Annotated in this window: 46 protein-coding genes, 1 tRNA gene and 3 rRNA genes (2 of these 50 running past the window's edge); 23 read left to right on the top strand and 27 right to left on the bottom strand. The window is 55.9% G+C overall.

What is annotated here, in order from left to right; genetic code table 11:
- Nucleotides 1-26, bottom strand: partial view of a M48 family metalloprotease gene (locus JXQ78_RS17645; protein ID WP_330633154.1) — the 5' end (the start) only. It extends 1,156 nt beyond the left edge of the window; 26 of the gene's 1,182 nt are visible here — the first part of the coding sequence; the start codon lies at nt 24-26; the stop codon falls past the left edge of the window.
- A gap of 220 nt (nt 27-246) precedes the next feature.
- Here JXQ78_RS17645 and JXQ78_RS17640 point away from each other — a divergent pair, with 220 nt between their 5' ends.
- Nucleotides 247-1,083, top strand: coding sequence for a hypothetical protein (locus JXQ78_RS17640; protein WP_330633153.1), 837 nt, complete (start codon nt 247-249; stop codon nt 1,081-1,083).
- Between the two features lie 83 nt (nt 1,084-1,166).
- Here JXQ78_RS17640 and JXQ78_RS17635 read toward each other — a convergent pair whose 3' ends face one another.
- A complete protein-coding gene (locus JXQ78_RS17635) occupies nt 1,167-2,657 on the bottom strand; it encodes an MATE family efflux transporter (protein WP_330633546.1) in 1,491 nt (496 codons plus the stop codon).
- 532 nt (nt 2,658-3,189) lie between these two features.
- Here JXQ78_RS17635 and JXQ78_RS17630 point away from each other — a divergent pair.
- Entirely contained in the window at nt 3,190-4,899 is a 1,710-nt protein-coding gene (locus JXQ78_RS17630) for a carbamoyltransferase family protein (protein ID WP_330633152.1), read from the top strand.
- 410 nt (nt 4,900-5,309) lie between these two features.
- Here JXQ78_RS17630 and rrf read toward each other — a convergent pair.
- The 4 genes from rrf to JXQ78_RS17610 all read right to left on the bottom strand — a co-directional run bounded on the left by rrf (nt 5,310) and on the right by JXQ78_RS17610 (nt 10,282).
- Nucleotides 5,310-5,429: ribosomal RNA gene (rrf, locus tag JXQ78_RS17625) — 5S ribosomal RNA — on the bottom strand.
- Between the two features lie 102 nt (nt 5,430-5,531).
- Nucleotides 5,532-8,448 (bottom strand): 23S ribosomal RNA (locus JXQ78_RS17620).
- A gap of 195 nt (nt 8,449-8,643) precedes the next feature.
- A tRNA-Ala gene (locus tag JXQ78_RS17615) sits at nt 8,644-8,715 on the bottom strand.
- Between the two features lie 96 nt (nt 8,716-8,811).
- Nucleotides 8,812-10,282, bottom strand: a 16S ribosomal RNA gene (locus tag JXQ78_RS17610).
- Together the 16S, 23S and 5S rRNA genes with 1 tRNA gene alongside form the textbook arrangement of a ribosomal RNA operon.
- Before the next feature lie 542 nt (nt 10,283-10,824).
- Between JXQ78_RS17610 and JXQ78_RS17605 the strand changes: the two genes are divergently transcribed.
- The 3 genes from JXQ78_RS17605 to JXQ78_RS17595 all read left to right on the top strand — a co-directional run bounded on the left by JXQ78_RS17605 (nt 10,825) and on the right by JXQ78_RS17595 (nt 12,644).
- Nucleotides 10,825-11,289: a nucleoside deaminase gene (locus JXQ78_RS17605; RefSeq protein WP_330633151.1), complete on the top strand. Its 465-nt coding sequence runs from the start codon at nt 10,825-10,827 to the stop codon at nt 11,287-11,289.
- Between the two features lie 155 nt (nt 11,290-11,444).
- Complete coding sequence (locus tag JXQ78_RS17600) at nt 11,445-11,891, top strand: DUF488 family protein, N3 subclade (protein ID WP_330633150.1); 447 nt, start codon at nt 11,445-11,447, stop codon at nt 11,889-11,891.
- A gap of 102 nt (nt 11,892-11,993) precedes the next feature.
- Nucleotides 11,994-12,644 (top strand): helix-turn-helix domain-containing protein, encoded by a 651-nt coding sequence (locus JXQ78_RS17595; protein ID WP_330633149.1) that lies wholly within the window; start codon nt 11,994-11,996, stop codon nt 12,642-12,644.
- Nucleotides 12,645-12,744: 100 nt separating this feature from the next.
- Here the strand turns inward: JXQ78_RS17595 and JXQ78_RS17590 are convergent, their stop codons facing one another.
- On the bottom strand, nt 12,745-13,884 hold the full coding sequence (locus JXQ78_RS17590) for an acyl-CoA dehydrogenase family protein (RefSeq protein ID WP_330633148.1): 1,140 nt from the start codon (nt 13,882-13,884) through the stop codon (nt 12,745-12,747).
- Nucleotides 13,885-14,080: 196 nt separating this feature from the next.
- Here JXQ78_RS17590 and JXQ78_RS17585 point away from each other — a divergent pair, with 196 nt between their 5' ends.
- The 3 genes from JXQ78_RS17585 to JXQ78_RS17575 all read left to right on the top strand — a co-directional run bounded on the left by JXQ78_RS17585 (nt 14,081) and on the right by JXQ78_RS17575 (nt 16,051).
- Nucleotides 14,081-14,488, top strand: coding sequence for a DUF7471 family protein (locus tag JXQ78_RS17585; RefSeq protein WP_330633147.1), 408 nt, complete (start codon nt 14,081-14,083; stop codon nt 14,486-14,488).
- A 163-nt stretch (nt 14,489-14,651) separates the two neighbouring features.
- Entirely contained in the window at nt 14,652-15,164 is a 513-nt protein-coding gene (locus JXQ78_RS17580; RefSeq protein WP_330633146.1) for a winged helix-turn-helix transcriptional regulator, read from the top strand.
- Between the two features lie 386 nt (nt 15,165-15,550).
- Nucleotides 15,551-16,051 (top strand): hypothetical protein, encoded by a 501-nt coding sequence (locus tag JXQ78_RS17575; protein ID WP_330633145.1) that lies wholly within the window; start codon nt 15,551-15,553, stop codon nt 16,049-16,051.
- Between the two features lie 80 nt (nt 16,052-16,131).
- On the opposite strand, the gene JXQ78_RS17570 is transcribed toward JXQ78_RS17575, so the two are convergent.
- Nucleotides 16,132-17,406 carry a polysaccharide deacetylase family protein gene (locus JXQ78_RS17570; protein ID WP_330633144.1) on the bottom strand — a complete coding sequence of 425 codons (1,275 nt, stop codon included), beginning with the start codon at nt 17,404-17,406 and terminating at the stop codon, nt 16,132-16,134.
- Between the two features lie 866 nt (nt 17,407-18,272).
- Nucleotides 18,273-18,659, bottom strand: a complete 387-nt coding sequence (locus tag JXQ78_RS17565; protein ID WP_330633143.1) for a DUF1428 domain-containing protein — start codon at nt 18,657-18,659, stop codon at nt 18,273-18,275.
- 321 nt (nt 18,660-18,980) lie between these two features.
- Between JXQ78_RS17565 and JXQ78_RS17560 the strand changes: the two genes are divergently transcribed.
- From JXQ78_RS17560 to JXQ78_RS17550, 3 genes are all read left to right on the top strand, one after another.
- Entirely contained in the window at nt 18,981-19,784 is an 804-nt protein-coding gene (locus JXQ78_RS17560) for a cyclase family protein (RefSeq protein WP_330633142.1), read from the top strand.
- Nucleotides 19,781-20,764, top strand: coding sequence for a fumarylacetoacetate hydrolase family protein (locus tag JXQ78_RS17555; protein WP_330633141.1), 984 nt, complete (start codon nt 19,781-19,783; stop codon nt 20,762-20,764). The genes JXQ78_RS17560 and JXQ78_RS17555 overlap by 4 nt, the downstream gene beginning before the upstream one ends.
- 305 nt (nt 20,765-21,069) lie before the next feature.
- A complete protein-coding gene (locus JXQ78_RS17550) occupies nt 21,070-21,501 on the top strand; it encodes an MOSC domain-containing protein (protein WP_407934092.1) in 432 nt (143 codons plus the stop codon).
- A gap of 309 nt (nt 21,502-21,810) precedes the next feature.
- Here the strand turns inward: JXQ78_RS17550 and katG are convergent, their stop codons facing one another.
- The 3 genes from katG to JXQ78_RS17535 form a co-directional block, all read right to left on the bottom strand.
- Nucleotides 21,811-23,949 (bottom strand): catalase/peroxidase HPI, encoded by a 2,139-nt coding sequence (katG, locus tag JXQ78_RS17545; RefSeq protein ID WP_330633139.1) that lies wholly within the window; start codon nt 23,947-23,949, stop codon nt 21,811-21,813.
- A gap of 460 nt (nt 23,950-24,409) precedes the next feature.
- On the bottom strand, nt 24,410-25,426 hold the full coding sequence (locus JXQ78_RS17540; RefSeq protein ID WP_330633138.1) for a phosphate uptake regulator PhoU: 1,017 nt from the start codon (nt 25,424-25,426) through the stop codon (nt 24,410-24,412).
- 175 nt (nt 25,427-25,601) lie between these two features.
- Nucleotides 25,602-26,132 (bottom strand): HAD family hydrolase, encoded by a 531-nt coding sequence (locus tag JXQ78_RS17535; RefSeq protein WP_330633137.1) that lies wholly within the window; start codon nt 26,130-26,132, stop codon nt 25,602-25,604.
- Nucleotides 26,133-26,490: 358 nt separating this feature from the next.
- On the opposite strand from JXQ78_RS17535, the gene JXQ78_RS17530 reads away from it, so the two are divergent.
- Nucleotides 26,491-27,171, top strand: coding sequence for a cysteine hydrolase family protein (locus JXQ78_RS17530; RefSeq protein ID WP_330633136.1), 681 nt, complete (start codon nt 26,491-26,493; stop codon nt 27,169-27,171).
- Between the two features lie 451 nt (nt 27,172-27,622).
- On the top strand, nt 27,623-28,849 hold the full coding sequence (locus JXQ78_RS17525; protein ID WP_407934091.1) for a M24 family metallopeptidase: 1,227 nt from the start codon (nt 27,623-27,625) through the stop codon (nt 28,847-28,849).
- Between the two features lie 82 nt (nt 28,850-28,931).
- On the opposite strand, the gene JXQ78_RS17520 is transcribed toward JXQ78_RS17525, so the two are convergent.
- The 6 genes from JXQ78_RS17520 to JXQ78_RS17495 all read right to left on the bottom strand — a co-directional run bounded on the left by JXQ78_RS17520 (nt 28,932) and on the right by JXQ78_RS17495 (nt 34,857).
- Nucleotides 28,932-29,636, bottom strand: a complete 705-nt coding sequence (locus JXQ78_RS17520; RefSeq protein ID WP_330633134.1) for an HD domain-containing protein — start codon at nt 29,634-29,636, stop codon at nt 28,932-28,934.
- Between the two features lie 109 nt (nt 29,637-29,745).
- On the bottom strand, nt 29,746-30,975 hold the full coding sequence (locus JXQ78_RS17515) for a PQQ-binding-like beta-propeller repeat protein (protein ID WP_330633133.1): 1,230 nt from the start codon (nt 30,973-30,975) through the stop codon (nt 29,746-29,748).
- Between the two features lie 51 nt (nt 30,976-31,026).
- Nucleotides 31,027-31,932, bottom strand: a complete 906-nt coding sequence (locus JXQ78_RS17510; RefSeq protein WP_330633132.1) for an alpha/beta fold hydrolase — start codon at nt 31,930-31,932, stop codon at nt 31,027-31,029.
- Nucleotides 31,933-32,027: 95 nt separating this feature from the next.
- The gene (locus JXQ78_RS17505; protein WP_330633131.1) at nt 32,028-33,197 is read right to left on the bottom strand and encodes a mandelate racemase/muconate lactonizing enzyme family protein; all 1,170 of its coding nucleotides are present in this window, start codon (nt 33,195-33,197) and stop codon (nt 32,028-32,030) included.
- Nucleotides 33,198-33,379: 182 nt separating this feature from the next.
- A complete protein-coding gene (locus JXQ78_RS17500) occupies nt 33,380-34,189 on the bottom strand; it encodes an ABC transporter permease (protein ID WP_330633130.1) in 810 nt (269 codons plus the stop codon).
- On the bottom strand, nt 34,186-34,857 hold the full coding sequence (locus tag JXQ78_RS17495; protein WP_330633129.1) for an ABC transporter ATP-binding protein: 672 nt from the start codon (nt 34,855-34,857) through the stop codon (nt 34,186-34,188). Before JXQ78_RS17495 ends, JXQ78_RS17500 begins: the two co-directional genes overlap by 4 nt.
- Nucleotides 34,858-34,991: 134 nt before the next feature.
- Here JXQ78_RS17495 and JXQ78_RS17490 point away from each other — a divergent pair, with 134 nt between their 5' ends.
- Nucleotides 34,992-35,384: a helix-turn-helix domain-containing protein gene (locus tag JXQ78_RS17490; protein WP_330633128.1), complete on the top strand. Its 393-nt coding sequence runs from the start codon at nt 34,992-34,994 to the stop codon at nt 35,382-35,384.
- 42 nt (nt 35,385-35,426) lie between these two features.
- Here the strand turns inward: JXQ78_RS17490 and JXQ78_RS17485 are convergent, their stop codons facing one another.
- Both JXQ78_RS17485 and JXQ78_RS17480 read right to left on the bottom strand, forming a co-directional pair.
- Nucleotides 35,427-38,213, bottom strand: a complete 2,787-nt coding sequence (locus tag JXQ78_RS17485; protein ID WP_330633127.1) for a M14 family zinc carboxypeptidase — start codon at nt 38,211-38,213, stop codon at nt 35,427-35,429.
- Between the two features lie 121 nt (nt 38,214-38,334).
- A complete protein-coding gene (locus tag JXQ78_RS17480; protein ID WP_330633126.1) occupies nt 38,335-39,291 on the bottom strand; it encodes a M48 family metallopeptidase in 957 nt (318 codons plus the stop codon).
- A 143-nt stretch (nt 39,292-39,434) separates the two neighbouring features.
- On the opposite strand from JXQ78_RS17480, the gene JXQ78_RS17475 reads away from it, so the two are divergent.
- Nucleotides 39,435-39,791, top strand: coding sequence for a hypothetical protein (locus tag JXQ78_RS17475; RefSeq protein WP_330633125.1), 357 nt, complete (start codon nt 39,435-39,437; stop codon nt 39,789-39,791).
- Nucleotides 39,792-39,828: 37 nt separating this feature from the next.
- Here the strand turns inward: JXQ78_RS17475 and JXQ78_RS17470 are convergent, their stop codons facing one another.
- Entirely contained in the window at nt 39,829-40,581 is a 753-nt protein-coding gene (locus JXQ78_RS17470) for an SDR family NAD(P)-dependent oxidoreductase (RefSeq protein ID WP_330633124.1), read from the bottom strand.
- A 101-nt stretch (nt 40,582-40,682) separates the two neighbouring features.
- Here JXQ78_RS17470 and JXQ78_RS17465 point away from each other — a divergent pair, with 101 nt between their 5' ends.
- Nucleotides 40,683-41,717 (top strand): right-handed parallel beta-helix repeat-containing protein, encoded by a 1,035-nt coding sequence (locus JXQ78_RS17465; protein ID WP_330633123.1) that lies wholly within the window; start codon nt 40,683-40,685, stop codon nt 41,715-41,717.
- A 171-nt stretch (nt 41,718-41,888) separates the two neighbouring features.
- A complete protein-coding gene (locus JXQ78_RS17460; protein ID WP_330633122.1) occupies nt 41,889-43,127 on the top strand; it encodes a PQQ-binding-like beta-propeller repeat protein in 1,239 nt (412 codons plus the stop codon).
- A 3-nt stretch (nt 43,128-43,130) separates the two neighbouring features.
- Here JXQ78_RS17460 and JXQ78_RS17455 read toward each other — a convergent pair whose 3' ends face one another.
- Nucleotides 43,131-44,255, bottom strand: coding sequence for a heterocycloanthracin/sonorensin family bacteriocin (locus JXQ78_RS17455; protein ID WP_330633121.1), 1,125 nt, complete (start codon nt 44,253-44,255; stop codon nt 43,131-43,133).
- Between the two features lie 848 nt (nt 44,256-45,103).
- Here JXQ78_RS17455 and JXQ78_RS17450 point away from each other — a divergent pair.
- Nucleotides 45,104-46,390 carry a Zn-dependent hydrolase gene (locus JXQ78_RS17450; RefSeq protein WP_330633120.1) on the top strand — a complete coding sequence of 429 codons (1,287 nt, stop codon included), beginning with the start codon at nt 45,104-45,106 and terminating at the stop codon, nt 46,388-46,390.
- 17 nt (nt 46,391-46,407) lie between these two features.
- Here the strand turns inward: JXQ78_RS17450 and JXQ78_RS17445 are convergent, their stop codons facing one another.
- Entirely contained in the window at nt 46,408-46,866 is a 459-nt protein-coding gene (locus JXQ78_RS17445; RefSeq protein ID WP_330633119.1) for a peroxiredoxin, read from the bottom strand.
- A gap of 112 nt (nt 46,867-46,978) precedes the next feature.
- Between JXQ78_RS17445 and JXQ78_RS17440 the strand changes: the two genes are divergently transcribed.
- On the top strand, nt 46,979-48,355 hold the full coding sequence (locus JXQ78_RS17440; RefSeq protein ID WP_330633118.1) for a dihydroorotase: 1,377 nt from the start codon (nt 46,979-46,981) through the stop codon (nt 48,353-48,355).
- Nucleotides 48,356-48,358: 3 nt separating this feature from the next.
- Here the strand turns inward: JXQ78_RS17440 and JXQ78_RS17435 are convergent, their stop codons facing one another.
- Complete coding sequence (locus tag JXQ78_RS17435) at nt 48,359-48,775, bottom strand: DUF3830 family protein (protein ID WP_330633117.1); 417 nt, start codon at nt 48,773-48,775, stop codon at nt 48,359-48,361.
- A gap of 208 nt (nt 48,776-48,983) precedes the next feature.
- On the opposite strand from JXQ78_RS17435, the gene aceB reads away from it, so the two are divergent.
- The 3 genes from aceB (at nt 48,984) to JXQ78_RS17420 (ending at nt 52,539) form a co-directional block, all read left to right on the top strand.
- The gene (gene aceB / locus JXQ78_RS17430; RefSeq protein WP_330633116.1) at nt 48,984-50,303 is read left to right on the top strand and encodes a malate synthase AceB; all 1,320 of its coding nucleotides are present in this window, start codon (nt 48,984-48,986) and stop codon (nt 50,301-50,303) included.
- A gap of 72 nt (nt 50,304-50,375) precedes the next feature.
- A complete protein-coding gene (locus JXQ78_RS17425; protein WP_330633115.1) occupies nt 50,376-51,272 on the top strand; it encodes an NAD(P)-dependent oxidoreductase in 897 nt (298 codons plus the stop codon).
- Nucleotides 51,273-51,771: 499 nt separating this feature from the next.
- Nucleotides 51,772-52,539 carry an IclR family transcriptional regulator gene (locus tag JXQ78_RS17420; protein WP_330633114.1) on the top strand — a complete coding sequence of 256 codons (768 nt, stop codon included), beginning with the start codon at nt 51,772-51,774 and terminating at the stop codon, nt 52,537-52,539.
- A gap of 24 nt (nt 52,540-52,563) precedes the next feature.
- Here the strand turns inward: JXQ78_RS17420 and JXQ78_RS17415 are convergent, their stop codons facing one another.
- Nucleotides 52,564-54,162 (bottom strand): thiamine pyrophosphate-requiring protein, encoded by a 1,599-nt coding sequence (locus tag JXQ78_RS17415; RefSeq protein ID WP_407934090.1) that lies wholly within the window; start codon nt 54,160-54,162, stop codon nt 52,564-52,566.
- 147 nt (nt 54,163-54,309) lie between these two features.
- Here JXQ78_RS17415 and ddh point away from each other — a divergent pair, with 147 nt between their 5' ends.
- On the top strand, nt 54,310-55,248 hold the full coding sequence (ddh, locus tag JXQ78_RS17410; RefSeq protein WP_330633112.1) for a D-2-hydroxyacid dehydrogenase: 939 nt from the start codon (nt 54,310-54,312) through the stop codon (nt 55,246-55,248).
- Between the two features lies 1 nt (nt 55,249).
- Here the strand turns inward: ddh and JXQ78_RS17405 are convergent, their stop codons facing one another.
- Together JXQ78_RS17405 and JXQ78_RS17400 are read right to left on the bottom strand one after the other, a co-directional pair.
- Nucleotides 55,250-56,308: an isocitrate/isopropylmalate dehydrogenase family protein gene (locus JXQ78_RS17405; protein WP_330633111.1), complete on the bottom strand. Its 1,059-nt coding sequence runs from the start codon at nt 56,306-56,308 to the stop codon at nt 55,250-55,252.
- 80 nt (nt 56,309-56,388) lie between these two features.
- Nucleotides 56,389-57,671: the 3' portion of an NADP-dependent malic enzyme gene (locus JXQ78_RS17400; protein WP_330633110.1), read on the bottom strand. The gene runs 973 nt beyond the window's last position; the window shows 1,283 of its 2,256 coding nt (coding positions 974-2,256); its start codon lies off the right edge, out of view; the stop codon is at nt 56,389-56,391.

Below are 57,671 nucleotides of genomic sequence, written 5' to 3'. Positions count from 1 at the left end.
ACAATGAGAAATACCAGTATTGCCATTCGAATCTGTAAATGACGTGTTGATGATTTCTGTATGGCCATTTGAAGCACTCCCACGGTGGATATGATACATTACGATCTACTTGATAAAGAGATTGGTATAGCTACCCGATATTCACAAACAGCATATGGCTTGGAGACGGTAGACATCACAGATTGCCACAGTAGATCTGATCACGTGAGCGAGCGTTTATCACCGTAACCCCAACTACTGAACACCATGTACGGGATTCTCACGAGCGAGAAAGCACTCGTGGACGCATTTGCGGATACTGTTGTCCACTATAGTACAGACAACGTGAGTGCGAACAAGCGACCGCCGCTCGAGAATGTCATCAACACCGTTGCCTGCTGGGGAGACACGGCCGCCGTTCGAGCAGACCCGTCCCTGGCAGCGCAAACGGCCGATGGTACCCGGGCAGTTCCAGAGACTGACGGACACCACTGGGGAACGGTCTGTCCAACTAGCGAAACATACCGGACGACACTCTTAGAGCGGATCAGTACAGTCGGTAGTGTGGGTGCGCTCAGGCTCACTACTCCAGGCTTTCCAGGAGCCCAATTCTGTCGGTGTGAAACCTGTGAACGCAAATTTAGCGCGAGCGACATCGACGACTGGCATGCCTGGCGTGCACGGACGATTACACAGTTCATCCGAGACGCCAGCTCACACTGCGCCGACGAGTTATACGTGACGGCCTACCCCGATCCGTATCCGGGAAACCTCTGCGACCGAACTGGCCTCAATCCGCAGAAACTTACACCCCTTGTGGATGGCTTTCTCGTTCCACTCTGCTCAATTAGTTATGAGACGACCTACTGGGTGGAATCACTTGCCCGTGGATTCGCGCACGAACTGGCAGCACTCGACGTGTCACTCACATTCCAACTATCGTCATCGAACGTTGGCGTCGACCGCCTCGTCGACGTAACCCGTCAGATCGACTCGTACGCTGATTCGGTCATCTATGGGACCACTACTGACACCGCCGATGTGGTTCGAGGGGTGATTCGTCAGTGTACCGATCGCACTCCCCAATCTGCAAGCGTCCGGTAGGGACACCCACACCCATCGATTGCTCACTCGAAGTTGGACCGACTGCAGAATGCACGATTGGTTGGAGAGCTAGGTCAACGGGACTACCGGGACGAATCACCGTCGGCAACGCCGACACCTGTGCGGTGAGCAATAACTTGCCATTTGCCACTCCAGAATCGAATAAGATTCACCATCGCCTGAATATAAAAATCAAGAAGAATAGCCACAAAGACCGCTGCTATCGAGGCCCCAAGCCCTGGAGCAATCGAAAATCCATTCACTTTCAGCACCATCCCTGCCGGCAGCGCAAGCGACACCACCGAAAGTCGCGCAGAAAGTCCGAGCAGCTTGCCATAGAGCGGCCAAGAAGTATCGCCGGAGCCTCTAAGGGCCCCCTGCATCGTCCGTGCGACGCTGAAACCACCGACGGCCAGTGCAAACACGCGGATAAAGCCAACTGTGAGCCCCGGTGCCTCCGTATTGAACAGTGCAGCGATCGGGCCAGCAATCACCGCCATCACCACCGCAATCAAAAATTGTGTTACCAGCGCTATTCTGGTGGTATCCCATCCGTAGGCCGTCGCTTTTGCCTCCTCACCGCTCCCGAGTGCCTGTCCAACGAGAGTACTCGAAGCAGTCGAATAGCCCCACGCTGGCATCATCGCGAGCATGATGACGCGTCGACCGATGGAGTAGGCTGCGACGACCGGCGTCCCGAGGATTGCAAGAACGAACAGAAATGGAAATCGTCCGAAGGTTCCCACTAACCGACTTCCAGCCAGCGGAGCGCTGACTGAAATAATATCTCTTGCCAACGCCGTATCCCACTGTTTGCCCCCGGGATTAAGACGAACGTCGTACTCACCACCCACGAGTAAATAGAAGAAAATGATCGCCGAGATTGTTTCGGCAATCATCGTCCCCCACGCAGCACCCGCAATTCCCAACCGAGGAAATGGACCGACCCCGAATATGAGGACTCCATTCAGTCCGATATTCGTGGGTACAGTGATCAGATTAACGTACATTGGCGTCCGCGTGTCACCGCTCCCCTGAAGCGCCCTGGCGGCAATCATCGACCAGAACCGAAACAGCAGGGCATATGTGACGATTCGAAGGTAGATTGCACCCTGCGTGATGGCCGCCGGATCGTTCGTCAAAAGACCAATGAGGGGTTCGGAATAGACCTGTGCAATTCCAACGAGCGGCAACGAAATGAGCACAGACAACCACAAAGACTGCTTGATAGCAATATTTGCACGGTGGTGACGTCCTGCACCCTTGAGTCGGGCAACGACGCTGATCGTTCCACTCGATACGGCTAGCGCCAGTCCAAAACCGACAAAGTAATACTGAAACGCAAATTCCAGTCCAGCCAGTGCCGTAGCCGGGAGAGCCAGTCCGACCATAAAAAAATCAGATGTTCGTAAGACAGTCCGAACCGTCCCTGTGACCATAACAGGCAACGCCAGCTCAAATGCTTCTTTCCCACGCGTGTGTTCTACCAGACCAAGTCGTCCGAGTGCCGCCGGAAAAAGTAACAAGAGAGTCTGAACGCGCTGTCGAACTGTCGTGTCACCTTCCGATCCCATTGTCATACCATTGAACTTCCAGTCACTTAATGTCACACAGCATAGTAAACTGCCTCCAAATCCGCATGAACACGAGCAGCTCCACCACAATTGGTGTGGTTGCCACCCCATTTGCAAGGAGGATTGGACACGTATATTGTGTGGTGCGGCTTATATTCAATACAGTTTCATTAGTAGACGCATATATTCTGAATTCAGTTTCATATTACAATCGTTTTCTCCAAGTAACAGATTGGATAGTTGCATTTACGGTCAATCAACTATTCGAGTACCATATCGTATTACATGAAGACCATTGACTGTAACGAACGAGTTGAACGGGAAAATCCACGCCGTCGAAATTCCCGCATTCATATCTATCAACAACCTGCCCAAGATATCGATAGATTGAGCGCTCGGTTCGAAAAGACGCCACCGAGCAGTGCCCAAACAGATCTAGCCGGAGAAGACATTATTTGTGTTAGACCAAATATCAGATTAAATATACATCATCTTGCGAACAGCATGGAGAAATGGTAAATAATTCTCAACAATGACATATACGCTAACCTTTAAACCAGCCATTGGTCTTTATGGCCAACACGACCCCAGCGCTGCGCTCTTTCGGGACGGTGATCTCTGTTACGCAGTCGAGGAAGAACGCATCACTCGGCAGAAACACGCCGTAGATACCTTTCCGCACAATGCAATCGAGGCGTGTCTCGACTACGGGAACCTATCAATGGGAGATCTCGATAAAATCATACTCCCGTACGATCCATCACTTCAAACGAACATCCTCCCACACTACATTCAGACGGCACTCACTGCTGATAGCTGGCCAAAACGACTCGCATCGCTCGAAGAGACCGTCATCACACAGATTCGCGGGAAACTGTATCCAACACAGCAGATCGAAAACGAGCTCTCGAAAATTGATGGCTCAGTCCCACAAATTGAGACGAAACCCCACCACGCCTGCCACGCTGCGAGCGCGTTTCATCCCTCGCCATTCGATAATGCACTCGTTCTCACGATCGATGCGAAAGGAGAGTACGATTCGACGGTTGTCTGGCGTGGGACCGGTGACGGGCTAGACCGCATACAGACGTACGAACATCCGAACAGCCTCGGATTGTTTTTCGGGATTATCACGGAGTATCTCGGCTATTGGATGTCGAATGGCGAAGGGAAAGTGATGGGATTGGCTCCATATGGAAATCCAAATCCCGAGATCGAATCTGCACTCCGTGAGGTGATCGACACTGGTGTTGATTATGACGTTACCCATTTGACGAGACAGTGGGGAACTGATCCAGGAATCGAACAGCTCGAAGAGCTGTTTGACCGTCCACGCCGAACTGAAGGCGGTGAGTTCACACAGTGGGAAAAGGATCTCGCGTTCACGGCACAATCGCTCCTCGAAGAGATCGTCGTGGACATCGTCGAAACCTACTGTCGTGAGCTCGAAACGGCAAACGTAGCGCTCGCGGGGGGCGTTGCTCTCAACTGTAAAGTCAATCAACGAGTCATCGAATCGGAGCTGGTGGATGACGTATTCATCCAACCGGCAGCCCACGATGCTGGCCTCGCACTCGGAGCTGGCTGGCTCGATCATTCACCGGACGAGATTGAACCACTCGAGACCGTCTATCTCGGACCCTCCTATCCCATCGACGAGATCAGAGAGCGACTTTCGGAAAACAAGATCGACTACTACGAACCGGCCAACCTCGAACGGTATGTGGCCGAGCAGATCGCCGACGGTGCGCTCGTCGGCTGGTTTCAGGGCCGACTTGAACTCGGTCCTCGGGCGCTTGGCAATCGGAGCATTCTCGCAGATCCCCGAACGGCCGACTCTCGGGATCGAGTCAACGAGTTCGTTAAACACCGCGAGGGATGGCGACCATTTGCCCCTTCGATGCTCGAATCAGCTGTGGAGGAGTATCTCGAACCGGCGCGGTCAGCTCCGTTCATGATCACCACCGCGAACGTCAAGCCAGAAAAACAAGACGAGATTACTGCGGTGCTTCACCCAACCGACGGGACGACACGCCCACAGACGGTTCGGAAAGATCAAAATCCACGCTATCACACACTACTCGAAGAATTCGAAGCGATTACCGGCGTTCCTGTGCTATTGAACACCTCGTTCAACGATCACGCAGAGCCGATCGTCATGACTCCGGCCGAAGCTATCAAGGATTTCTACGGTATGGGCCTCGATTGTCTGGTGCTGGAGAATATAGTGATCGAGAAATAACAGGGGACGATCGCTCTCGGATGGTATGAACGACAATCGGATTTGAACCGTGAATTTAGCTGAAGATAGTCGCTAAGCCCCCGTCCTCAACGCACAAAGCGCGTAGGGCGGAGTAGTTTACAACCGCTACACGTTCTCACATTCCGGTTTTACCGCACCGACGCCCTCATTGCAGGACGGTCCAGATGTTTGAAGCGTCCCTAGTATCGACGATACATCGATGTGGCAGTCGCTCTCCAAAATGAAAATAGCCCTGAGCAACGAAGCTGTTGCTCAAGGCAAATATGAATGAAGTATGAATGGAAAGGCGGCGAACCACCAGTAACAGGCGTCGACAGTCTGTTCGCTAATTCCACCGGGACGAACCCTGCGTGTACTATAGCTGGCAAACCTCGACCTGCACTTGGCCACCCTTGCGGGTCAGTTTTCCCAGAGGCTCTCGCACTCAAGTACTCGCTGGAACGCAGACGGGCTTATCTTCCGTGTTCGGGATGGGTACGGGAGTTGACCCCGCCGCTGTGGCCGCCTCAATGCCGATCTACGGAATCGAACCGTAGTCGAAGACCACGATCGGTGTATTACGCGTACGTGCAATCCAGTTTGCGCCCGGACCCGTTCTCGAGTCCAGTACGAATAAGTGGCTTTGATCAGTTAGTGCTCGCGGGCTGAACGCCTCGTTGCCTCGGCGCGCACACCCCAAGTCTATCGACCTCGTCTTATACGAGTGATCTCTGCGGTGTCTCTTTTCTATGTGGGTTTCGGGCTTAGATGCATTCAGCCCTTACCCCGTGTCGCGTCGCTGCCCGGCACATGCCCTTTCGGACAACCGGTACACGAGTGGCGACCAACCGTAGTTCCTCTCGTACTATACGACCGTTCACATCAGACACCAAACACCCCCAATAGATAGCAGCCGACCTGTCTCACGACGGTCTAAACCCAGCTCACGACCTCCTTTAATAGGCGAACAACCTCACCCTTGCCCGATGCTGCACGGGCAGGATGGAGGGAACCGACATCGAGGTAGCAAGCCACCGGGTCGATATGTACTCTTGCCGGTGACGACTCTGTTATCCCTAAGGTAGCTTTTCTGTCAGCCATTGCCCGCATCAAGCGGGACCAATGGGTTCGCTAGACCACGCTTTCGCGTCAGCGTTCCTCGTTGGGAAGAACACTGTCAAACCATCTTTTGCTCTTGCGCTCTGCTCCGGATTCCCGACCCGGATGAGATGGTCTTAGGGCGCGCTCGATATCTTTTCGAGCGCGTACCGCCCCAGTCAAACTGCCTGGCTATCGGTGTCTTCCTCCCGGAGTGAGGGTCACAGCCACTGACGGGTAGTATTTCACTGGTGTCTCGGTGAGCTGCTAGTAGCAGCTACCTGTGTAACGACTCCTACCTATGCTGCACATCAGCGGCCATGTCCCAGCGACAGCCTGCAGTAAAGCTCTATAGGGTCTTCGCTTCCCCTTGGGGGTCTCCAGACTCCGCACTGGAACGTACAGTTCACCGGGCCCAACGTTGGGACAGTGACGCTCTCGTTGATCCATTCATGCAAGCCGCTACTGAAGCGGCAAGGTACTACGCTACCTTAAGAGGGTCATAGTTACCCCCGCCGTTGACGGGTCCTTCGTCCTATTGTACTAGGTGTTCAGATACCCGCACTGGGCAGGATTCAGTGACCGTACGAGTCCTTGCGGATTTGCGGTCACCTATGTTGTTACTAGACAGTCGGAGCGTCTAGGTCACTGCGACCTGCCCCATTCCGGGGCAGGCATCCCTTATCGCGAACTTACGGGACTAAATTGCCGAATTCCCTAACGTCGGTTGTCCCCGACAGGCCTTGGCGTTCTCAGCCACAGACACCTGTGTCGGATCTTGGTACGGATGTTGTGCTTGCCTTTTCACGGGCTCTAGGTTGGTCTGAATTGCTCTATCTCGACATTCGTCCGCTTCGTGCCATTACGGCTTCCACGGATTTCGACGATTCGACCGGGCGAAGGCCCGGCTCAGACGACCCCAAAGCGTCGGCGTTTACTGCACAACAGCACTGGAATATTAACCAGTTTCCCATTTGTCTCATTCGAGTTACGGTGAGACTTAGGGCCGGCTAACCCTCAGTTGACGAACATTGCTGAGGAACCCTTGTCTGTTCGGCCGTCGGGATTGTCACCCGACTATCGCTGCTACTATGGCCAGGATTTTCGTCACCGATCGGTCCATATGAAATCTATCCCATACTTCCACCCAATCGGAGCGCCAATCTACGGAATCACGTTCTAACACGTGTCGCTAGGTCTCGGTGGTGGATTTGAGCCCCGATCATTTTGGGCGCCTCGAACCTCGGCCGGTAAGCTGTTACGCTTTTCTTGGAGGGTAGCTGCTTCTAAGCTCACCTCCCGGCTGTCTAGGGCTCGAGACCACCTTCAAATCGCACTTAATCCACACTTGGGGACCTTAACCCAGCTCTGGGTTGTCTCCCTCATGGTGCACAGGCTTACCCCGCACACCGGACTCCCTGCATCCATGGCGTCTGTCGGTTTGGAGTTTGACAGGGGCGCTGACTCCTCTCGGAGGCAGACACCCCAATCGGTCGCTCTACCCGACAAACTACCTTAGCAGAGGTCATGCTTCGACATGTTTCGATTGGAACCAGCTGTTACCGAGCTCGATGGGCCTTTCACCCCTACACGTAGATCACGGGAGGGTATTGTAGGACACCACCCCTAACAGGCTTCCACATAGCTTTCGCCATGCTTCACCTTGCCTACGCGTAGATCGCTCGGATTCGGGTCGTACCCATATGACTCCCCGCGCTTGAACACGGCGGCCCTTGCAATGCTGCGGCCTTGTTGGTTTCCCTGCGTCTCCCCCGATAATCGGGTTAGACTCGCCACATAGGTACACTCCCTGGCTCGTTTTTCAAAACGCACGATAAGACGTCGGCTCCGATCGATTCCTACAGTGGGGTCGCCCCCAGGTCGTTTTTCGATCGGCCTTCTACGCCCCATCGCTCTATCACCGCGTGATTTCAAGCCCTATTGCACCTCCTTTCTCAGGGTGCTTTTCAGCGTTCACTCACGCTACTTGTCCACTATCGGTCTCGAGTTGTATTTAGTCTTGGCAGTAGATGCCTGCCACATTGGCGAGGGATTTCCGACCCCCGCTACTCAGGGATCTGGTCCCCAACGGTGCTTCTGCGATACGGGGTTGTCACCCTGTATCACGCTCCATTCCAGAAGACTTCTCGCGGAAGCTTCGTTGTTGTTGACCAGCCCGTACACCACATTGCCCGAAGGCTTCGGTTTGGACTATGTCGCATTCACTCGCCGTTACTAACGACATCCCTTACGGTTTCTTTTCCTGCCCATACTGAGATGTTTCAGTTCTGGACGTTCCCTATTGCGCGAAGCAATTGTTATAGGGATTCCCATTCGGAGATCCTCGGTTCGACCCCTCCATGCGGGTTCCCGAGGCTTATCGCAGCTTGGCACGTCCTTCGTCGGCACTCGAGCCGAGCTATTCACCACGCGGCACAGTAGCCACGACGGTAATAATAACTGGAACCCGGAGAACGGGTCCAGTGAGCGCCTGGATTGCACGTACATACAGTCTCATCAACCACTCGGCGGTTTTGAGTGGTTATCGACCCTTCCCATCCTCGCTTGGCACGAGATGGTGCATCTGTCGTTACCCGAACGAGTACTGAGTCCCACTTAAGGGAATCGATCTCGGTCGGGCGAACATGGACCCACTGGGATTCGAACCCAGGGCATCCTCCTTGCAAAGGAGGCACTCTCCCACTGAGCTATGGGCCCTACCTGTTAGCCCTGATAGTTCTGAAGTGCTCGGTTGGACGAACCGAACGTCCGAACTGCAAATGTGGGCCAGGTCATCGACCTGGTCCCGGTCTGTGGAGGTGATCCAGCCGCAGATTCCCCTACGGCTACCTTGTTACGACTTAATCCCCCTTGCGGAGCCCAGATTTGACCATCGGAAATGGCCTCATCCGGACCCCACTCGGGTGATTTGACGGGCGGTGTGTGCAAGGAGCAGGGACGTATTCACCGCGCCCTGCTGAGACGCGATTACTACCGAATCCAGCTTCATGCGGGCGAGTTTCAGCCCGCAATCCGAACTACGACCAGGGTTAGGAGATTAGCGTCCCCTTTCGGGGTAGCATCCCATTGTCCTGACCATTGTAGCCCGCGTGTTGCCCAGCTCATTCGGGGCATACTGACCTACCGTTGCCCATTCCTTCCTCCGCTTTGGCAGCGGCAGTCCCCCTAGTGTACCCAACCATCGCGAGATGTTGCTGGCAACTAGAGGTGTGGGTCTCGCTCGTTGCCTGACTTAACAGGACGCCTCACGGTACGAGCTGACGGCGGCCATGCACCTCCTCTCAGTAGCTCGAGCAAAGACCATCAGCCTGACTGTCATTACTACTGTCGGAGCTGGTGAGATGTCCGGCGTTGAGTCCAATTAAACCGCAGGCTCCTCCGGTTGTAGTGCTCCCCCGCCAATTCCTTTAAGTTTCATCCTTGCGGACGTACTTCCCAGGCGGCTCGCTTCGCGGCTTCCCTACGGCACAGCGCAGGCTCGTAGCCTGCGTCACACCTAGCGAGCATCGTTTACAGCTAGGACTACCCGGGTATCTAATCCGGTTCGAGACCCTAGCTTTCGTCCCTCACTGTCGGATCCGTCTTCCTGAGGCGCTTTCGCCACCGGTGGTCCGTCCAGGATTACAGGATTTCACTCCTACCCTGGACGTACCCCTCAGGTCTTCCGGTCCCAAGCCGGACGGTTTCCGCTGGACGCCCACTCGTTAAGCGAGTGGATTTCCCAACGGACCTGTCTGGCAAGCTACGGACGCTTTAGGCCCAATAAAAGCGGCCATCACTCGGGCTGCCGGTGTTACCGCGGCGGCTGGCACCGGTCTTGCCCAGCCCTTATTCGTACACCGCCCTACGGTGTACAAAAGCGAGGACTATATGCCCTCGCACTCGGAATCCCCTTATCGCACTGTCGTGCAGTGTAAAGGTTTCGCGCCTGCTGCGCCCCGTAGGGCCCGGACTCGTGTCTCAGAGACCGTCTCCGGGTTCTCACTCTCATGACCCGTACCGATTATGGGCACGGTGGGCCGTTACCCCACCGTCTACCTAATCGGCCGCAGCCACATCCTACAGCGCCGGGGCGTTTCACGCTCACAGCATTCCAGCAATAGAGCGCTATTTCGGATTATCCTCAGTTTCCCGAGGTTATCCGAATCTATAGGGTAGTTTGGCCACGTGTTACTGAGCAGTTTGCCACGGGTCTAAACCCGTGCGACTCGCATGGCTAAAGCGGATTCCGATAGCAATAGCCTCCGGCAGGATCAACCGGAATGTTGCCCCTCAAAACGAGGGGCGAGGCGGGATGCATGTCGCATCACCATCTATCGGACGTTCGGGAATACTCGACCAACCGAGTATCACCGAACTATCAGGGCTAACATCAGATCCCATCTGTACGGCGGACCGTAGGGGTGGAATCCTCATCTCCTTCGGATCTAATTCGAAGCCGTTGTGGGTATTAAACCCATCGAACCGGCCCGACGATCAGATCCGAGCATGAGTCGGATCCAACGACCCATGCTCGCTGCATATACCATCCGAATGCCCTCATATACATAAAGGCATCGAATCGGGCGTGAATCCATCCGACAGATCCACGCTGGCAACCTATTTTGAAGAAACGTACATTCATACATAAGGACTTCGAATCTCTCCCGAAGCTATCCGCGTTCAATTGCAGAGACTCCGTCGATCCCACTGGCCATTCAGAACGTTCCGTTCGGTGGGGGCCACAGCACAGTTCCCATTAACGAGCATGTGCGTTGTGTGGAACCAGTAGAACGAATAATACGTGCCATCAACGAAGATTCAACCATGTCCAGCACAGATTTCGATTCCTTTGCTCACGAACAACATATGCGCACGGCTTTTGAACTGGCCCAAGAGGCCGCCGATCGGGGCGACGAACCGTTCGGGTCCGTGCTCGTCCGTGACGATACGGTACTCATGAGCGATTCGAATCGAGTGAATACTGCCGGTGATATCCGTCGACATCCTGAGCTTCATCTTGCCTACCGTGCGTGTGAGGAATACTCTCCTGCTGTGCGCGAAGAGATGGTCATGTACACGAGCACAGAACCCTGTCCGATGTGCGCAGGTGGAATGGTAACCGCCGGATTCGGGCGTGTCATCTACAGTGTCAGCAGTGATGAGATCGCAACGTTCACGGAATCCACACCAGGCGTGCGGTCCAGAGCAATTCTTGGTGATAGTAGTGACGTTATCGGGGGCTTGTTGAACGACGAGGGGCGTCAACTCCACGCCGACTACGACTGGTGAGCAGGCCTGAACTCATTTGGAAGGCCCTACTCCCGGCTGTAAGGACTCGGTGAGAAAACTCACATATCGACAAACCGAGCGACTGCAATGGCACAGATTTGTCGGTTCGTACCCAGAGATTCAGTACGTGTGAGATACTACCACAGGATACACCCATGTCACTGACCGACCGTCTCGGGGATACGTATATCGCAGCGCTACAACACGACCTCGTTGAGGTCCCTCCGGCCGCAACCCTCGTGGGGGTCGTCCGACGACCAACCGGCTGGTTCAACGCCGCCGTCGACGAAAACATTCGGGCACTTGGCCCGCCAGCAGCACTTCTCGATGCGGTCAAACAGCAGAACAAGGATTTTAAAATGCAGGGCTTGTGTGATGAAGGCGCGCACAACGCTGCCTGGGAGGCAACCGATTTTTACGACCAATACTACTCACATCTCAGATCGGATACTGCCGCGAACACAGCAGTCAGGAGGCTCAGAGACAGACTCAGCGACGGTGAACACCTCATACTCGTCTGTTTCGAAAACACCAAGAAAAAACGGTGTCATCGAACACTCATCCGAGAATATATCACAGAACAGCAAGAAGATGCGCCCTGAGCGTCGTATTAGTTCTCAACGTTTGCCTGTGACGTGCACAATGTAGCCAATCATTGAACGCATACGATCAACGGTTTTGTTGTCTGGGATCGATTCAAAAGCATGCGCTATGTCACGTTCGTGGCCTACCCAAAAGGGGATGGGATCAACCGGCTGGACCGACGGGTAAACGAACTCGGACTGGAGTACCGGGCCACTCACCGCATGGAACTGCTCGACGACGATACCGTTGCGATGTTTGCCGAAGGGCGAGGCGACATTGCGGGTCTCCGAGAAGTGCTGAACGAATCGCCCGAAGTCGTTGAGTTCTCACTCTCTGGGGATGATGCTGGGTTTTTCTCATACACACGGTATGGGGCCGACGAGCTGACTCGAATGCTCCTAGAAGAACGCCGGAAATCATCATCCCTGATGGATATGCCGGTCGAGCACACCGACGACGGTGGCCTCCGGGTGACATACATCGGAACAGAAGCCGCATTTACTGAAGCCCTTTCCAATCAACCAGACGGCGTCAGGATTGAAGTCGAACGAACGGGGCCCTACACACCAACTACCCGGCATGTCGTCTCCCAACTGACCGAGCGCCAACGCGAGGTGCTCAGGACAGCAACTGATCTGGGCTACTATCAGGAACCACGCAATACCACGTACAAAGACATTGCAAAGGCGACTGGCCTCTCGGAGACGACCGTTGGTGAACACCTCCGGAAGATCGAAGCGGTCGTGTTTTCATCGCTGCAGATCGGATGAACCACACGGAAATTATACGACTATTTTGGCTCCAAAGCTCACACAGAGCCCTGCAAGAGTCTCATGTGACAGCCACTAGATGAAGATGGCTCGTTGGTGGTCACGGCGTATGGTGTTCGAACACCGCCTCTGCCAGTGTATTCTTGTGACATTCATTTGGTCCTCCAGCGATTGTGAGGAGCTTTGCATCACGAAGGTATCTCTGTACGTGATATTCGGTCGTATATCCCATGCCGCCATGGAACTGAACGGCGGCGTTCGCGTTGTCTACTGCAGCCTGTGTTGCGTTGATTTTCGCCATGCTGAACTCACGAGTCACGTTGTATCCACGGTCAGCACGATCGGCAGCCCGGAGTGTTAACAACCGTGCCGTATCGACACGGTCAGCCATCTTGCCGACATCCCAGCGCACACCCTGAAATTCACCGATGTGTTGGCCATGTTGTTCACGAGTGCTCGTGTACGCAACCGTATCCTCAAGTGCGGCTCGTGCGACGCCGACACCCCGGGCAGGAACGTTTATTCCTGTGTGAATCTCTCCGCGCTCAACATATCCCTTACCCTCGCTCCCGACGAGTCGATTCGCAGGGACATAGACGTCATTGAAAGTGATACGCGGTGATTTGACGCTGTTCGCTCCCAATGTATCCCACTCCTCTTCAACCTCGAATTTCTCAGTTGGGACGAGAAACGCGCTGATATTGTGTGACCCATTCTCGGTCGAGCCCGTCTTCGCGTACGTGAGAACGTAATCAGCCTCAGGGAAGTTTGTCACCCACTGTTTGTGGCCAGTGAGCGTCCATCCATCGCCATCTCGTTTTGCAGTGGACTCCATTTCCAGTTTGTTGCTTCCTGCATCCGCTTCGCTGAGCCCGAGGGCACAGACCGTATCAAACGATGCCATCTCGGGAATCAGTGTGTCACGCTGTTCGTCGGAGCCGAACCGCTCAATGACAGTCGCAACACCGAGATGCAACCCAAGTATACTGGCCACGGACATGCATGCTGCAGAGAGTTCCTCAATCACCAGAGCGAGTTCGACGGCACCTTCTCCACGGCCACCATATTTTTCAGGAAGAGTCAGTCCCATAAATCGCCGTTCACTCAGGGTATCAAGGATCTCGGTGGGGTATGCTTCGCGCTGATCAAGCTCAATTGCCCGTGGTTTAATCTCGGTTTGTGCAAACGATCGTACCTCATTTCGGAGCGACTGTTGTTCCGTTTTTAATTCGAACCGCATACGAGATAGTAGAACGCAGGGAAACTAAACATGGTACCCACAGGGAACTGTCTCCTCAATCAGATCACCGTGGAATTCAATGTGCCACCAGACAGAGAATACGTCTACAGCAATGTGATCCCCCCGCCAAACCGCCCGCAACGCATCACAAAAGATGGACCAAAGCGATTTAGCGTTTCCACGCTAACTATCCAGCGTGAGTAGTTTACAGGGGGTACCGATGACCCTCGCCGCGGAATGGGTTAGCTCTGAATTTGCTCCATTTCTCTTTGCCGGATTGGTACTTGCCGGCCTCGGCACCATCGCGCTTTTTTGTATTGGCTTGACAGCGCTGTACCGACGGCGATCAATGCCATATCTGCTGATTACGCTTGCACTGGGTGCGCTCGTTCTCCGGACTGTTATCGGATGGGGAACGGCAGTTGGAGCTGTTCCAATGACGATACACCATTTCATCGAACATGGACTGGACTGTTTCGTCGCAGTACTACTGCTGATTACTGTCTATCAGAGTAGATCCCAGCGGTCCTTTGCTGCGGACGAGGACGATGCTACTGCCAAGAAGCCAGCCGTATCACAGGACGTTCAGAACCAACAGAAGTGATTTCGGATCGACGGGCTCAGGTGTGTCCATTCTAATAGCCAATTAACAGGGTGTATGGATCAGTACTCAACCAGTCCGAACAGTAACCTCGCTTTCTCACCCCTGAGCTGGCGCTCCCCATCGACAATGAACGACTACCGGACAGCTCCCTAACGTCCAACGCATGACCCACCAACGAGATCGTATTCACGACCATATTGTAGACCACCCAGGGCTGCATTTCAACGAGCTCACGCGACAGCTCGATCTTGCCCCGGGTCAGACCCAGTATCATATCAAGAAATTAATACGTGGAGAACAAATCGTTGCAGAGCAATATTACGGCCAAACTCACTACTATCCACCTGGTTTCGAGCAGTGGGAGCGTGGTTCACTGGCGTTATTTCGGCGAGAAACTGCTCGGGATATCCTGTTGTATCTGCTTGAACACGGACCAACGGCTCCAGCAACAGTCGCTAGCAAACTCGATTTGGCACGCAGTACGGTAGAGTGGCACGTTGATCGGCTATCCGAACAGGATCTCGTCGAAAAGCATCGTGACTGGCACAATCGAGTCACACTCGTCCCCTCGCGTCCAGATGACACGGCAATTCTTCTCAAGGAGATCTCCCCAGCGCTGCCTGATCGTCTGGTTGACCGGTTCATGCGGTTCGTCGATACGCTTCTCTCGGAGTGACGGTCTCCCTGAGAGATCTGAAATTCTCGGAGAGAGCCTGCTCAACGCATATACTGATGGGTTCCAGAATGCATCCTGTATTCGAACTTCTGTGCGGTTGTTTTCTCCACCCAACGACCCACACAGCACACGACCGGCCATTTGTGAACTGTTGCCATTACACATCTACACCTGTAAAGAATTATTGTGGTTTCATCATCGAAATCGAACGGTCACAGTCCATTCCAGATCGACACAATTGGCAGTGCGAATCCGTTAGACGCCGTCACAAGCGCTCGTACATGCGTCGTATGAACATTTCGATGATCGAGCCACAATCAATACCAGTAGTTTCGCCATATTCCTGAATGGTCTCGACAGTGAGTGTCCGAGACTGGACATAAATTATGCAAAAAGATGGAAATTCGCTACCGTATCGAGTCGACCGCCGGAAGTTTCTCAAATCGGGTATCGGTGTCGCAACAGCGACGATCGCTATCCCTGGATTGAGCCGTCGGGGAAGTGCCCATTTTCCGAACGAACTCGCGATGGATATCCGACCCGGGTGCGAGCGTAATCGAATCAACTCCACAGCCAGGGGGGTCATCCCAGTTGCGGTCTACGAAACCGAATTCACGGACGATAACGGAGAGTCAGTCGTGTTCGATCCGACCGACCGGGCAGTTCGCTATCGGTTCGGCGCGAAAGACGCCGTCGAAGAGGGAGCCGGTGCACGACCAGCACACGGGGGTCACAGTGAGAACGAAATCGACGGCCTCGTCCTTCATTTCCCAACGCAAGAGACCGAATTTGAACGCGGTGACACGACGGCAACACTCCTGTGGGAACGTGATGAAACCGGCAACCACGGTTACTCCGGAAACGATTCCGTGACAATCGTCAAATAGCACAGCAGACCCACGAGATTGAGGTTCCAGCTGTGTAGCTTTGGATCCGGGAGATAACCAATGTGAGGCCGTAAAAACCGCTACAATCCATGAAGTTGCACGAGCGTCTCGTGGAGTTGTGAGGCAGTGATTACATCCAACTGGTCGCCCTTGCTCTGTATATGCGCAAGGATGGCCTCCAGTCGGTCGGTATTGATACCGTGGAACATCAAAACGATCAGCTGTCGATGTTCCGCGGCGAGATCGATCGCTCGTAACGTCTGCGTTTCTTCCTTTTCAGGATTCACTGCAGGAACTGTAAGCGGGCTCGTGAGGGCCGCATTCGTCGGACCACCACCCGTGAACGCGAGATCGATATGCTCATCCAGAACGTCGAGAGAGTCGCCATCGTAGTTGTTGTACGGAGTGATAAAATACTCCGTCGAGTGCCCGAAACCATGCTCAGTTAGCCATTCAGCACTAGCCTCCAGATCCGCACGAAGTTCATCCGCTGAGAGTTTGGTGATGGCATCATGATCCATCGTGTGGCTGAGAATTTCCCAGCCACTCGCTTCCATCTCCTGTAGTTGCTCGATGGACATCTGCGAGTCGTTGCCCACGCCGTTGATGACCACTCCTGCAATCGCTGGGTAGCCATACTCCGACAGCAGCGGAAAGTAGTCGGTGTAGTGGCGCAACGACCCGTCGTCGAATCTGAGTATGACCTTCCCAGTGTCGGGAGAGGTGTGTGCGCGTAGATCATCGATCCACACCCGGATCTCGTCGGCGTTGATGATGAATCGTACCCGTTCAACGCGGGACAGATCAGGCTCCCCAAACGTCTTGTGTGGTGCGATATCGAGCCGGTGCCAGTCCATGGAAACGTGTCCATCGTACGTTCCCTTGAGCTGGAGCCGATTGGCACGATCAGGCGCGAACAGTTCTAGATACACCGATGGCTGGGCGTCTGGAAGATCAGGATAGTAGGCCAGTGAGAGATCGTTTCCCTGTAGGTCAAGCGGATCATCAGAAAAATCACCAACCGCGATCGCCTTACCGGTGGATGATTGGACTTTGAGCGACTGCGATCCCGTAAACGAACGTTCGTCTGCTGGTGTTACATCGCCACTCCAGTGAGACACCGCTTCCAGATCGTCTAGCTGTCGGCCCTCTACAACGAACCGATCCAGGGAGGGGAGCGACTCCTTCGTCGTATCTGGTGTCGTCTGGTCGTGCGTCACATTCTGTATCGTTTTTTCGTGGGCCTCGAGAGCTGTGTTCTCGTGTTGTTCAATATCGGATCCTACCCGTGGAAGAGACACCGTTGAGAGGCCAACAGCGGTGGTCACGGTACCGAGGAACTTCCGTCTGCGCATGCTATGCAGAACAGTCAAAACTGTAGCTATTAGTTATGTATCGCTTACTGGAGAATAAAACCATATGACGGAGACAAACTACCAGTATAGCAGCACAGATCCAATGTCTACCAGTTCATTCCCGGTCCTCTAACAGCCTGATGGATCTATGAAGCGATTTTTCGTTTCATTGTCGCTCCGGAACAGAGTCGCCCAGGAGTTTGGGTCGAGAGAGGTTCACAGACGAACTGTCATACTGTAGAAGTTCATCTAACTGCGTTGCTACCGTTCGTTTCCATCCCACCAATGTTTCAATATTTCGATGGGGCTATTCAATAATTTTATCCAGACAAAGACTTATACCCTATTTCTGAGAATCTAAACCCGGGCGAATACAATCGTATCATATTCCAGATTAGACAGATGACAATCAATTATTGAGGGACGCCACCGTTGAACACACCCACTCATCTGGAGGAACCACAATATGACAGACACTACCACCGGAGAGAGGAGCCCAGACACAGTACCGAAAAGTTATAAGAATTCATTCCAGATTGAGCCCACCAAGAACTCAATGGGACAGTCGGGGAACAACAATGTCGTCTGACACCGCGGCCGAAAGCGACCAAAGTGGACCGGAGGAGGAGCAAAACTGGAAAATGGTAGCCATTGGGGTAGTATCGTCGGTCATACTAGCCACGGGATTACACTATCTATTGTTATCCAACGTCGATATGCATCCCACGCTACACGCGCTTTTGGCCATCATCCTGTTTTTCCTCACAGGATTTGTCGTATTCCACGTTATAATGGGGTGATTGCTGGAGGGTAGAGGATAATTATTCCACGTTTCGCCCTGGATTTTTATTCCTCATTTGAGTCACTCAATCATTGGCATCCATACTGACGATGGATCGGAATCCTCCGTAGGCCATGCGCTCCATCTCGAACGGCATTTCTTTCGCAGCCTCTTGTGACTCCATTTCGATATCGGCCATCACCTTTTCGTTCACCGTATCCCGGTGTTCTCGGGACTCGAACACGATGAATGAGAACACCACCGTTTCGTCGTTGTCGGTTTCTGCAATCTGAGGGAACGTACGGATCGACATGCCGTCCATGTCTGGTTTCATATCGTCCCCGACGCCTTCGAAGTACTCGAGGGCACCATACTCAATCCAGAGCTTCCCGACCTCTGCTGCCATGTCACGATACGTATCGACCTTTTCATCCGGGACGGGCAGTACGAATCCATCGACATAGCGTTCCATAACTATGAAAAATACGTTCCCTGGCACAATAAAAATTTTTAGTATTTCATATAGAAAACTGGCCAATAATAGTACTGATTAGAACCACGCTACGCAGCAATCAGGGCACACCGATGCTGTGATCGACCGAAAGTGCGTTTGCGGAACACGCAGCTACGATTTCCAAATTAGTAGAGATATAGCAACATCAAACATCAAAATCAGCCGACACCACCCAGATGAAGAGTCTCAAACTGGTCGTAGAGTTCAGGATGGATCGCGCCATTTGTAAAAATTGAGTGATGCGAAATTATATCGACCCAGCCATAGAGTTTGGTAGGTATGCTTTCACTCTCCGACGTTCAGGTCATCGACCTGAGCATCGGCATCGAGCCAGGAGTCCCCAGCGAGCCGTGGCCACCCAAAGTCGAATCGTTAGATCATAGCGAGGGAGCTACAATACTTGCCGAAAATCTCCGGGCGACCGGCACCGAAAACGTGACTGCGGAGGATTTTCCTGATGAGATGGGACTCGCATGGGAAACGGTACAGGCGATCACCCACACAGGAACACACCTCGACGCACCGTGGCACTACGGACCAGCGGTTGGAGACAGCCCTGCAAAAACAATTGAAGAGATACCGATCGAGTGGTGCTGTGGAGACGCAGTGGTGCTCGATTTTACGTGGAAAGAAGCCGGAACCGAAATCACACCCGAGGACCTCGACGCCCAGCTAGAAGCACTCGATCACACGCTTTCAGCCGGCGAAATCGTACTCATTCACACCGGCTCGGACGAACTGTGGGGCGACCCGGAGTATTTGATGGAGTTTCCAGGGATGAGTGCACCAGCAACGAAACACCTCACCAGACAAGGTGTGAGAGTAATCGGCACGGATGCCTACGGCTTCGACAAACCCTTCACAGATATGGGCCAACGCTACGCAGAGACCGGCGATTCCGAGGAACTCTGGCCAGCACATTTGGCCGGACGAGAGGTCGAATACTGCCAGATTGAGAAAATGGCAAATCTTGATTCTCTTCCTCGGCAGACGAACGTTCCACTCGTGACAACGCCAGTGGTAATCGAGGGAGCGAGCGCCGGGTGGGTGCGTCCGGTTGCACTTTTCGAGGAAGGTCCATGAAGCTCGCCAGCTTCGAGGTTCCGACACCGCTCGGTCCGAAACAACGACTCGGTGTCCGTCTTGAGGGTGACACACAGGAGCGGTTGCTTGACGCGACGACTGGCTACGCATGTGTGCTCGACGACCGGGGTGACGCGACACCTGTTGAACTCGCTGAAGTCATCGTTCCACCCGACATGTGTGCGTTCTTGCGTCGTGGTGATCGGGCAATCGATGCCGTCCGAGAGACCGTATCGTTCATATCAGAGACCGACATCGAACTGGGACCAGACGGTGCTCAGATCTACTTCGAAAGCAGTGCAGTGCAATTGTTGAGTCCGATAGTACGACCGAACTCGCTGCGCGATTGTATGGCGTTCGAAGAACACGTCAAAAACAGCCTCGGTGAATCGATTCCAGAGGTCTGGTACGAGTTTCCGGTGTACTATAAAGGAAATCCGGATTCAATCGTCGGAACCGGTGCGAGGGTCGAATGGCCTGCCTACACGGACCAGTTGGACTACGAACTCGAACTCGCCGCGGTCATCGGACGCGAAGGACGGAATATTCCGGCCGACAGAGCAGAGTCGTACATCGCAGGATACACAATTTTTAACGACTTTAGCGCGAGAGACATCCAGTTACAGGAGATGCAAGGCAATCTGGGCCCCGCCAAGGGCAAGGATTTCGCCAACGCACTGGGACCATATCTGGTTACGCCCGACGCGTTCGATCTCGAAGACGCGACGATGACCGCCTCGGTTGATGGTGAAATTTGGTCGGAGGGGACGCCGGGAGCAATGCAACATTCGTTCGCAGAGATGATCGAACACATCTCACAGCACGAGACGCTCTATCCAGGCGATGTCATCGGCAGCGGCACGGTTGGGGAGGGATGCGGGCTCGAACTCGGTCGATTTCTTGATCCAGGCGCTACAGTCACGCTCTCAGTCGACGGGATTGGAACCCTAGAAAATCATATCGTCAATTCGAAGGGGTGAGTCCGTCGACCGCACAGGGCATATTTATTTTCATAAAATGGATAAATATCGTGAATATTTGTTGTGCTACCGGATGATATCCGTGGTATTTGTCACAAAATAGGTTTGAAGTCCATGAATTGGATTCTAACACTAGCAATCAGGTCCATCAGCCATGCTGCTCTGGACACCATTATCCATTGAGTGAGCAGATACGAACGATCAATCGTGTCTGGCACAACGCATATCTCATTCGTATACGAACAGTACTCATGAAACGCGGGACGGTAACGGAGATATATATCGCACCAGACAGTGGGGAGCCGATGGAACCAAAAGAAACGGTCGAGGCCGTCGCCGACCGCGGACTTCGCGGCGATCGATATTTCGAAGGCCGAGGACTGTGGAACGCACTCGACGAAGATCCAAGCCGAGAGCACACCGAAGCGAGCGACATCACATTCATCGAGACGGAAGCACTGACCGCCATCGAACGAGACGCGGATATCCGACTCCCACCCGGTTCACACCGTCGAAATGTCACGACGAAGAATGTACCGCTCAACCACCTCGTGGGTGAAACGTTTACCGTCGGAAACGCTGTTTGTGAAGGAATCCAGCTGTGTGAGCCCTGTGGCTACATGCAAGCGCTCGTCGGAGAGAATGGGCTCACTGATGCGCTTACACACCGAGGTGGCCTGAATGCATCAGTTCTCGAATCGGGGAACATCGACCGCGATGATGAGGTACGGTGGTAATGGTGGTATCCATAGAACTCACTGGATCCATCGTCGTCGAAATGACGACTGGCGAGTCGAAACCGTGTAAGTATGTGATTTTCCACGAAGGAGAACGGATTAGCCAGTACGAAACCAGTGCAGACCCACGAACGGCCGGCGGTCATGTCGGCCTTCGAAACATCATCTACAGACACACGAGTGACATTGATAAAAATGATATTTCCAGCCAATTATCGGAAGAAATTTCGAACAATGTAGAGGCCATAACGAACGAGTTCGGTTCGAGATGAACCACTAATAACAGCGCGAAAGAAAAGCCGGTCGAGATTACTCCAGATCGAATCGGTCGAGCGTCATCACTTTGTGCCACACATCGACAAAGTCACTGACAAATTTCTCTGCTGCGCCATCAGCGCCGTACACCTCCGCGATTGCGCGAAGTCGGGCGTTCGATCCGAAGATGAGATCGGCGCGCGTGGCCTTCCAGCGCTGCTCGCCAGTCTCACGGTCGTAGCCTACATACACCTGTTCATCGTCGGACACCGCCTCCCATTCGGTCTCCATGCTGAGCAGGTTTGCAAAGAAGTCATTGGTCAACGTTTCGGGCTGTTCGGTGAGAACACCAAGGTCGCTGTCCTGATAGGTTACATCAAGCGCTCGGAGGCCACCAACCAGAACGGTCATCTCGGTGGGCGTCAGATCTAGCAGTTCTGCCTTGTCTACGAGCAACTCCTCAGCTTCTCGCTCGGCTTCGTCCCCGTAGTAGTTCCGGAAACCGTCCGCTCGTGGTTTGAGCGCCTCGAACGACTCGACATCAGTCTGTTCCTGTGTGGCGTCGGTTCGTCCCGGCTCGAACGGCACATTCACGTCGAAGCCAGCCGCAGTCGCCGCCTCCTCTATGGCCCCATTGGCACCGAGGACGAGCAAATCAGCGAGCGACACTTCTGTGCCGTCGGTCCGCTCGGCGTTGAACGACTCCTGGATATCCGTCAGGGTGTCGAGCACAGTCGCCAACTGGTCCGGTTCGTTCACCTCCCAGCTACGCTGGGGCTCAAGTCGGATGCGTGCACCGTTTACACCACCACGCTTGTCGCTGTCCCGGTAGGTCGACGCTGCCGCCCAGGCAGTCTTGACGAGCTGAGAAACCGAGAGCCCCGAATCAAGAATATCGGCTTTGAGTGCTTCGGCCGTTTCCGCGTCGATCAGATCGTGATCGACTTCCGGAAGTGGATCCTGCCAGAGCATCTCCTCGTCAGGTACCTCCGAACCAATAAACCGCGACGGCGGGCCCATATCACGGTGGGTGAGCTTATACCACGCTTTTGCGAACGCATCCATGAGTTCCTGTGGATTCTCATAGAACCGCTCGGTAATCTCCCTGTAGTCAGGATCCTTTTTCAGTGCAATGTCTGTGGTGAGCATGATCGGCGTCACCTTCTCTGCGGAATCCTCGGCACCAGGCGCGGTGTTCTGCGCGTCGTCGTCTGTTGGCGTCCACTGCCATGCTCCACCTGGTCCCTTTTCGGGCTCCCACTCGTAGTCGAACAGATTGCGGAGGTAGCCCATATCCCACTGGATCGGCGAAGAAGTCCACGGGCCCTCGATTCCGCTGGTGATCGTGTCTGCACCCTTTCCAGAGCCGTGTTCGTTCTCCCAGCCGAGCCCCTGGCTCTCAATCGGCGCTGCTTCCGGTTCAGGACCGAGATTATCCGGAGAGTCAGCGCCGTGGACTTTTCCGAAGGTGTGTCCGCCCGCGATAAGCGCAACCGTCTCCTCATCGTTCATCGCCATTCGACCGAACGACTCACGGATGTTCTCGGCCGACGCGAGCGGTGCGGGTTCACCATCAGGCCCTTCCGGATTCACGTAGATGAGTCCCATCACGGTCGCACCGAGTGGGTTCTCCAGATCGCCATCCTCGTCGAATCGCTCTGAGGCCTCCATCTCCTCTTCTGGACCCCACTCGACCGCTTTATCTGGGGCGTAGGCGTCCTCACGACCACCAGCAAAGCCGAACGTGTCAAAGCCCATCGATTCGAGCGCAACGTTGCCCGTCAGAATCAGCAGATCCGCCCACGAGAGGTTCCGTCCGTATTTCTTTTTGACCGGCCAGAGCAGGCGGCGCGCCTTATCCAGGTTGGCGTTGTCAGGCCAGCTGTTAAGCGGTGCAAATCGCTGGCGTCCACCAGAGGCTCCGCCACGGCCGTCCGTTGTCCGGTACGTGCCGGCGCTGTGCCACGCCATCCGGATGAAAAGCGGGCCGTAGTGTCCGTAATCTGCCGGCCACCAGTCTTTCGAATCCGTCATCACTGCCTCGATGTCTTCTTTGACCTCGGCAAGATCAAGGCTCTTGAACGCTTCTGCGTAGTCGAACTCCTCGCCCATTGGATCGTCGTCACGAGCATTCTGGTCGAGAATGTCAAGTTCCAACCGATTTGGCCACCAATCTTGATTTGTCTTACTCATCACACGAGAGTTATTGCTTTTGCATATTAAGACTGTCTAATTCGATAAGGGATGTTCGAGAGCGCCAAAACAATCTAACTGAATCAAAAAATATTATTCACGGGGTGGAGCCCCACGGTCATTTCGGAGATACTCGGTCCCGATACGATCGACAGATTCAGCCGAACAGAGATTTCACCCCCATTGATACTACTGTAATGGAGGCCCTTCTTTCGGTTTCCCAGAGAGTATGCAGTCAACGGATAATCCGACAAATCTGTGGGCCCATTAATTATTCCGGTCACTGTCTTCTCCGTAGCAACTTTACACTGACCGTCGTTACAATGGTAAAGTAAACTGATATGTGCGAATCCAATCTTCGATACAATGGATCACCGCAATGGTGTAGTGTCGAAACATCCACAGCTGGACAGACGGTACAGCTCAAAATTGGAACGGGCTGGTGAGTGCGTGAGACGGCTCAGCACGCATCCAATTCGTTTTGGCTTGCAGCCTGCTGGATCGCCATGGTAGCCATATTCGCACCATCTTCGGCAATCCGTTTCGTGTATTCGAGCAACTGGCTAATGCGATGGCTCTCATCCGGATTTTCGCGCCAAAAAAGTTCGTAGCCGAACGAATCTATGTCCTCCTCAAGCTGTTTGGCCTCTTCAGTCGCCTCGTACGCCATACTGACGTGCGTGTCAGAAACCAAAACGTTGGCACCACGTTCAATAATAGTTCGGGCACGATCTGCATACGATTCGAGTTTCTGGGCGATGGCCTCCGCCGGGTCGAATGCGGCGGTGGTGAGTTGGGCAATTGTGACTGCGTGATCGGCCACTCGCTCAAGCTGGCGTGCCAAAAAAGCGTAGCCAAACAGCTCTGTTCGGGACGTTCCCAGTCGTTCGACCGCCTGGAGGTTAGAAAGCGACCGCCAGAAAAATCGCAATACAGCCCCAAAGAGCTTTTCTGACTCCGTTTTTCGACCAACAACAGCATCCCTGAGCGTCGTATCGCCAGTCAGTAGGGCATCGATCGCATCCCGAACCATCGCGAGGGCGATGTGGTTCAATCGAAGGACGCTCTTGTGGACCGAGAGGCTCCCTGCATCGATGAGATTCTGGAGCACCACTCGTTCTTCGGTCGTTTCGAGAATCTCAAGTCCACTCAATTCACTGATCGCGCCGGCGATCGTTCGCTGGAATGCACGATCTGCATTCGTTTCGTCGATGAGCGAGATTGAATCGACGCCAACGAGATAAAACGCTTCAATCGTCCTCGTGAGGGCGCCAGCGTCAATCGATCGGACACTAACTGTTGCCGTCCGGTCGCGCGCTCTGTCATTCGGAGCCGTTTCGATGCGGAGCGAGCCGTTCGGTTGTGGGTAGAGCTGTAATCCAACACCCGCCTCGATGTTCTGTTCGATAGCCCATGTCTTGGGAAGGGAGACGGTGTATGTGGTACCACCCGAGAGTTGGACTTTGCGGGTCTCCATGGAGGCTCAACTGAGGGACATACAATGAGGACTGGTATGAGCAATACTGTGATCACCATAGCCGTCCGGTTTACACACTTTTACGCGCGTACGCGACAGAAAAGAAATACCCGATGCACGGGCGTTCGGGCTGGTTCCAATCAGCGTGTTTGATGGGCCCAGGTAGCTACCAGTATCATGGATCGCCTACACGACGAAACGCAGTGTTGGCCCGACGCGCCGTAATCGCATCGCTCTCCGAATCGCCGACAAAACAAGCGGTTTCTGGGGCCACACCCAGCCGATCCACCACGGTGCGCAGTGGTTCAGGGTGTGGTTTTCGGTGAGGAACACTGTCCCGACCGACGATAACATCGACATCGTCGCCAACCCCATGCGTTGCGAGTGCGGTTTCGCAGGCGGCCTCACAGTTGAGTGAACAGATGCCGACAGGGAGTTCGTGGGTTTCGAGTTCTGAAAGCAGCCCACGCCCGTCGGAGTTTTCTGCGCCAGCACATTCGATCTCGCAGAGAACGGGTTCAATCTCCGCCATGATACCGAGCGCGTCGGCATCCTCCAGCAGATCCAGTGCATCACCCGCCCCCGGTTCGCCACCGTGGTCACGGATGATTTTCGCGATTGGATCGGCGGCTGCCTGCCAGTCCACAGCAAGGTCAACGAGCGTTCCGTCGAGATCGTAAACGATCGCGTTGTAGCTATCAATCACTCATAGGCAGGAATGTCGGAGAGTCATACATTTTGTGTCCCCCGTTTGTGCTCATTGACAACAGTGAAAGCGGATACGGATCAGGAAATTTTGAGATATGGCCATCATTTGTAAGTGCGCAATTAATAACCAAAATAGACTTAATAATTGAGTATATTAATTTATATATGGATATTACTTATAAAATTATATCCCGTCACACCGACGCTCGGACCGGCTCTGGAAAATTCCTGCATCGTTCGAGCGAAACTTTCGTAGTGAGCACTGACAATCACGAAGCGGCCCCCACCGATCGAAGAACCCGTTTTGAGGGTGTGCAAACATCACTGGAAGGGGTCAATGTTACGTGGATGGAGCTATGATCGGAATGGACAGCTACGTTCGACCGCATGGTGATCGGGCCGCACTGCTCACAATTGATGTTCAAAACGACGTCTCACTTCCCGGTGCTCCCTGGGAGATTGAGGGAACGGCCGCAGTTGTTCCACGCATTCGAGAACTGGTGGCGACGTTTCGAGATCGGAATGCGCCAATTGTCCACGTCGTTCGGCTGTATCAGGACGATGGATCGAACGTCGATCCATGTCGACGCGCCGCAATTGAGGACGGCACCGGCGTGCTTCGTCCCGAAACAGAAGGATCGCAGCTTGTTGACGCGCTGAAGCCCTCATCTGCAGCGAGTCTCGACGCTGATACTCTGTTTGCGGGGGCGTTCCAGTCACTCGGTCCCAACGAGTGGGCAATGTACAAGCCACGGTGGAGCGCGTTTCACCGGACGGATCTGGAAGCGTTCGTTCATGCCAAATCGATCGACACCGTCGTGATCTGTGGCTGTAACTTTCCGAACTGTCCCCGAACGACGATTTACGACGCGAGCCAACGCGACTTACGCATCGTGTTCGTGCCCGACGCCACGTCAGGAACCTATCCACGGGCGCTTGAGGAAATCAAGGGGATCGGTGCTGCCGTGCTGAATACCCAGAAAACCATCGATTGGATGAACGACGGGACAGACCCCTGGGAAAGCTCCGAGAGGTGAGTACCGTTCGCCAACGAATGCACTCCAAGTGAATCCGGAATGGCTTGATCACCACTTGTACTGGAGCGGTCTCGCCGACAGGTCATTGTGTGAATCGATCGTCTTTCGAGAGAGCAATCAAATCATTCGCAAGATCCACTTCCGAGATAGTGCAATGGGTACCGGAGACGTCAGTGTAAGAGAGACCGACCCGACAGCTCAAATATATTGGATGAACTCTAAGATGCCAGTCCTATCACCTGTAACTATCCATCTAACCTGTCCGACATCACGGGATATTACACCAAAAACACACTATCTATACGACTATAGTGGATTTATTCCATTAATCTACATTCAAAAATTATTTATTTGTGCAATGGTATCAGCGTGCGTGGAACGAAACGCGACCTTCGAGTTCGACCGGCGGACGTTTTTGAAGCTGGCGAACGGCGCCGCGCTCACCACCGGGATGCTGTCCGGTGTAGCTGGGGCTGAACGACCACCGTGGCATGGAAATAACGAACATGAAACGAAGCTGTCCCGTCTCGATACGTATCTGTCGTCGAACGATCTGGAATCCGTCTGGTTTGCGGATTCGGATTCGTACGTGTGGCTGACCGGGCACAGTAACATCATCGATCGGAGTTCATCAACCGGGGTGGCCGCGGTGGGCTACGATGGCGATACGCTGACGATCGTCGTCGACAACGACGAACGAGCGCTCGTCCGTGAGGAATTGTTCGATGGACCGCCACACGGTGTTGGGAGAGGCGATGGCAATACTGAAAACCATCCTCACGGCGGCCCACCGGGTCACACTCGTGGCTTCCCGGAAGTGGATATCGTCACGTTCGGCTGGCACGCGAGTTCTGTCGCAGACACCGTTGCAGAGGTTGCAACCACGCCAGCGGCGGCCGACTTCGACGTTTCAGGATTCGACCGCGTAAACGCCACCGCACTGCGACAGCCCCTTACTGAGAGCGAACGAGAGACATACAGATCGATCGGGGAAGACACCGCCCGTGCGCTAGAGAGCGTCTGCAAAACGCTCCGTCCCGACGACACCGAACGAGAGGCAGCCAGGGCAGTCAGCTCGACAATGGACGCATTCGGCCTCGAGCATCCAGTAGTGCTCGTCGCCGGTGAAGAGCGCGCCCAGAAATATCGTCATCCGGTGCCGACCGACGCAGAACTGAACGGCTACGTGTCGATCTCGGTCGTGGGCCGCCGTGCTGGATTGTACGCGAGCTGTACGCGAACGGTCGCGTTCGACCCACCCGAATGGTTCGAGCGCCGGACCGAGAGCGTGTTGCGGGTCGATGCCACTGCACTTGGAGCGACACGGCGAGCGATCCAGAACGGTGGAACCGCGGGTGACGTGTTTGAGGCGATCCAGACCGCGTACGCGCACGCTGGTGTGCCAGATGAGTGGAAGCTCCACCACCAGGGTGGTGGGGCCGGTTACGCGAGTCGGGAGTGGGTAGCAACACCAGACGATTCAACGCCGGTGACCGGTCCAATGGCCTACGCCTGGAACCCGACGCTGCAAGGAACGAAAAGCGAAGGGACCGTCCTCATTTCTGCGTCGGGATACGAGCCGGTCACGCTGACTGGCGAATGGCCGACGCGGTCTGTCGAATCGTACGTCCACGACGAAGTCGTCGTTCGACCGGGGGTGCTCTACGTCGACACGTAAGCGTTCACACAGCCGTGAGAGACCGTTTCGGCGGTTAAGAGCTCACGGACAATCGAAACCATCCATCAGGCTTTTTTGTTGCTCAGGATTCGCCGTGCCATTCCGCCAGAAAGCGTTCGAAAAATGTTTCGAGAAATTCGTGTCGGCTATCGGCGAGTTGACGGGCTGGTGCCGTGTGCAGTTCGTCTCTGAGTCGGAGAAGTTTGTCTTCGAAGTGATACAGCTGTGAGTACTCCTTCCCGGTGGGATCCCAGAACGGCGTCCCATGGACGCCCCCAAACGCGAACGTTCGCGCGATACCCACCGCACCCATCGCATCGAGATTGTCCGCATCCCGAAGAATCTTCGCCTCGATCGTCTCGGGAGTGGGGTTCTCACCACGGAATTCGAGATCGTCGTGTACCGCGACACAATGTAGGACTGATTCGCGCCGCTGGTCATCGACTCCGACCTCCGTAAGAATCTCATCAATCGTGCTCAGCGTCGCTCTGGGGTCACAGCCCGTGCCATCTCCCTGCACGCGGTGAAGATCGTGGGTCAGCGCCGCACACCCAACAATCACATAATCGGCATCCAGTTCCTCTGCGAATCGCTGTGTGAGCCGAAACACACGCCAGACGTGGTGCATGTCGTGCCCCGATGCATCGGTCGAGAGAGACGCACGTACCGCAGTTGCAACGGCCGGAAACGGCGCTTCGTCGTGGTTGGGTCCCCCGGGGTGGCCACCAAGCGTGGGATCGGGATTCGAAAGCGTTGGATTCGGACCATCATCAGGTGCCGTCGTCATTCGTACACAGACTGCTCGTCGAATCTCTGTAAAAATGACTGATGGGAGTTGTTGGGCACGACCGTGAGCTTGACACTGGTACGGACGATCTAGGATCCCACGCAGAAATTCAGGCTTCGGTCAGTGCGTATAGCGTTCCATTTCCGTGCACGTACAGCGTCTCACCCACGAGTGCGGCCGGCGACAGCGGCCCGAACTCATCACCTGGTTCGAATCGCCATCGTACTCGTCCGTCAGCCGCATTGACGGCCACCATACCACGATCCTCCGTTGGGTAATAGACGACGCCATCCGCGACTGCGGGCGGCGCAAATCGCGGACTTCTCTCGGGATGGATATTGCTGCGCCACAGTTCAGTCCCATCTTCGATATCGACTGCAACCAGCTGATCGTGTTTCTTCCGGTGCATTCCCGCGAACGCAACACCATTGGCTATGGCGACGGCCCCGGTATCATGGTCCAATTGGGGTGGGGCAAACTCCCAGTGAGTCGTCCCATCGTATCCGATCCCTGCGAGTCCATCGCTGGTGCCGACGACGAGCAACCCTGACGTCGCCGTTACAGATCCTGCCATCGACGTCTCATCCGCGGGTCCGAACGTTCGTTCGCCAGTATCTACATCATACCCAATCACACCCATGCCGAAGTTCGGAACGTAAACTGTCCCGTCATAAACGACTGGCCGACTGCCACCGCCGTCTGCACGCCAGCGTATCCGGCCACTGCTCGCATCGATGGCGAGCAGTTTCTCGCCCACAACCATGAACACCGTCTCATCAACTGCCACAGCATCCGACCGGTGAGAGCCACTGCCAAATAACGACACCCCTTGCGTCAGTGGTGTGGTCTGCCAGCGTCTGTGCCCAGGCGAAACCCCCGCTATCAGGGAACCACCACGGCCGTGGATACCGACTGCTCTTGTAGCCGTGGCGAACGCAATCGTCGGTGATCGATACGCTCGTGCAGGAGCAACCGCCGGCGATCCTGAACCGTCTGTGTGCTCACGAAATCGTACTGCACCGGTCGCAGCGTCCACACAGAGAAGCTCCCTCCCAACAGCATACACCAGTCCATTCGCGACGATTGGCGTTGGCGGAAAGTTCGCCCCAAGTACGGAATCAATCTGTTGTTGCCACCGGATCGTCACCCCATCTTTCGGCGGCGTTGCTTCAGGAGCGTGACTCGTTCCACCCGGATCACGCTGGGCCATCGGCCACGCCGACGATCGGCCCTGACGTGGGGGTCGTGACCCCGTGGATCGAAACTGCCAGGCGAACAGCGAGCCGACAACCATGCCACTGCTCGCTAACAGCCGCCGTCGTCCAGTGTCGATATCCATGGGATGATTGTGGTACGCAAACCAATAATACGTATCAATTTCTGCGACAGTTCAGACCTCACCACTAGAAAGGTGCTCAAGCAATGTGTCGGTAACTGCAGACCGCTCGTGGTGGACCCAGTGTGAGGCATTCGGAAAGGTCCGGAGGTCACCATCTGTACAGTATTCGACCGATCGGTCTGCCAACTCTGGACACAGGGCAATATCATTTTCGCCCCAGCAAATCAATGTGGGTTGAGAAACAGTGTCACTTGCTGGCCGCTTCGAGCGTCGGAGGCCACGATACCAGTTGATCATGGGCGTGACGCCGTTCTGTCGCCAGGCCGCTCGATACCGACGGATGGCCTCGTCGTCGAACGTTCCAGGATTCGCAGATTTTTCGAGCGCCGACACCAGCAAGGCTGCGTCGTTCCGGCCCAGTAGCCACTCGGGAAACCGTGGTAGCTGGTAAAAAATGGCGTACCAGCTTCGTGCGAGCTGCCGGGGAGAGCGACGGATAAATGCGTGATACACCGTCGGATGAGGAACGTTGAAAATGGCGAGCCGATCGACGCTGTCTGGCTCTCTGAGTGCGAGATGCCAGGCGACGTACGCACCGAAATCGTGACCCACAACGTGAGCCGAGTGTCGGCCCTCGCTTTCGATCAGCGCACGGACGTCAGCCTCGAGATTCGAGAGCCGATACGCGTCGATACCCTCGGGGGCCTCGCTCAAATTGTACCCACGTTGATCCGGAACGAGAACACGATAGCCAGCGTCAACCAGGGAGCGAAGCTGATTGTGCCAGCCATACCAGAAATCAGGATAGCCGTGAAGCAAGACGACGAGCGGCCCGTCGGGGTCGCCAGCCGCTACGACGTGGAGCCTGACGCCGTCTCCATCACGGTAGGTAGAAGAAATACGAGCATCGTCGAGTAACGACGCGTCAGTGCTCGTCGAATCAGTGGTTTCTGCCATCGATGAAGTCATGCGTTCGCCATGGTATTCAATCGTTGTGTGGAATAGGATCCCAACCGACAGATCCGTGACAATCGACGATAGAGTACGGAAGATCACCGTATTCGATGTGTTTCCACCGCGTCTTCGTCGATCGACACACCCAGTCCAGCATCTGTTGGCACCGAAAGCGCACCATCAGTGATCGACAGCGGATCGTCGATGATGTTGGCTTCCCAACCATAATAGGTCGAATCAGGCGGCAGAGAAAAACCAGGAATCCCAGTCACTGCATGGGCGATTGCTGCGGTGCGGACACCCAGATCGAACGCACAGTGGTGTGTAAACGGAATGCCTGCGTCTTCGAGAATTGATGCCTGCGATCGCAATCCACTGATCCCCCCTGCCGGCGTCATATCGATCACTCCAACGTCCATCGCCCCGGCCTCGATGAGCCGACGACAGTTCTGCGGGATGTACGTGTCCTCGTTCGGGGCGATCGGCTGACACAACCGTTGGCGAAGCCTGGCCAGAGAGCGATGGGCGTTCACTCGAATCGGCTGTTCGAGATACTGCAGATGGATTCCCGATTGCTCAAGTTTCGATCCAACCCGAACGGCCTCATCGGTCGTCCAGCCCTGATTCGGATCCAGCCGAAATTCGAGTTGTCCACTGGTTTCCTCGTGCATGGCTTCGATTCTCGCCACGTCATCCCGCCAGTCCGCACCGGCTTTGGTTTTGAGGACACGAAACCCAGCATCGAGCGCTTCTCTGGCCTTCTTGCGTGAGACGGACGGCGAGCAGATCCCAAGACAGAACGCCACGGGAACGTCATCAGGACCAGAAACGCCAGTGGTGTGTGTCTGGCGGTGATTTCTTGAGGTCTGTGATGGCGCCGTCCAGCCCCCAAGCAACTCGTAGACGGGACAATCGAGCGTTTTTCCCACAATATCCCAGCACGCCATCTCCACGGCTGCGAAGAACATATCCGTGTTCGTGTACTCGACGAACACCTGCCGTCGGAGTCCTTCTATTTCGAACGGCGACTGGCCCTCGACGAGCGGGCCGATTCCGTCTTCAATGATCGACACGGTCGCTGCTGGCGACAAAAACACTCGCATTTCGCCCCATCCCGTGGTGGCACAGTCCGTTTCGACACGGACGAGCACGCGCTCCATCGACTCGAGACTGCCGTGGTTAGTGACGTACGGCGCGATACCGAGTGGTTCCTCAAGTGGTTTGAGCGGAACGTCGACAGGTATTGCAGATACGTTGACAATCTCCATGCGAACCGTTCGTCGAACGCTCTCAAAAGTACGTCGGCTCCAGCGATTTCCGGACCCCGGGCTGTTGGTGCAGATACGGGCATCGTTCTGTTCCCTCATCACTCTGGAACTGAACCCATCATTTACGACGACTGTACTGAGCGGGTCAGCACCGAGCGTCCGCTCACAAGATTTTCCAATGATTAGCCCTCTGGGGCTGTGTCACCGTCGAATCGCTTTAGCTGGTCTGCGGCCGTAAACGCGTATCTGCCAACGAGCGCCGTGCTTGCCATGCTCGTCAGCCCGCCGCCCGCGAATAGCATCCCCATAATAACGAACTGATACTCGGCAGCGTACAGTGGATTCTCACCCGCAAGGATCATGCCAGACATCATGCCAGGGATGTAGACGAGACCCAGACTCTTGAGCGAATCAACCGTCGGGATGAGCGACGCACGAACGCTTTTCGTTACGTACTCGGTGATGACGGTTTCGGGGCGAACGCCGAGTGCAAGCACCGCCTCGATTTGGGCACGATTGGATTGGATCTCTCCCTTGAGTCGATCGAGCGCCAGCGAGTTCGTTTTCATCGCGTTTGCGATGATCATGCCACCCACTGGAATGAGGTTGCGAACGGTCGGAGCGATCGCCCCTGCCCACACCATGAGGACGATGACGAGTCCCGCGCCAAAGAGAATGCTCACGAACGAAACGCGCAACACGCCCGGCACGGCTTCGCCGCGATCCTTCGAGATCCACGCCGCAATCGCGATCATCACCAGCAACACGACAGCTGTCCACGCTACCGGAACCGTAAAGAGGATGCCAATGAACGCGCCCATGGCGATGACCTGGACGAATCCGCGCACGAACGCCATGCCGAGTTCCCGTTCCAAATCGAGATTGCGGGCGTATGAAACGCCCAGTACCACGATCGCGAGCACCGTGGCAACCGCAACCTGACCGAGGCCCCGCCAGACGACCGGCGCCTGTAGCTGCTCGGAAAGCGTCATTCGATCACCGCAGACGGGGTATCAAACTGTCGCAGCCGACCGCCTTCGATTCGGGCAACCCGGTCTGCCAATCGCTGGGCCTGGCTGTGATCGTGCGTGACGAGACAGCAGGTGAGATCGAATTCGGGTATCAGATCCATAAGTAGTGCTTCGACCTGTTGTTCAACATTGGCGTCAAGGCTCGCAGTCGGTTCATCGAGCAACAGCACCTCCGGACAGTTGAACACCGACCGCGCAATCGCAACGCGCTGGCGTTCGCCACCGGAGAGTGCTTCAATAGCACGATCACCATACCCAGCCAAATCCACGCGAGAAAGAAGTTTTGAGGCCCTATCCCTGTCGATCGACTCTCCTCGCAACCGTGGACCAGTCGTGACGTTTTCGGTGACCGTTCCGGACCGGAGTGTGGCCTCCTGTGGAACGTATCCAACACGACGGCGAAGTCGCTGTGGCTCGATTTCTCGGTAATCGACCCCATCGAGATACACCGTCCCTCCTGTTGGCTCATCGAGTCGGTTGAGAAGTCGCAACAGGGAGGATTTTCCCGCACCTGACGGGCCGATGATCGCAACCACCGACTGCTCGGGGACGGCGAATGAAATATCCTCAATAATTGCTTCATTCCCAACGCTGTACGACAGCGCCTCTGTCTCCAGTTTCGGTTCCATCCCTGGCGGGCGTACGACCGGCGACCATTTTAAGCCGCGGACCCAACGGTGTCTACAGCGCATCCCCGTGTGGCTGGTTTTTGTGCATGCTAAGCAAACGCTTTTGAAATTGTGGTGTCTACCGAGGAGCAACGATGGCCGAATCGGTGAGCGAAATGCTGCGCCAGGAGGTGGATTGCGACTGTTTGCTGGAGTGTTTTCACGATCTCGACGGAATTGACGACGATATTTTCGACCTGCTGACTGCGTCGGAGGACCCACAGACGATCGATGAGATAGCAGCCACAATCGAACGAGAACGCTCGACGGCCTACCGGTCGGTCCAGCGACTGTGTGCGGCTGATCTGCTCGAAAAAGAGCAAATTAACTACGATCACGGCGGCTACTACCACGTCTATCAGGCCCGCGACAGCAGCACAATTGCCCAGGAGATGCGAGCAATGCTCGAAGAGTGGTACACTGAAGTCGGCGGTCTCATCGACGAGTTCGAGGAGACCGACGACATCACACCCTCAAATAATCGGTGACATCCTGGACCACCGGCACACCCGGTCGCAGTGAGACGACACTCATGAGAGCGAGCCAAACGTCGCGACGAGCTCGCCATCGACAAACCGGCGCTGGCGATAGCCAAGGGCGTTCGTCAGCATGGTGTGGCCAAGGAACGTCGTCGTGTGCTCAAGGAGGCCAAACGGGTGCAAATTCGACTGCTCCGCCGGTGGAAGCAGGCTTCCAATGCAGTGAATTGTGCCCGTTGCGTCGTCCGTGAGCGAGCCAGCGGACACATATTGGGTGGGTGAGCCCTCAATACCGAACGGATCGTCGTGGGTGTAGCCAGCAACCGTTCCGCCGGCTGCTTCGAACTGATCCGGATCGAGCACGGTCAGTGGTGCACTCCCGGGGACGCTGAGTGCATACCCTGTGGGTGCGACTTTCCAGAGTTCGCGCTGAATCGGTCGAGTGCCCGCAAGCAACGGATGGTCGTCGTTGCGTTCGGATAAAAACGGGATGTAGATCGTGATATCAGTGATGGCAGAGTGTGAAAACGGAGCCCCAAGCGACGTTTCGAGATCGCCAAGCAACGACACACCCCGATCTGTGAGGACAAGCGTGCCACCCGCGTCGACGAATGCGTCGAGCTGTGCGCAATAGCCATCGACGGATCGGCCATCGTCATGGGAAATCACGACGGAATCGACGGTTCGTCTGTGGCTGTTGCCCTTCAACAGCGCACCGTTTGCGATCGCCTCGATGGAGCTATCGGTAAGGGGCTCGGTCACCGGTCCGGTCGAGTGTGCTGATGGTACCGTATCGGTTGTCATCGCCGCCGCGTACGAATCGAAGTACGCCTGGGGCGAAACTGCGTATGGCCGTTGCTGGTAGCCAAGGGTCGCAACCGGATCAGGTGCTGTTACGGAGTCAGTCAGGTTTCCGGTCACCACTGTCGATCGACAGACGATATCGGCCGTTGCCGTGGGGCCGACGGTTTTGTACGTCACGGTCCACTCGCCCGCTACCGGCTCGTCGATCGTCCACTCCGCGGCGTGTCTGTCTGCCAGCGCATTGTACGTGGCGTACACTCCTCGGTTCGGATCGCGGAGCGTGCACCGTACAGGGGTAGTGTGCTCGATTGACACCGAAAGCTGCGTCGCTCCGTCCGGTACCGACACCACCTGTGTGGCGGGCCGGCGCGTCCCTGTGAGTGTGACGGTTTCAGTCTGTTTGTCCGTGTCGACGAACGAGAGCGCACTCGACCGGCGGGTTAACCCATCGGTTGTCACGACTGCGGTCGATCGTCCCCCGTGATCGATCGTGGCCGACACGGTAGAATCGAGCTGCTCCACTGTGGCTCGGATGACCGCCTGGTATCCAGCCACCCAGAGCTCAGTGAGCCACGGCAGATAGGGGCGTCGTGACAACGCCCGATTGTCCCAGCCCATCTCATGAGCCATCATCGTCATGTCGAGGCCACCGGTTTCTTCCGGTTGACTCATCCAGCTAATGAGCGTTCCAGTCGTCGTATACTGGATGGTATCGAAGATGGTGCCATAATCATAGCTGCGAGCGGGAAGCGTTGAAGCGTCAAGTCGTTCGTTCAGCGCCTCAAACCGCTCGCGATTGTCCGCGAGACGATCACCGAGCGTCGCTTCGAGTCGGCGTTCGAGCTGGCGATTCCATTCGTAAATCTCGTGGAAATCCGCGTTATCGTACTGATCGTTGACGAGAAGCCCTTCGATGAAATTCTCCGAGGTAAACATCCCGTGGAGGTCAGTTCCAATTTCAAGCTTCTCGTACGATCGGAAAAAATCCACGATAGACAGTGCATCGGGGACGACCGTCCGGTACCGGCCGTGACAGTCCGTATCGACACCTGGCCGGTCATCGGTGAGATTTTCGCCAGCTGGCTCAGCCGGAAAATGGACGGGATCGATCCATCCGGCCGTCGGATACTGACGATTCGGATCGACGCCGGTCGCCGTCTCTCGTCTGAACGAGTTGTGTTCGGTCGTCCCATCACCGTCGAGATCCACGGCGTACTGCTGGTTTCGGGCGACCCAGCCGTCCGGATTCGCGAAGGCGAACACCAGCGCAATCTCATCGAGCAGTGACGCAATGGCGGGGTCTTCACCCTCGAGCAACCGCTCGATGAACCGACACCCGGCCTCGGTACCCGAGCGCTCATCCCCATGAATCGAAAGCACGAACAGTGCTTTTTCTTTGGCTGCGAACGCTTCCGGGTCTCTAACGTTCTCGGTGAGTTCGACCACCCGAAGCTGTTTGGAATCGGTACTGTCCGTGAACAAATTCCGGTGGCCAGGACTCTCGCCCGCCGATCGCATTCTGATTCGATCACCGTGGCGCTCGATGAGCTGATCGATGCCGTCGATCATCTGCTCGTAATCGATGAAATCGACGGCCCTATCGGGCGACGGAAAGATCCCATCCGGATACTGTCCCAGCTGCCAGAACGGATTCGATCCCGGAGCGTATTGCAGTTGGTCGACAACCGAATGATCTCTGAGCGAACGGGCAGTGGTGGCTGCTACTTTGAGCCACGCCGCTGGTTGGGGTGTCGTCGTCGTTCGAAACCGATCGGTCGCATACGGTTCGACTACATCGAATGCCGGCTCCGTGAGCGTTACGAGCGTCGGAATAGTGTACTCATCGTCCACCTGCTTGCGTACGAAATCGTACAGCTCTGTAGACCCTTCCAGGGTATCCGACGATGTTTCAGCCAACGATGTCGGTATGGCGATCGCTCCAGCCGTCGCTGCCGATAGACGGACGAACGTCCGTCGGTCGAGCGGGATCGAATTGGTTTCAGTAGCCTGTACATCCCTGCTGTGATCGGACATATTGGATAATCACCAGCCACACCAACAGGACACCAATAGTTAATTATATTCTAGTATACCTTATAATAAGTACACACAACATGGATTTATTGCCAGCAGGTCTGCGCGTCAGTTAGGCAAGTCACTCAATGTCGATGTACGTAACCGAATTCGAAGAGTCGGCGTTTCTGGCGAGCGCACGGACCCGTTCGATTCGTTCGTCGGTAGGCGGATGGGTAGCGAGCGCGCGTTGAAGCCGGTTCGTTTTTTGCGCTCGTTTCGGGAACAACACCGCAACGATGCTCTCTGGCGGTTCGTTTGCTTGCTGGATCGATTCGAGTGCCAGAGCCAGCGCGAGCGGATCGTCCAGCACTTCGACGGCACGTTTATCGGCGGCATGTTCCTGATGGCGGGCGTACGCCCGGAGCAAAAGCGTCGGGGCAATGAACAAGACCAGCGTGCATCGAACGAACAGCCGGCGAATACGGTGGCCGACCGTGTGCGAGCCACTCACTGGTCGGTCCATGAGAAGCGACAGCCCCCACCCAAACATAGTGAGCACAACCAGGAGCACAATGACGAACATAAGCAAGAGACTGACCAGCACGCGGAGAACGCTCTCGATGAGCGTTCGCAGTAGTCCGTCGTTCCGTTCGAGATGTGCCAGTTCGTGGGCAAACACACCCTCAATCTCCGCCGGTGAAAGCAACCGAAGCAACGACTTGTCAATCACGAGCGCGTCAGTACCGAGAACGAACGCCGTCGGCGTGTTCGTCCGCGAAAGATACAATGTTGGTCGATCGACTGCCATTCGTTCGTGTAACCGGTCGAGGCTTGCGTGTAACGACGGCGCTCTAGAGTGAGGAAGTTCCGACACGGGGAGTCGTGACAACAACCGTTCACCGCTGGACTGGTGGCTCAAAACACCCACGAGCAGCGACAGCCCCACCGCCGCCACCAGTACGGTGACCAGCGTTGTGCTCATCACGACCGCAACGATTGTACGGACCACGAGGGCGGCGCTGCCGACAGCGAACACCAACAGCCACAGACCCATGGGAACCGCGACCCACCGTGGCAGACGATTCGAACGAGACACACACCGAATACGTGATCGGGAAGCAAAACGGTTTGTACACGTGTTCGGGTACAACGGTGGGCCACTCTGGGGTGCTATCCATGTGGATAAGCAACCGTCACAATCGCCAAAGATTGATTGGATGGCGATTACATATCTGCAGTATGGTCTCCAGACGGCAGAAAGCAGTGCTGGAATTTTGTCTTTCAGTGTTGCTGTTGCCTCTCATTTTACGGCTCCAATCGAACCGTGACGAACCACTCGTTCACACTCGCGCGTTTGCAATCGGTGCTGGGCACACGCTCATCGTGAGCTGGCTCTCCGACCACGACATTTGGAATGTTCGGACCAACTGGGTGCGGCGTTTCGGAGTGGGGCTCACCCAGCAAGGACTGCTACGCGTGCTCACTCGCCGATCCGACGACCAGCTCGCTACGGCAAACCAGTTCGGGTGTGGATCGGTGCTCGCCGGGGCGCTCTATCGCTTTTGGTATGGCGTGCTACTGCCGCCGCCCGAGTGAATGCTGGCACAGACCGGCAATCGATGCGTCGGCCAGACTACTGAGCGAGATAGCCCCCTTCGACTTCGAGCCCAGTACCGGTGACGAACGACGCGTCTTCAGAACAGAGCCAGAGCACCGCCGCTGCCACTTCCTCGGGCTGTCCGAGCCGACCAACCGCGTGTTGGTCTTCTAAAAACGCCAGGGTTTCTGCATCCATATCGCTGAGTAGCGGCGTATCGATAAATCCAGGACAGACGGCATTCACACGGACTGGCCCATCACCAATTTCGAGAGCGGCGGTCTTGGTTAGCCCCATGACGCCGTGTTTGGCGGCAACGTAGCCTGATGAGGTAGCAAATCCCACCTTGCCGAGGATGGACGCATTGTTCACGATGGCACCACCATCGGATTGTTGATAGAACTGCTTGAGTTCGGCTTGTAGACAGTTGAATACACCGATTAGATTGACCTGAATCACACTAACCCAATCCTCGGGGTCGTACTCCATGATTGGTTCCGATTGGCCGCCGATACCGGCGTTGTTGAACGCAAAATCAAGCCGTCCAAACTCCTCGACGGCGCGTGCCACCATCGTCTGTGCGTCGTCTGGACTGGTCACATCGGTTTCGACAAATAGAGCCGATCCACCGTTATCGGTGATCGATTCGACCGTCTCTTTGCCGCCTGTGATATTAATATCGGCAACAACCACACTGGCACCCGCTTCAGCAAATGCCGTCGCCGTCGTTCGCCCAATCCCCGATCCCCCACCGGTCACGACCGCCACGCTCCCATCGAACGAGACCATACCGAACGTTCGCCGAGTGGACTAAAAAACGGTATAGAAGGCTCAATCGACCACTGGAAGAACGCGAGCCCCTACCAGCGTGGCCCACATCAGCCACGCCAATGGCCGGACGGGACACTCGCCAGCCGATCGTCATCGGCGTCGCCGTAGCGCTTTGTATCGCTATCGCCATCGCCATCGGCGTCGCATTGCTCAATGATGAGGATCCTTCCGAAAGAGATGTCGCTGGAACCCCACTGGATGGCTGTACAACGATCGATACGCCAGGGCGCTACACGCTTCGCTCAAACGTCACCGATGTGACTGATCACAACTGTCTCCGTATTACAGCCGATGATGTCATACTCGAGGGAGGATCCCACCGAATCGACGGACAGGGGACCTTCGGAACGGCCGGCGTGCTCGTTGGTGGATTCAATAGGCCGGTTGCAAATGTTACTGTCAGAAATCTCACCGTCACCGACTGGGACGACGGCATTCGGTATCTTCGGGTAACAGACGGAACCGTCACAGCGACACGTACAGCCGACAACCGAATTGGAATCACACTGTTGCGGACGAACAACTCCCGTGTGGTGAGAAATTATGCGCACTCGAACGCCGTCTACGGCATCTCACTCCAGGAACACAGCACTAAAAACACACTCGTCAAAAATCGGGCGGCTGAGAACACGCTCTTTGGGATCGAACTCGTGGCAAATGCATCGAACAACCGGCTCATATCGAATCAAGTGTCTCGAAACGAACACGGGCTTGCCCTGATCGGTGTCGATAACACCACCGTGGTGAACACCACCGCAAGGTCAAATCGGATCGCTGGCATCTGGAGTTCGGAGTCGGATGGCACCACACTGGTGAACAACACCGTTTCGAACCGGTTCTACGGGATCTATCTCGGCGATCAAACGAATGCCAATCGACTGGTGGCCAACCGGGCTATTGACAACAGGGTTGGGTTGCGCTTGCTTCACAGCGCGAACAACCTGCTGGCAGGCAACGTTGCCACCAGCAACCGGATCGAAGGTATTCTCCTGTTGGCCAGCGACAACACCGTTCTCAGAGAGAATCATCTCACAGACAACGGTGCTGGTGTCGTTGTTGCCCGCTCAAGCAACGTCTCTCGAGAGCGCGGTTGAGAACCGACAAACGCATCACTAAAGGCGAGTATTCATTCGAACCATCGCTTTCCTTATAAAATGGTTTGGGGATGGTACGGAACTGCTGAATCGATCTTCTCTGATTGTTAATTGTTCGCAGGGTGTCGGCGACAACTGATTTTGATGTCGCACGGAATTGCTAGAATGACCATGTCGACCACTCCCATATCCATCGGTCGGCGGTCGATGCTGCGGGCAGTCGCTGGACTGTCCGTGTTTGGGCTCACTGGAAAGGGCATTGCAAACCAATTGCAGCGCGCCGGCAGAGATGAGTGGCGCCAATTGGGTGGAACCCCGGCGAACACCTCCTTTCTCCCCTCGGGGAGTGGTCCTCGCGAAAATCCCTCAATCTCATGGCAAGCCCCGGCAACGGTTGAGGCAGATGGCGTTGCAGTGCTCGAAGACCGCGTATACTACGGCGATCATCGGACTTTGAAAGCGCTCACTCCCACCGATGGGACGCCACAATGGACGGCCACGGTACGGGATGAATCGGATACAAACGAGAATGATCCGTACGTCAAATATCCGGCGATAACGTCGGATCACGTCGTTGCGGTGGTCCGATATGGCGATTTTGCACACGCAAACTATCGCTCGACGGCACTGATTGCCCGTAATCGACACGATGGTTCTCACCGGTGGCAAGTGACACCGGCTGGCGACGAGCCTGCCACGCCATTTACCCCACCAGTCGTCACCGATCAGCTCGTCCTCACGGGCGGCCCTGGGATTTCACCAGAGACCGGGCGCGGTGCGTTTGCGTTCGAACCGTCAGATGGATCGGTTCGGTGGCACCGCCCAGGACCAGTGACACCAGTCGCAGTTGCCAACGGTCGCGTCGTTCTTACGGGACCGGACACCGTCGAAGCCGTCGCCATCGAGACCGGCGAGCAACTGTGGAAACGATCGATCTCGGGACTCGAGAGCACTCCATCTGTGGCTGGAGGATCAGTTTTTGTAACGAAAAGCAGTTCGACAACGAACCGACTCGTCGCACTCGACGCAGAGACTGGAACGCCTCAATGGCGGATATCCCTCCCGAAAGCAGGAACCCGATCAGCGGGATCGATCACTGCGATCGACACCAACACGATCTACGTACAGCCTGCCGCCCATCGTGCCGACGTGATCGCCTTCGATCGACGCGATGGTGGGGAACGATGGCGAACCACAATCGACCAGCCGGATGGGGTTCGGTCAGTTCCAACCAGTGGCGGCACAAGAACTGGCGATGTACTGTATCTCGGTGGCGCAATCATCGATCCGGTGGATGGATCCGTTACAGAGCAAATTTCGTTCGAAAACGCCGACGAATCTCGGTATCTCCTCGCTGTCGCCGGCGGGCGGAGCTACTTCGGTGGTGCGCGGTTGACGGTCGTGGCGTGACCGTCAGCAAGACGGTGTTTTCTCCTCGTCGCCAAACTGGAAGCCGCCGTTCGAGCCGCCTGAACCGGTGGTCCCAGTGGAATCAGTAGTGCCCGTCGAACTACTTCCGCCACTGGATCCAGTTGTGCCCGTGTTCCCACCGGATGAGGTCGACCCATCGTTCGAGTTGCCGGAAACGCCAGTGTCGGTCACACAATCCTCAGCCGTGCCATCTGATCCGTTCGATTGATCCGTTCCCGTGGATGGGTTGGAGTCAGTCGATCCGGTCGAACCCTCGGACTCCTCGGTATCGGTCTCAACTTCCGTCTCCGTCGAATCATCTGCTCCCGTCGAATCTTCTGACTTCCCGGTGTCGGTCTCAACTTCCGTCTCCGTCGAATCATCCGTTCCCGTCGAATCTTCGGGCTCCTCGGTGTCGGTCTCAACTTCCGTCTCCGTTGAGTCGTCCGTTCCCGTCGAATCACCAGATTCGTCCGTCCCGGTTGAGCTATCGCCAGATCCGTTCGAAGGAGACTCACACCCCGCACATCCACTGCAGTTGCCACACCCAGAACAACCGTCACAGGAAGGCCCCGCACAGCCAGAACAGCCAGAACACTGTGAACAGCCTTTACAGCCAGAACAACCGCTGTCGTCCGGAACTGGACAGTCCAGGTCGTTGATCGCAGCGATCTCGTAGATCTGACGAATTGCCTCGTTCGTCGATCGCAGTATCGACGCTGCCTGTTCTACCTCCGCGTGTGAGCCCTCGATGTTCTGCAACGTTGCATCGAGAGCTTCTGCGCTCTGTGCACCCTGGATCTCGGAGAGCAGATCCATCCGATCGGCAGTGGTGAGAAGATTCATCAGCTCCGTGTGTGTTGCGGAGGTGATCTGTGACTGCAGACCAAGCACGGACTCACGCGAAACTGTCTCAATGTGATTTACCAGCGACTTCGAATCAAGCGTTGTATACTCTCCGTTGAGCGTATCGACGGTCTCGTTGATCTGCGAAACCTGCGTCTGTGCCTGAATTCGTTCAGGAGCTGTCGCCAACGCAGACGCACCGACGGCCATCGCACTGGTCGCCTTCAAAAATCCACGACGACTCGATCCGGATGAGCCGCCCTTGCGAGTTTCGTCTGCCATGTTGTTACCAGGTACAACAATGGCCATCTATTAAATATTTTGATTGTAATCGTATCTGTGAATATCTCACAGTTGTCACTGGTTTGAGGACAGTACACAGACGTAATGCAGAAATACATACGCTCACCATTATATTTAAAACGGCGAAAAATGAGCAATACAACACTGTATACTACATAACTGAATCCGAGTGAATAATTTATTACACTTATTTATGTGGATCTAGTACCAGCACAGATAATGACTGGGCAGTTATATCTAATAAATTCCTTCATAGAATATAATAATATAATATATTATATTCATATAATATACCTATTTTCCAGAATATTCGGTCAAGTATTTATCCCGTCACGACCCATAGGCCATCATCTTCGTCGAACAATCGGTCGGAATCAGGGCAGAGATTAGCGTGCGCGCGTAAACAAATATAATATAAATTGTGAAGATCACAGCTGAGATCATCGAGAAACGTTCGGTTGAGCCTCTAACGACAAATAACAGTCTTATTGATAACGAATAATAAGAATAGGCCACTATATTATTTCGTACATCAGTAGCGAGGACAGGATAATCCATCGAGCCAGACCAGTATAATAGCATCTGTATCTGCTATTAACAGGAGATTCTATCTGACCTCCCAGCCAAGGAAGTCCAACTTATCCAATTATTTTTATTGCCCCATCATTCATAACAAATCCGCCATCTTAATATATTCTATACTATAAAGTATGTAATATAATATCTTTGAACCAGACTAGCATCGTGCATTGCCATCAACCACCTGATATAAATTTGATTACACCCACCGGTATATTCTTACCAATTGAACGATGTTATACAACAGCATGTCGATCGATAGCCAGTCGATAGTCCGGAGTGTTGATGGTGACCGACTGCAGGCCGACATCGAAACGAACGCGTCGTTCGGATCGATTCCGGTTGATAAGGGCGAAGGGCGGACAGTGTTAACGGGGACGCCGGCCAACCGAGCGGCAAGGGAGTATCTGATCGAACGAATGACCGATGCCGGCCTAGAGATCCGCATTGATCCGGTTGGAAACATCGCGGGCCGCTACGATCCCACGACATCACAATCCTCTCGTGCACCGGTCGCGACGGGAAGCCATCTCGACTCGGTGCCTGAAGGCGGGATCTTCGATGGCGTGCTTGGTGTCTACGGCGCACTCGAGGCTGTACGAGCGCTCCAGGACGCAGAGATCGACCTCGAACGGCCAGTGGAAGTGGTCTGTTTCACCGAAGAGGAGGGTGGACGCTTCGCAGATGGAGTGCTTGGCTCATCAGTAGCCTGCAGGAAACGGTCGGTCGAATCCGCACTCGCGCTCAAAGACGAGGACGGAACGACCCTCGAAGACGCATTGACGGCAATCGACGCCAGCGGAACCGACCAAATCGATGCACGATCGTGGGACAGTTGGCTCGAACTACACGTCGAACAGGGTGAACGGCTCGAATCGGCGGGGAAAGCCGCCGGTATCGTCACCGCGATTACGGGAACAGTCCGCTGCTCGATCGAAATCACCGGTGAAGCGAACCACTCGGGATCCACTGCCATGAACGACCGAACCGACGCACTCGCCGCAGCAAGCGAACTCGTGCTGACGGTCGAAGCCACGTCGGAGGAGCTCGTCGAGCACACGAGCGAGTCGCTCGTTGGAACTGTCGGATCATTGTCTCTCAGTCCGAACGCGGTCAACGTCGTTCCGGGGACCGTCACGCTCGGACTCGACGTTCGAGACGTTCAGACGGAAACGATAGAGACCGTCATCGACCGGGTTAGGACGACCCTCGACAGACTCGAAGCCGAGCGAGGGGTCGAAACCGAGTTCGAACGGCCCTACAACATCGACCCGATCGAAATGGACGACCGATGTCAGAACGCACTGTCCGCTGCTGCAGCCGCTGGTGACATCGACACCCTGAAACTGCACTCCGGTGCCGGCCACGACACGATGCACGTTGGGACGGTTACCGACGCCGGGATGATATTTGCCCCCTCGCGCGATGGAATCTCACACAGTCCACGGGAGTGGACCGACTGGAGCGACGCCACGGCGACTACGCGCGTGTTGACCGGTGGGATTGCCCGACTAGCCGGTGGACTATCCGAGTAACACGAGCGAATTTTCGATCAGGGTTTCGCCAGCGACTCGATCGCGTCGGTGATTTCTGTGGCGTGTCCCTCCGGCGATACCGACCGGAAAATTCGCTCGATACTGCCGTCCGGACCGATGAGGAACGTATTTCGTTCGGCGGTTGGCGCGCCATCGCCGTCGGACAGCGAATCGTATCGTCTGGCGGTGGTACCATCGGGATCACTGAGCAGATCGAACGGAATCGACTGCTCGTCTGCGAACGACGCGAGCGCATCGGGGGAATCCGTCGATACGCCCACGACCGACACACCCAGATCGGACAACTGTTCATACGCGGATGCAAACTCGTTTGCCTCAACCGTACATCCGGGCGTCGATGCCCGCGGATAGAAGTACAGAACGAGCGGGGCTCCGCCGAACGATGACAGGGAAACCGCGTCGCCGTCCTGATTCGACAGTTCGAACGCTGGTGCTGGTTCTCCACGTGTAACCATAGTCGAAAACTGGACCGATGGGCGCTTAATCCTTTGGGCGTCTGATCCACGTGCCACACCAATCATTAATTTCACCCAACAGTTAAGCCGTGGTGGCGTGAACCGCGATGCAATGGTGGTAGCTACCACGATAGCGAACGGGACGCTCGTCACTCCGACAGGGATGATAGACGGCGGTGTTGCGATCGATGACGGACAGATTGTCGCCATTGGCGACGAACGGACCCTTCCTGACGCCGAGCGAACGATCGATGCCAGCGACTGTCTGGTGTTTCCGGGCGTCGTCGATCCACACGTCCACATCGACGATCACGTCTCGATCGACACCTACGAGACAGCAACGAAAGCAGCCGCCCTGGGTGGCGTAACGACGGTGATCGATTTTGGCTGGCAGGCATACAGTGGACCGTCCAGTCCCTGGGAGAAACCGGGATCACTCACCGAGGGGATCGAACGAAAGAAAAAGAAGGGAGCGAACGCGGCGATCGATTTCAGCCTCCACGGCGGGATCCTTCGCGAGAGTGAAGCGCTGTTTTCAGAAATTCCAGCACTGGTTGAAAATGGCATCACATCGTTCAAGCTGTACAGTACGTACGATTTCGGGCTCTCAAACGGGTACGCTCGTCGGGTGTTCGAGGCGGTGGCCAACGAGGACGGCGTTGCCGTGGGCCACACCGAAGACGACAGCGTCTGTCGGGCGCTGACTGAACGACTTCGCGAAGGGGGAGAAACCGACCCGGAACGGCTCGCCGACGCCCGCCCTGGCTACGCCGAGGCAATGGCAGCCGACGACTACGCCAGACTCGCGAAAGCAACCGGCGCAAAGTACTACGGCTTTCACACCGCCGCCGGAAGTGCTGCAAACGCACTCGCGCGCTATCACGAAGACGGCAGCCAGATCCGCGCCGAGGCGTGCGTCCATCACACCACACTCACAAGATCGACACACGCAGAACGAGGCAACCTGGCGAAGCTAACGCCGCCGTTGCGAACGAACAAGGATATCGACGAGTTGTTCGATCAACTCACGGGAGGCGTCCTGAAGGTCGTCTCGACGGACCACGTCGCCCAGCTCCGTGAACGAAAGGAACGGACGGAGTGGTGGGAAGATCCGTTTGGCGCAAACGGCCTCCAGCGAAGTCTCACCGTGTTTCACGACGAGGCGGTCAACCGACGAGACCTCTCCTATCCGTTTTTGGTTCGGACGATGTGCACCAATCCAGCGCGAACGTTTGGGCTTTCACAGAAAGGAACGCTCGAACCCGGCACCGACGCCGACATCGTGGTGTTCGACCCGAACGAGACACACACGATCGACGCCACAGATAACGCCTCACTCGCCGACTATTCTCTCTACGACGGCCGGACCGTCACCGGTCGCGTACAAACGACGCTTCTCAGAGGGACGGTCGTCGCAGAAAACGGCGAAATCGTTACCAGTAACGCGGGACAGTTCCTCAAGCGCGATCGACCGACGTGGGAGCCATAACGCTCACAGCTCGGTTACGCGGATCGGCTTTGCTCCAGTTTTGAGCGTCTCTTGTTCCATTTCTCTGAGTTCTGCCTTCGATGCATCCAGCGTCGCAATGTGGTTGCCGGCGAGTTCACCGGCCGGGCTTTTGAAACACGTCGATCCACACGGAATGAGGATCTCCTGTTCGTTACGGTAGCCCGGATAGAACAGGATCTCTCCAAAGGAGGGATACACTGTGTGGTTCTCTCGTGGTACCTCGGGAAGTTCGATCTCATCGATATTGACCCACGTCGCGTGTCCACTCCAGCGGACGTGCATGAGCTCCGATTCGAGCGGCAAAAACTCACGGACGGTCTCGATCGATACCGGGGCAGCGTCTTCGTGAAGCTCGGCAGTGAACGTTCTATCAGCTATTTCGAGTTGTAGTCGACCCATATCCGTTCGAGTGGTCGCACTCCTTGTAAACGTTAGGATTAAACAAAGACTTGATAGTTGATGACTCTGCAAAACACGAACCCCACCGAAGCGAGCGGTTGTGTAAACAGAAATTTAAAGTGGGCCGTCCAACCAGTATACTGGTGACACATGGTACCAACAACTCTGTTCGATATCAGTCGTACAGTGTGGACCGAGGTGACCAATCATGAGTGAGTCACAGAGACTCGATACGCGATTACACGACCGAAAGTTCGTGCGGACGTTCTTCACCTCGCCCACGGCAGTCGAGGGCGAAGAAGACTCGGCGAAAATGCTACGCAGCGCGTCAACGCTTCGCGGAATGCAAGCGCCGGACGTCTGGGTGCCCGACAACGAGGATGCGACCGCGCCATCAATGCGCGATGAAGGCGTCGAGAACATCATCGAGGTGGTCGCAGAGAACGGTGCATCCTTCCCGGGCGAAATCCATCCCCGCGTCGTCTGGCACCGCGACAGTCCGTCAACCCGCAACGCTGGCTTCGAGCAGATGCTCCGGATTGCCGATCCCGACGCCGATGCTGTCGAACACATCGATGGCTTCGTGATCCCGGAGGTTGGCGGGATCGACGACTGGAAAAAGGCTGATGAGTTCATCACTATCATCGAGGACGAACACGGACTGGCATCTGGGTCGCTGGCCATGTCGGTGATCATCGAAAGCGGCGCAGCAGAGCTTGCAATGGGTGAACTCCGCTCTGAGATGGGAAAACCCACCAACAATCTCGAACGGCTCTTCTTGCTCGTTGACGGTGAGGTCGATTACACGAAAGACATGCGGGCGATGACGCCGACAGGCGAGTTGCCGCCCTGGCCTGAACTGCGACACAACACCTCTCGAGCGGCGAGCGCCGCGGGCTGTATCGCCGTTGACGGTCCGTACGACGACATCCGTGATGAAGCCGGCTACAACGAACGGATCGAGGCCAACCAGGCAAAGGGAATGCTCGGTATCTGGTCGTTGACTCCCGGACAGGTGGTGGCTGCGAACAAAAACCCACTGCCGCCAGAGCGCGGAGAGTGGCTGGTGACGGTCGGTGAAAACGCAGAATCACTCACCGAGCGTGACGGCGTCCAGCACTACGACGGAGACGCCCTGGAACTCACCGAAACGAGTGATGGCTATGAGCTTACCGTGAACGGCGACAGTCAGTTGCTCGATGAAGACGAGCTCACGGACAACCTGCTCGATCTCACGGCGTACGTGCCGAGCCTGAACGACATCGTGGATTCGATGGAACAGTTCGAGGCGGCAAGAGACGCTGGTACAGGTGCGATCGCGATGGAACGGTCCGCGACGGTCGTCATCGACGATGTGGCGGTCGATCTCAGTGCCGAACGCATGTGGGACGAAGCGACCTACCAGGCCGCAATGACGCCGGTTCGGCTGTTCCAGGACGTGTATGCCAACCGGCCGGACCAGCACGACGCCCTGGTTGAGCAATACGGTGCGGACGTGGTCAAACGCGCGACTGACGTGGGCAACTGACGCTCGCCGCTCGTCATGGGCGGTGTTTGGGTCGATACATTTTTGCTGTGGGCACCCGCCTTGGCTATCACAATGGGACGAACGATTGGATTCATCGGACTCGGCATCATGGGCCTCCCAATGGCGAAAAATCTGCTCGACGCTGGCTACGACGTAATCGGTCACAACCGGTCGTCAGAACCCGTCGAAGCTCTGCTCGAGTACGGTGGCACGGACGGAACCGATCCACGAACCGTCGCGAGCGACGCCGACACCGTAATTACGTGTCTTCCAGACACGCCAGTCGTCGAATCGATCATTCGGGGAGAGGATGGTGTTCTCGATGGACTGACCGAGGGGACGACGGTCATCGACATGTCGACGATCTCGCCGACCGTGACCGAGGAGCTGGCCACCGAGATCGACGACGCCGGCGGCGCGATGCTCGATGCGCCGATCAGCGGCGGCGAGTCCGGCGCAATCGAAGGCACGCTCTCGATCATGGTCGGTGGAGAAGAGTCGGTGTTCGACGAACACCGCGACGTGTTCGAGGCGATGGGCGAGACAATCACCCACTGTGGGCCAAACGGCGCGGGACAGACGACAAAGGCCTGCAACCAGATCGTGGTCTCAGCACAGATGGTGGGCGTGAGTGAGGCACTCGTGTTCGCAGAAAAGGCCGGGGCGGACTTGCAGGCGGTTGTTGATGCGATCAGCGGCGGTGCAGCAGGCTGCTGGACGCTCGATAATCGGGCCGAGGAGATGATCCGGGGATCGTTCGATCCCGGCTTTTTCGCCTCGTATCAGTACAAAGATCTTCGCATCGCGACCGACGCCGGCGAGGACTTCGGTGTCCCGATGCCACAGACGCAGATCGCCCACGAGCTGTATAAGAGCATGGAGACGACCGGCCGAGGACGTGATGACAACTCCGGAGTGATGCAGATCATCGAAGATCTGGCCGGCGAAACCGCACGCATCGACGAGTAGGTTCCAGTGCGAACCAACGCGCACGAATAACGAAGTTGCGTTATTCTCAATCCACCGTTCGGCACTGTCTACGCTGATATTCACCGATAGACGACCGATACGGCCACAGACAGTCGAACAGACCGGAAATTCGTTGCGCAATCTTGTACGATCGGTTCGTTCGATATACGAAACGTCTCGTTCGCAATGACAGCATTACAGTTGTAATAGCCCACTCCCCTGCGACAGCACTACCGGTGTCATCTGTCCTGATAGATCGGTAAATTCGATCGTGATCAAACGAGTGAATCGGGTGATATCTAGACGAGTAGCTCCCAGTGGTATCGACAGCATCCGAAAATCGGACTGTTCAAAAGTGTGAGAAACGTTCGGTGAGTTCGGCCACAAGCCAGACGGACCACTCTCGTTACTCACGACGGGCTTGTAAACGCGGAGATGATTGGTCATCGGAAACCAACTACTTTATAGTGTGACAGAGTTGTTTGTATATGATACACTCATGGCCTCAGATGACGAACGCATGGTGAAGACAACCACCAAGTCATTTCGAATCCTCGAATATCTCCACGACAGCGGGGGCGCAGGGATATCAGAGATCGCAGACGCACTGGCAATGTCGAAAAGCACCGTTTATAAACATCTGCGGACGCTCGAGGCCGAACGATACGTCGTGCACGATGAAACTGGCACGTACACGATCGGACTCCGGTTTCTCGCACTCGGCGTCGGTGCGCGTCGACAGCAGCCGATCTACGAGACGGCAAAGCCCGAGATTCAACAGCTGGCAGAATCATCCGGAGAAATGGCAAATCTCATGGTCGAAGAGCACGGTCGCGGCGTATTTCTCTATCGTGCGGACAGCAGTCGGGCGGTTAATCTCGACACTCACGCTGGTCGAGAGGTGTATCTGCACACCACCGCGATGGGAAAGGCGATCCTCGCCCAGTACGACACGGAAACGGTCGATCAGATCATCGACCGCCATGGCCTCCCACAGAAGACGCCACACACGATCACCGACCGCGAGACGCTATACGCAGAGTTCGAGACGATACGAGAACGTGGCTTTGCGATCGACCGCGAAGAACGCCTCGAAGGACTCTGCTGTGTTGCCACACCGATTACGACGCCAGACGGGGGTGCACTCGGTGCAATCAGCATCTCTGGGCCCCAGTCTCGAGTGAAAGCCGAGACCCTAGAAACCGAGCTTCCGGAGCTATTACTCAACGCCCGGAACGTGATCGAGCTAAACGTTGCCTACGACTGATACTCTCTGTCTCCGACTGCTTTCTTAGAAGATCGATTTATCGGTCTCCTTGGCGGTGAGGAACTCAAGCAACACTGGAGTGCCGCTTTTCGTGCGTTCGACACCGCGTTCGATAGCGTCGGCAATGTTCTCGGGACGCTCGATGCGTTCGCCATAGCCACCTAGCGATTCGGCGAAATCGGCGTAATGACCGGAGAACGGCGTGTCGTACGACGCCATCTCGAAGTTGTTCAACACGATTTCAATGATTGGGATCTCTTCACGAGCAGCAGTCTCAAAGTCCATTCCGGTCATACCGATGGCACCATCGCCCATGATGTGGACACAGGTTTTCTCAGGGTGGACGAGTTTTGCACCCATCATTAGCCCGAGCCCGTAGCCAAGCTGCGTGGTTTTCCCCCAGCCAACGTACGAGAGCGGCTCCGTCGCCTCGTAAAACGGTGCCATGAAATCACGCGCGTTGCCAGCGTCGTGGGTCACGATGCTGCTTTCTTTATCAAGCACGTTGTCGAGTTCGTTAACAACCCGATACGGATTGATTGGCATCGCATCCGAGGTCAGCTTCGGACGCCACTCTTCGAGCCACGACTCCGTGATTGCGTTGATCTTGGCTGCCACGTCGTCTCGCCGGCCACGTGGCCCATCGACGCGGGCCTGAACCGCAGACACCAGCGACGAAAGGGTGAGTTTGGCGTCGCCGACGAGCGAGTACTCCGAGACGACGTCCTTATCGATATCACCAGCATCCAGCGTCGAGTGAATGACCGTCTTTTCAGGCGGAACGGTGATGCCGTAGGCCGTGTCCGTGAAGCTACACCCCACGCCGAAGATCACGTCCGCCTCCTGGATGAACTGATGGAGGGCTGCGGGTTCGCTCTTCGAGCCGGCACCCAGCGCCAGCGGATGGTCTTCTGGGAACGCGCTCTTGCCGTTGAGACTCGTCCCAACGGGAGCCTCGAGCGTTTCGGCAAGTTTCCGGAGCGGTTCCCACGCCTGGGCGTAGTGGACGCCCTGGCCGGCGTATAGCACTGGATTGTCCGCCGTGAGCAACACGTCGGCGATTGCTTCGATGCCATCTGGATCGGGACCGGGACTGGTAGCCTCTGTAGGCGTATAATCGAACGACGACACCTCCTCACCGAACACGTCCTTTGGAACCTCAACGACGGACGGACGGGGACGTCCGTTGCGAGCCGCGTTGAACGCGCGACGCATCGTCTCATCGACCGCGTCCGGGTCTGTCAGTTGCTCACACGTTTTGCTCACCGGCTGGTAGGTGAGAAACGAGTTGAACCGTGGATCGACGTCAGTTCCCGACCGGTCGTAGCCAGCGGGGATCGCAACCAGCGGCGCAGATTCCGCGTAGGCCTGTGCGACACCCCCAATCGAATTCTCGGTTCCTGGTCCGTGTTGACACGCAAATGCAGCGATCTCCTCGCCCGAACTCACGCGACCGATGCCGTCGGCCATGTGAAGTGCCGTCCGCTCCTGTCTGGTGATAATCGTCCGAATGCCGGCCTCCTCCGCTTTTCCTGTATCGAACAACGGGTTGCTCGGAAACCCAACGCAGTACTCTACACCCTCAGCTTCCAGAACCGCAACGAGTGACTCGGTGACGTTCATGGTAGTCCGCCATCTCTCGATGGCCATCTATGTGACTATATGGCGTCATAATAAAACTATCCCTCATCCGACATCCTTCATCGTTTATACTCATAAATCCACCGATAGAAACAAATAGGAGGCTTTCGTTTTCCATCGTGATACCACATGACAGACCGTACGCCACTCGAACGGCTCTGTATTCACGAATCAGTTGGGAACAAAATTCCTACAGAGGGGTTCTACGCCGCTTTCGACGATCTATCGCTGCCGGTTCACCTGGTCGATGACGATGAAACGTTCGATCGAACCGACGCCATCGCATCGTTCGAGCCACGGTCGTCGTTTCTCGATGCCTCCTGGGTCCATGTCATCCGCGCCGGGTACGACGCATTCGACACGAACGAGTACGAACGCGCCGGGACGCGACTGACTAACAGCACCGGAATCCACGGAACGACGGTCGGTGAGCTTGCCGTGGGATATATGCTCTCGTTCGCTCGGCTGTTGCATACGTATCGAGACCACCAGGGAGACGGCAACTGGTATGATCCGCCGTACGAACGCCCCTTCACGGTCGAGAATGAGCGGTTGTGTGTGGTCGGACTTGGGACGCTCGGGAAAGGAATTGCGACGCGGGCAAATGCACTCGGGATGGACGTGGTTGGCGTCCGTCGGTCCAACGCGTCAGTGCCAGGAGTCTCGGCAGTGTATCATCCCGACGAACTCCACGAAGCGATCGCAGACGCCCGGTTTGTCGCCATTGCAGTCCCACACACGCCGGCTACGAACGGGCTGTTCGGAGCAGCCGAGTTCGAGGCGATGCAATCCAATGGCTATCTCATCAACGTTGCGCGTGGCCCGGTCGTTGACGAGCTCCAGCTGATCGATGCCCTTGAAACTGGATCGATAGCGGGGGCAGCACTCGACGTGTTCGAAACGGAACCGCTCCCGTCGTCCTCGCCGCTGTGGGAGATGGACGAGGTGATCATCTCGCCTCACCGGGGCTCGGCCACGAATCGATACCATCTCGATATCGCGGGGCTGGTCTCGGAGAACGTTCGACGATATCAATCGGGAGAAGTGCTGAAAAACCGCGTGGTCTGATTCAGAGACGATCGATCAGCGCAGCAACCACGTCGTCAGTGCTGGCACTACCACCAAGATCAGGCGTTTTGGGTGCATTTGGATCCGCCAGTAGCGATTCGACGCCGTCTCTGAGTGTCTCACCGACAGCACCGCCCACGAGATCGTCGAGGAGCATGGCACCGGTCAGCACGGACGCGAGCGGATTGGCACAGTTCTCGCCGACGATATCGTATGCACTTCCGTGTACGGGCTCGTACATCGACGGATAGGTGCCGTCTGGATTGATGTTCCCCGACGGGGCCAGCCCAAGACTTCCGGTCACGATGCCGGCAATGTCGGTGATGATGTCGCCGAACAGATTCGACGCCACGAGCACGTCGAACGACTCTGGCCGACGGACGAGATCCATCGACGCTCGATCGACGAGCAACCGATCGACAGCCACGTTGGCAAACTCCTCGCTCACCTCGTCGACGACATCGTCCCAGAACACCATCGAGTGGGCCTGCGCGTTCGATTTGGTGATCGAAGTGAGTCGCCCATCTCGTCGATCGGCGGCCTCGAACGCACGTCGCACGATCCGTTCGGTGCCAGACCGCGTGAACACCGCAGATTGTACGGCAACTTCGTGATCGAATCCACGATGTTCACGCCCACCGATGTTGGCATACTCACCCTCGGTGTTCTCCCGATAGACAACCAGATCGATGTCGCCGTTCGAGTATCCTCGCAGTGGGCTCTCAATGCCCTCGTAGAGGACGTTCGGCCGTTTGCAGACGTACTGATCGAATCCCTTGCGGATCGGCAATAACAGGCCATTAAGCGTCACGTGATCGGGCACATCTGGGTGGCCCACTGCCCCCAGAAAGATGGCGTCGGTCGATTCGAGCCGCTCAAGACCGTCATCGGGCATCATCGAGCCCGTCTCGAGATAGCGCTCGGTTCCCCAGTCGTAGGTCGATCGCTCTAACGCAAAGCCATGCATCTCGCCGAGATGGTCGAGTACCGACAGCGCCGCCTCGGTAACTGCTGGGCCGATACCGTCACCTGGAATGATGGCTACGTCGTACGTATCCATAGCTATGCAATACTTTGATTATTGTAAAAAACTGACGGTCGGAGCAATCGACAACTGCGGCGTCGCTCTTGTGCGCCCAATCAGTCAGATGATTGTGCGTCTACCACCGCAACGCTCGCAAGATTGACCACGTCTTTGACTTCATCACCGCGCTGGAGCACGTGCACCGGTTTGTCCATCCCAACGAGCATCGGACCGATCGCTTCGGCTCCGCCCAGCCGTTGTAACAGTTTGTAGCTGATGTTACCCGCAGCGAGGTTCGGAAACACCAGTACGTTCGCGGGCGCGTCGAGTTCGCTAAACGCGTACGTCTCGGTCAGCAACTCCTCAACGACGGCGGTGTCAGCCTGCAGCTCACCATCAACCTGGTAATCAACGGTTGGGTCTTCGCGGAGGGTCCGCGTGGCACGCCGTGGCACGTCAGTATCGGGCGAATCGACGCTACCGAAATCAGAGTACGACAGCAGTGCGGCCCGGGGTTCGATATCAAACCGCCGAGCGAGCGCTGCAGTGTGGTTGGTCACCTCCGCGAGCACTTCAGCGGATGGGTCCTGATTGACGGTCGCGTCCGCACAGAAAACAACGCGATCATCGAATGTGAGCATGTAGACCCCTGCAGCGTAGTTAGCATCCGCAGCAGTGCCGACGATCTGGAGCGGCGGGCGCAACGCAGAGGGATAATCGTGTCGTAATCCGGTCAGCATTGCATCCGCGTCGCCGAGTTCGACCAGCACACTCCCCAGATAGCTCGGTGTCTGGATTGTCTCACGAGCGATAGTGCGTGTCATTCCGTTCCGTTTGCGGAGTTCGAACAGCCGATCAGCGTACGGAGAGAGTTCATCCGTCGTCGGGTCGATGATCTCTGGCTCGAACGACAGCCCCAGTGTGGATGACTTCGACCGAATCGTCGGTCGGTCACCGATCAACACCGGGGTCGCAATCTCACGATCGGCGAGCTGATACGCCGCTCGAATGATCGTCTCGTCGTCACCCTCTGTGAACACCACACGCTGTGGATCGAGCCTGGCCTTGTTGTGAACCACCCGCATTAGTTCGCGGGATTTCCCGAGCCGTGCCTCGAGGCGCTCCCGGTATGTGGACTCTGACACCGAGGTTCCCGCCACGCCGCTCTCTATTGCAGCGGCTCCAACGGCCGCCGACACCTCGAACAACACCCGCGTGTCCAGTGGTTTGGGGATGATATACTCTGGCCCGAACTGGAGCGGTTCGTCGCCGTAGGCCTTCACCACCGCATCGGGAACGTCCTCGCGGGCAAGCGCAGCGAGCGCTCGCGCCGCGGCGACCTTCATCGATTCGTTGATTTCGGTGGCCCGCACGTCGAGTGCCCCACGGAAGATGAACG

Origin of the sequence: Halocatena halophila (genome assembly GCA_027563145.1) — an archaeon.
Taxonomy (GTDB): domain Archaea; phylum Halobacteriota; class Halobacteria; order Halobacteriales; family Haloarculaceae; genus Halocatena; species Halocatena halophila.
This window is presented reverse-complemented; position numbering and strand designations above follow the sequence as displayed.

Coding starts and splice junctions, on each gene's coding strand:
- JXQ78_RS17460 (WP_330633122.1), top strand. CDS start 41,889: ATGTCGACCACTCCCATATCCATCGGTCGGCGGTCGATGCTGCGGGCA.
- katG (WP_330633139.1), bottom strand. CDS start 23,949: ATGAGTAAGACAAATCAAGATTGGTGGCCAAATCGGTTGGAACTTGAC.
- JXQ78_RS17405 (WP_330633111.1), bottom strand. CDS start 56,308: ATGGATACGTACGACGTAGCCATCATTCCAGGTGACGGTATCGGCCCA.
- aceB (WP_330633116.1), top strand. CDS start 48,984: ATGAGTGAGTCACAGAGACTCGATACGCGATTACACGACCGAAAGTTC.
- JXQ78_RS17540 (WP_330633138.1), bottom strand. CDS start 25,426: ATGGAGACCCGCAAAGTCCAACTCTCGGGTGGTACCACATACACCGTC.
- JXQ78_RS17565 (WP_330633143.1), bottom strand. CDS start 18,659: ATGGAACGCTATGTCGATGGATTCGTACTGCCCGTCCCGGATGAAAAG.
- JXQ78_RS17575 (WP_330633145.1), top strand. CDS start 15,551: ATGCAAAAAGATGGAAATTCGCTACCGTATCGAGTCGACCGCCGGAAG.
- JXQ78_RS17605 (WP_330633151.1), top strand. CDS start 10,825: ATGTCCAGCACAGATTTCGATTCCTTTGCTCACGAACAACATATGCGC.
- JXQ78_RS17635 (WP_330633546.1), bottom strand. CDS start 2,657: ATGGGATCGGAAGGTGACACGACAGTTCGACAGCGCGTTCAGACTCTC.
- JXQ78_RS17590 (WP_330633148.1), bottom strand. CDS start 13,884: ATGCGGTTCGAATTAAAAACGGAACAACAGTCGCTCCGAAATGAGGTA.
- ddh (WP_330633112.1), top strand. CDS start 54,310: ATGACAGACCGTACGCCACTCGAACGGCTCTGTATTCACGAATCAGTT.
- JXQ78_RS17600 (WP_330633150.1), top strand. CDS start 11,445: ATGTCACTGACCGACCGTCTCGGGGATACGTATATCGCAGCGCTACAA.
- JXQ78_RS17455 (WP_330633121.1), bottom strand. CDS start 44,255: ATGGCAGACGAAACTCGCAAGGGCGGCTCATCCGGATCGAGTCGTCGT.
- JXQ78_RS17445 (WP_330633119.1), bottom strand. CDS start 46,866: ATGGTTACACGTGGAGAACCAGCACCAGCGTTCGAACTGTCGAATCAG.
- JXQ78_RS17420 (WP_330633114.1), top strand. CDS start 51,772: ATGGCCTCAGATGACGAACGCATGGTGAAGACAACCACCAAGTCATTT.
- JXQ78_RS17425 (WP_330633115.1), top strand. CDS start 50,376: ATGGGACGAACGATTGGATTCATCGGACTCGGCATCATGGGCCTCCCA.
- JXQ78_RS17550 (WP_407934092.1), top strand. CDS start 21,070: ATGGAACCAAAAGAAACGGTCGAGGCCGTCGCCGACCGCGGACTTCGC.
- JXQ78_RS17515 (WP_330633133.1), bottom strand. CDS start 30,975: ATGGATATCGACACTGGACGACGGCGGCTGTTAGCGAGCAGTGGCATG.
- JXQ78_RS17500 (WP_330633130.1), bottom strand. CDS start 34,189: ATGACGCTTTCCGAGCAGCTACAGGCGCCGGTCGTCTGGCGGGGCCTC.
- JXQ78_RS17510 (WP_330633132.1), bottom strand. CDS start 31,932: ATGGCAGAAACCACTGATTCGACGAGCACTGACGCGTCGTTACTCGAC.
- JXQ78_RS17570 (WP_330633144.1), bottom strand. CDS start 17,406: ATGCGCAGACGGAAGTTCCTCGGTACCGTGACCACCGCTGTTGGCCTC.
- JXQ78_RS17440 (WP_330633118.1), top strand. CDS start 46,979: ATGGTGGTAGCTACCACGATAGCGAACGGGACGCTCGTCACTCCGACA.
- JXQ78_RS17640 (WP_330633153.1), top strand. CDS start 247: ATGTACGGGATTCTCACGAGCGAGAAAGCACTCGTGGACGCATTTGCG.
- JXQ78_RS17630 (WP_330633152.1), top strand. CDS start 3,190: ATGACATATACGCTAACCTTTAAACCAGCCATTGGTCTTTATGGCCAA.
- JXQ78_RS17580 (WP_330633146.1), top strand. CDS start 14,652: ATGACCCACCAACGAGATCGTATTCACGACCATATTGTAGACCACCCA.
- JXQ78_RS17520 (WP_330633134.1), bottom strand. CDS start 29,636: ATGACGACGGCACCTGATGATGGTCCGAATCCAACGCTTTCGAATCCC.
- JXQ78_RS17595 (WP_330633149.1), top strand. CDS start 11,994: ATGCGCTATGTCACGTTCGTGGCCTACCCAAAAGGGGATGGGATCAAC.
- JXQ78_RS17555 (WP_330633141.1), top strand. CDS start 19,781: ATGAAGCTCGCCAGCTTCGAGGTTCCGACACCGCTCGGTCCGAAACAA.
- JXQ78_RS17505 (WP_330633131.1), bottom strand. CDS start 33,197: ATGGAGATTGTCAACGTATCTGCAATACCTGTCGACGTTCCGCTCAAA.
- JXQ78_RS17525 (WP_407934091.1), top strand. CDS start 27,623: ATGCTGTCCGGTGTAGCTGGGGCTGAACGACCACCGTGGCATGGAAAT.
- JXQ78_RS17560 (WP_330633142.1), top strand. CDS start 18,981: ATGCTTTCACTCTCCGACGTTCAGGTCATCGACCTGAGCATCGGCATC.
- JXQ78_RS17470 (WP_330633124.1), bottom strand. CDS start 40,581: ATGGTCTCGTTCGATGGGAGCGTGGCGGTCGTGACCGGTGGGGGATCG.
- JXQ78_RS17485 (WP_330633127.1), bottom strand. CDS start 38,213: ATGTCCGATCACAGCAGGGATGTACAGGCTACTGAAACCAATTCGATC.
- JXQ78_RS17435 (WP_330633117.1), bottom strand. CDS start 48,775: ATGGGTCGACTACAACTCGAAATAGCTGATAGAACGTTCACTGCCGAG.
- JXQ78_RS17495 (WP_330633129.1), bottom strand. CDS start 34,857: ATGGAACCGAAACTGGAGACAGAGGCGCTGTCGTACAGCGTTGGGAAT.
- JXQ78_RS17415 (WP_407934090.1), bottom strand. CDS start 54,162: ATGAACGTCACCGAGTCACTCGTTGCGGTTCTGGAAGCTGAGGGTGTA.
- JXQ78_RS17450 (WP_330633120.1), top strand. CDS start 45,104: ATGTCGATCGATAGCCAGTCGATAGTCCGGAGTGTTGATGGTGACCGA.
- JXQ78_RS17530 (WP_330633136.1), top strand. CDS start 26,491: ATGATCGGAATGGACAGCTACGTTCGACCGCATGGTGATCGGGCCGCA.
- JXQ78_RS17490 (WP_330633128.1), top strand. CDS start 34,992: ATGGCCGAATCGGTGAGCGAAATGCTGCGCCAGGAGGTGGATTGCGAC.
- JXQ78_RS17475 (WP_330633125.1), top strand. CDS start 39,435: ATGGTCTCCAGACGGCAGAAAGCAGTGCTGGAATTTTGTCTTTCAGTG.
- JXQ78_RS17465 (WP_330633123.1), top strand. CDS start 40,683: ATGGCCGGACGGGACACTCGCCAGCCGATCGTCATCGGCGTCGCCGTA.